A 54,590-nucleotide genomic window follows, 5' to 3' on the forward strand; every position below is an offset into this window, starting at 1 on the left:
GCGAGCTCGAGGTCCTCGCCGTTGTACTCGACCCGGTACGTCATGGCGGCCTCGTTACCCAGCCCGGCCCGCTCCTACGCCGCCGCGGACTTGAGCGACCGCGTCACGTCCGCGCGCAGTTCGTCGAAGTCGACCCCGCGTTCGGTGAGGATCTGCACGCCGAGCCCGCGGCCCTCGCGCACCAGGCCCAGCATGAGGTGCTCAGGGGCGATGAAGTTGTGCTTGAGCCGGATCGCCTCCCGCAGGGACAGCTCGAGGATCTTCTTGTTGCGGTCGGAGAACGGGCTGTGCCCGCTGCCGTAGAAGCGCCGCATGAACCCCTTGCGCTTCGACGAGGCCGGCCGGGGCAGGTTGAGGGCGCCGGGCCCGAAGTTCTCCTCGATCGCCCGGCGCACAGCGTCCAGGTCGATGCCGATGGCCTTGAGCGCCTCCCGGTCGGCGTCGTCGGGATCCGCGACGGCGGCCGCTCCGGTGGCGCTGCTGCCGGCCCGGCGGATGATCTCGGATCGTACGAAGGCGGCGTCGACGCCCTTGCCGCGCAGTGCCGGGGCGGAGGCGATGGGTCCGGCCGGGTCGGAGAGCAGGGCCAGCAGGACGTGTTCGGTGTCGACCGGCGCCTGCCCGAGGTCGCGGGCCTCGATCTTGGCGCGGACGACGACCTCGCGGGCCGCGTGGGTGAATCGCTCGAACATCTCAGTCCTCCCGGGGATCCTGCATCGGCATGCGGTTCGCGTGCTTCTTGTGTACGCCCTGGCGGGTCACCTCGAGGGCGTCCGCGATTTCCTGCCAGGACCAGCCTTTCCGGCGGGCGTTGGCGACCTGGAGGTGCTCGAGGCCCTCCAGCAGGCGGCGCAGCGCCACGACCGCCCGCAGGCCGACCCGTGGATCGGCGCTGCCCGCGGCGGCGGCGAGATCGGTTGCTTCGGTCATGGCTGTCAACCTACGTTGACAACAAGGGTGTGTCAACCCCGGTTGACACGGCCCGCGTGAAAAAGGGCCAGCCGGACGGCTGGCCCTTTTCGGAGCGATCCCTACCGGCCGCGGCCGGTCTTCTCCTGCAGTTCGTCGATGCGCTCGGACGCCTCCGCCTTGGTCAGGTCCTCGGGCACTTCCTCGTGGGCCTCGGAGGCCAGGGTGTGCAGATACGACTGCTGTGCTCCCGTGGCCGGCTCGTCCCCGGTGGTCCAGTCGGCCGGGTCCTTGATCGTGTTCGATGCCGGATCCTGCTGCTTCGCCGCCATGGCGCCGCCTCCTCGAATGACATGTCTTCGAACAGACGTACCATTACCCGCCGAACGTCAGCTCCATGCCTGAGTTCGGGGTGAACGACATGGTGAGCTCGATCGGGATCGCCGCCGGCGCCGCGATCGAGAACGGTACGCCCCAGGGGTCGAGCAGCTCCGCGTACGTGCCGAAGCCCATGGACCGGGCGCCGGAGACGACGGTGGCACCGTAGGCACGGGCGTCCTCGAGCGTCTCCGCACAGTCGGCCACCTGGAACGCGGCGCGCCACCAGCTGCCGCCGTGGCTGGGGGCGAGGCCCGCCATCGCGTCGTGCGCGGTGGTGATCCACTCGCCCCGCGTGCCGTCGCTGCCGTACTCGTCGCGCAGCAGCCAGCCGAACGCCTGGCCGTAGAAGTTGGCGGCGGCGACCGCGTCGTCGGTGAGCAGCTCGGGGAAGGTCATCGTGCCGGGCTCGCCGCCGATCTGTGCGCCGGTGAAGTCACGCGGCTCCCAGATGCCCAGAACCGCGCCGGCCGGGTCGGCGATGACCGCGGAGCGGCCGCCGTGTCCTTCGGCCGGCTCGCTGACCAAGCGGCCGCCGGCCTCGCGCACCCGCATGACGGAGGCCTCGAGATTGTGCTCGGTGAGGTAGGTGAGCCAGCCGGCGGGGCGGTCGGCGCGGACGCGGGTCAGGCCGGCGACGGCGCGCCCGTCGAGCTTGAAGCGGTCACCCGCCGGTTCCCAGCCCAGCAGGCGGGCGTAGAAGTCCGCCGCCTTGGCGGGATCCGCGCTCGCCAGCTCGACCCAGCAGGGTGTCCCCGGCGCAAAGCCCCGTATACGCATCGGCCGCACCTTTCGTCGCTCCATCGTGGATAACCGGCCTGGGGGAAGGTGCCGCTCACTTTACAGCCATGAATACGCTCTGCCACTAGGCCTGGGTTCAATGTCCTCAATAAACCACGATTTCGCGGAGGTGCGATTACGGAGCGTGGCAGCGGTTACCGAGCGTGTTTCTCTTCCGGGGTACGTGTCCGCTCGTTGTATCGGTCCAGAAGCCGCATCACGGGCGTGACCGCAACACCGTGCAACACCACGCTCACCAGAACGACGAACGCAGCTGTCGCCCATACGACATCCACGTTCGGGAACGTGGCGTGGCTCATCGCGTACGCGAGGTAGTAGAACGTGCCGATCCCCCGGATGCCGAAGGCCGCGATGACCCAATGCTCCGCGGTGTGGCCAGGTGCGCCGCGCAACGACAGGAATCCTGACACGGGCCGGACCAGGAAGATCAGGAGGAGCCCCACCAGAGCCGACTTCCACGTCAGCGCCCCGAGCAGCCCGCCCACCACCGCACCGCCGAGCAGCAGGAGCAGCAGCACGGTCAGCAGCCGCTCGATCTGCTCGGCGAACTCATGCAGCACCTGGTGGTACTCGTGCGACCGCTGCGCGGACCGGATCCCGCGCGCGGCGATGAACACCGCCAGGAAGCCGTAGCCCCCGGCGAGCTCCACCACCCCGTACGCCAGGAACGTCGCCGCCAGGGCGAGAAAGCCCTCGGAATGATGGGCCAGGCGCAGCTTCTTGTTCCGCGCGCGGAAGAACAGCCGGCCGAGCAGCTTGCCGACCAGCAGGCCGCCCCCCGCTCCGACGCCGACCTTGTAGAGCACGTCCACCAGCAGCCACTCGCCGACCCAGCTCTCGTGCGTGACCGCTGCCGTGGCCATCGCGATCGCCGCGTACACGAAGGGGAAGGACAGGCCGTCGTTGAGACCGGCCTCCGACGTCAGCGAGAACCGCACCTCGTCCTCGGAGTCCTCCTCGTCGGTCGGCTCGCCGACCTGGACGTCCGAGGCCAGCACCGGATCGGTCGGGGCGAGAGCGGCGCCCAGCAGCAGCGCGGTGGCCGGCACCAGCCCCGCCCACCACCAGCCGAGCAGGGCGACGGCCGCGATGGTGACCGGCATGGCGACGGCCAGCAAGCGCCATGTGGTGGCCCAGCGCCGCCCGCTGAGCGGACGGTCGATCTTCAGGCCCGCGCCCATTAGGGCGACGATCACGCAGATCTCGGTCAGGTGCTGCGTCAGATCCGGGTGAGCGAGGGGATCGGCCTTCGGGAGACCCAACGGTACGGCGAAGAGCAGCATCCCCAGCGCCAGGAAGACGATGGGCATGGACATCGGGCGATGCTCGAGAACGCGGGGGAGAATGCCGGCGAGCAGCGCGCCGACGCCGAAGATCGCGAAGAGGAGGTCGGGCAGTTGCACCCGCCTCCACTGCCCGGCACCGGGGCAAAACATGCCGGACGACCGGGGTTGTCTGCCGCACAGCCGGGTAACCGCCCCGACATGACTGAGTATCCTCGCGTCGCCGTCGTCACCGGCTCCGAGTCGGGCATCGGCCGGGCGATCGCCGTCGCCCTCGCCGAGGACGGGTACGACATAGGCATCACCCGGCACCGCGACACCGAGCACGCCCAGCGCACCGCCGACGAGGTTCGCAAGGCGGGCCGGCGCGCCGAGATCCGGTCCCTCGACCTCACCCGGCTGCCGGACGCGGCCGCCGTCGTGGACGACCTCGCCGAGGCGCTGGGCGGCATCGGCGTGCTGGTCAACTGCGCCGGTACGGGCATCTCGACGCCGGTGCTCGAGACGGGCTGGGAGCAGTGGCGCCAGGTGCTCGCCGTCGACCTGGACGGGCCGTTCCTCTGCGCCCAGCGCGCCGCCCGCCGCATGGTCAAGGCGCGCCGGGGCGGCCGGATCATCAACATCACGAGCGTGCACGAGACGGCGCCGCGGGTCGGCGCGGGCGCGTACTGCGCGGCGAAGGGCGGCCTCGGGCTGCTGACCAAGGTCATGGCACAGGAACTGAGCGAGCACCGCATCACGGTCAACGCGGTGGCGCCCGGCGAGATCGCCACGGCGATGACCGGGCAGGAGGACCAGGACCCGCACGGCGAACGGCGTCCCGGCGTACCGCTGGGCCGGCCCGGCGACGCCCGCGAGGTGGCCGCCGTGGTGGCCTTCCTCGCGAGCCCGCAGGCGTCCTATGTGACCGGTGCGTCCTGGCCCGTCGACGGCGGCATGCTGACCATGGGACCGCAGGCGGGCTCGCACCTGACCGGCGACGACTGGCGCCGGCCCTGAGGGTCAGCCGGTCAGCTTCTTGATCGCCGAGCGGTCCAGCGCCGCGAGCAGGGCGGCGGGATTCTCGTACGTCTCGACGGCACCCGCCGCCATCAGCTCGTCCGCACTCGTGCCGCCGCACGTCAGGCCGATGCACGGGATGCCCAGCTTCCCGGCCGCCTTGACGTCCCACACCGCGTCCCCCACGAAGACGCACTGCTTCGGGTCCACGTCGGACTGATCGAGCGCGGCCTGCAGGATGTCGGGTGCCGGCTTGCTCTCCTTCGCGTCCGCCGACGACGTGGCCGCGGTGATCGCGTCCTCCGCGTCGATGACAGCGCGCAGCTTCCCCAGCTCAGCGCCCTTGGCCGAGGAGGCGAGCACCACGGCGAGTCCCCGCTGGGCGCACTCCCGCAGCAGGTCGGCGGCGCCGGGCAGCGGGCGCAGACGTTCCCACCAGGCCCCGTACAGGATGTCGTGGGCGATGGTCATGTGCTCGTCGTCGCTCTTATCCCGGTCGGTGCCGAGCAGATGGTCGATGATCTTGTCGGAGCCCATCCCGATGGCCCGGTGGATCTCGGCCATCGGGGCATCCTTGTCGTGCTGCCGCAACGACTCCCACCACGCGACCGCGTGCAGGTAGGTGGTGTCGACCAGCGTGCCGTCGACGTCGAAGAGCACTCCTCGCTTGGCTGTCATGAGCAGCGGTTACCCCTTTTCCGCGGGGGGTATCAACATCTCGAACCAAACCGTCGACCCGCGCACCGTGGGGTCGGTGCCCCAGGTGTCGCTCAACTCCTCGATCAGCCCCAGGCCACGGCCCCGGCTGCTCAGCGTGTCGGTGCGCGCGCGGGTGACGGCACCGCGCGTACCGGTGTCGGCCACCGAGACCAGCAGGCGCTCCGCGCTGAGATCGATCCGGACCTGGGCCGGGGTGCCCGCGTGCAGCAGAGCGTTCGTCGTGAGCTCGCTCGTGCACAGGATCGCCGCGCCGATCACCGGCTCGGGCACCGCCCAGTCGCGCAGCCGGGTCGTCATCCACTGCCGTACCCGGCTCGGGCCGGTCGGCTCCGCCGGCACCTGCATCGTCGCCGACCGGCTCAGCGCCACGGCCCGCTCGACGGCCAGGACGGCCACGTCGTCGTCCGTGCTGCCGGCAACCGCCGCCGTCGCCAGCGAACAGAGGTTGCGAGGATCGCCGCTGGTCGCGCTCGCGGCGGCCCGGACCAGGTCCTGCAGACCCGCGCTGAGGGTACGGCCCCGGCGCTCCACCACGCCGTCGCTGAACATCAGGATCGTGTCGCCGGGCTCCAGGCGTACCGTGCTGGTCCGCCAGGATCCGCCCAGGCCCAGGGGCGCACCCGGCGGCAGGGCGACCAGCTCGGCCGACGCCCGGCCGCGCCCGGCCCGGCGCAGCACCGGCGGGGGATGGCCCGCGCTGCCGAGCGTGATCGTCCCGTCGGTCTGGTCCAGCACGCCGTAGACGACGGTCACGAAGATCTCTTCGTTGCGGGACTCGGCCCCGAGCGACCCGACGAGCCGGTCGAGGCCCGCCAGCACCGTCCCGGGCGCGGGATCGGTCAGCGCGAGGGCGCGCAACGCGGCGCGCACCTGGCCCATCACTGCGGCGGCGCGCACGTCGTGTCCCGCCACGTCGCCGAGCACCATCGCCAGCCGGCCGTCGGCCAGCTCGAACGCGTCGTAGAAGTCGCCACCGGCCGCGTTGCCGTCGACGCCGACGTCGTAGCGGGCGGCGATGCGGAACCTGTCCAGCTCCGGCAGGTGTTCGGGGAGCATGCTGCGCTGCAACAGCTGGGCGGTGCCGTGCTGGGCCTCGAACCGCCGGGCCCGCTCGGCCGCCTGGGCGACCAGCTCGGCCGCCGCGTACAGCAGAGCCCGCTCGGCCGGCAACCAGGCGTGTGCGGCGCGGTAACCCATGGTCAGGGCGCCGCGCAGCGACGGCGTGCGCAACGGCATCGCGGCCAGGGCGCGGATGCGGCGCTCGTGCCGGTCGGTCGCGACCTTCGCCAGCGGCGAACCGTCGGTCTGGAACGTGGGCCGCCCGCTCTGCGCCGCCACGACCAGCGGGAACGCCGAGTCGTTGCCGACCCGCTTCCACAGCGGGGGTAAGCGCTCGTCGACCTCGTCGACCATCTCGCCCCTGATCCGCCGCACGTACCGGAACTCCGCGCCGTCGTCCACCGCGAAGACGCAATGGTCGACGTCGAACGAGGCCATCGCGTACGACAGCACGACCCGCGCCACGTCGTCGATGGTCAGGGCCGACGCGAGGCGGGCGGTGAGCTCGCCGAGGCTCTGCAGCCGCCGGGTGACCTGGGTCGTCTCGGCCGCCACGGTGAGCACGCCGACAACGGAACCGTGCCGGTCGCGTACCACGGAGTGCCCCCGGGTGAACGACGCCTGCTCGACCTGCCCGCCGCGCGGGACCGCCATCTGGGTCTCGGCCTCCAGAAAGGACTGACCGCTGCGGTAGACGTCGTTGATGATGCCGCCGACCCCCGGCGTGTGCCAGAGATCGCCGAAGACGTCGGCCGCCGGGCGTCCCAGGGCGGCCGGATGCTTGCCGCCGATGACCTCGCCGTAGGCGTCGTTGTAGATCAGCACGTGGTCGTCGCCGTAGGCGAGGGCCATCGGTACCGGCGACGACAGGACGACCTCCACGGTCGCCCGGACCACCGGATCCCAGGACTCCATCGAACCCAGCGAAGTGGTTTCCCACGGGTGCGCGCCGACGAGCTCGGCGCAGTCCGGATTGCGCTGCGCCGCCCCGCCTTCCTGTGCGGGCGCCGCCCCGCCTTCCTGAGCGGGCAGCGTCGTCGCCGAAGGGCTCCCCATGCCGACCATGCGTTGAGCCTAGCCCGCCTCCGCCGTTCGGACGATGCCGCCACTGTACGGACGTCCGGTTCTGTCCGGTACGCGCGGGTGCCCGTTGCCCACCGCCCCCGTGTGATGTGACGGTGGGTAGTTCCGCCGTACCGAAAACGGGTCTCGGTCTTGGATCTTGGCTCCCCTATAGTGCCGCGCGTGAGTGAAACGTGGCGGCCCCGGCCCAGCCGCGGCGTCATGGGGTACGTCGCTGAGCTGCAACAATTCGACCCTGTCCCGCCATCGGTCTACGAACTGGACCCGCCTGCGCCGGCTCATCAAGAGCCCTACCCGGACTACCACGCTTTCCAGGAGCCCGGCTTTGAGGAGTCCGGCTTTGAGGAGCCCGGCTTTGAGGAGCCCGGCTTTGAGGAGCCCTCCCCGGATCTCGGCTACGACAGCTTCGAAGAACCCGCGCCCGAGCTGGTCTACTCGGCGGCGACCGACACCTTCTTCTCGGCGCCCGAGGTCGAGCCGCCGCCGATCGTGTCGCACGTGCGGCCGGAGCCGGCGGGCAGCCGGATGCGGGCCGTCGTGCTGTCCGCGGCGATCCTGGCGATCATCTCCGGTGTCGGCATCGGTTACGCGGCCTGGGACACCACGGGTGGCACGACGTACGCGCAGCCGCCCGCCGCTGCCACCTCCGCCCCGCCCGGGGACGGCCCGCTCAACCTCGCACCGGTGCTGCCGGGCGTCGACCCGGTGACGGGCGCCGCCTCGGACCCGACGACGACGCCCCCGGCGGCGCCCACCACGGCGGCTCAGGTCGCGCCCGCACCGGTGCAGGTGCCGAAGGGGACGACGGCTCCCGCCGTACCCGGACTGCCGGACCGGCCCCAAGCCACCGCCGAGCCCACCTCGCCGGAACCGGCCGAGACCAGCGACGCACCATCGGACACCGGGCCGGTCGCGCTCCCGCCGCGCCTGCTTCCCGCGACAGCCGTTCTGACTTTCGCCGCTGATCAGAGCGAGGAGGGCTGGACCGGGTACACGGGGACCGTACGGGTCACGAACCCGGGCGGCATCGCGAACCGGGACTGGACGGTCACACTGACCGTGCCCGGCGGAAACGCGGTGAGCGCGTCGGGTGCGCGGGTGGAGCAGGACGGGGAATCGGTGACGTTCACCGGCGAGCCGGTGGGAGCCGGCGAGACCCTGACGTTCACGTTCTCGGTCGAGGGGACGCTGACGGAGCTGCCGGGCGGCTGCCGGATCGGCGGCATCGCCTGTTCCTGAGAGGGCCGGCTGCTTTTGCTCCTCCTGAGGGCGGTCGCCCGTTCCTTGGGTCCTGCGGGCGAATCCTGGCGATCTGCTGACCATCGGCTCCGGGCCGGTGCGGAGGGACCGTCGCCGATCTAACCTCGTCTCAGGTGGGCGCCGGCCGCCCACCTCCGGTCCGACCGGCGAGGAGGCCAGATGAACGGCTCCGACCTGAGCGGCGCTCTCGGCGACATGTGGCGATCGGTACTGCTGTTCGTCCCGACCGCCCTAGCGTTCGTGGCGATCTTGATCATCGGCTACGTGCTGGCCCGGCTGGCCCGGACCGTCGTCCGCAAGACCCTGCACCGCGTCGGCTTCGACCGCGCCGTCGAACGGGGCGCGATCGGCCGCGCCCTCGGCGGCCGCGTCGAGCCCAGCGACCTCTGCGCCAAAATCGCCTTCTACGCGGTGCTGCTCTTCGCCCTCCAACTGGCGTTCGGCATCTGGGGCCCGAACGCGGTCAGCGACCTCCTCACCGCCCTCGTCGCCTGGCTGCCCCGCGCCTTCGTGGCCATCGTCATCATCGTGGTCGCCGCAGCGATCGGCGGCGCGGTCCGCGACCTGATCGACAGCGCGCTCGGCGGTCTGGCGTACGGCCGCATCCTGGCCCAGGCGGCCTACTGGCTGATCGTGGGCCTCGGCATCATCGCTGCCCTCGAACAGGTCGAGATCGCTACGGCGGTCACCCAACCGCTGCTCATAGCGATCCTCGCCACCGTCGCCGGCGTCGTGATCGTGGGAGTGGGCGGCGGCCTGGTGCGCCCGATGCAACAGCGATGGGAAATCTGGCTCGACCGCGCAAGCGCCGAGTCGGCGGTGATCCGAGCCCATGCCCGCAGCTACACCGAGGAAAAAGCCCGCCGTGCGGAGGAGGAGGCCCGCCGTGCGGAGGAGGCGCGGCTAGCGGAGGAGGCCCGCCGTGCGGAGGAGGCGCGGCTTGCGGAGGAGGAAGCTCGCCGGGCCGAGGAGGCACGGCTTGCCGAGCGCCGGGCTGAGGAAGCGCGGCTTGCCGACGAGGAGGCTCACCGAGCGGAGGAAGCCCGCCGCGCTGGCGAGGAATCTCGTCGAGCGGAGGAGGCGCGCCGTTCTGAGGAGGCGCGGGTAGCGGAAGAAGCACGGCTCGCAGAGGAGGCCCGGCTTGCGGCGACGGCCCGCGAAGCCGACGAGACCCAAGTCGTCGAGCAGGCCCGCCCTGGTGGGGAATCGCAGGAGTCGACCGAATCACCGGCGTCCTCACCGGCGGGCCCTCCACCTTCGGCCTTCCCGCCGTCGGCGGGTCCGCCGTCGGCTTCCCCGTCGTCAACGTCTCCGCCTCCTTCGTCCCCATCTCCGGAGACTCGGTCGCCCGCGCCTCCGTCGTCGGCTCCGTCGTCCTCGATGTCTCCGTCGTCGGGCTTCCCGCCGGCCGCGCCTCCGCCACCGGGTCCTTCACCGCTGGCGGAGGCGGGCCCGGGGGAGGCAGGTCCGGGGGAGGCAGGTCCGGGGGAGGCAGGTCCGGGGGAGGCAGGTCCGGCGGAGGCAGGTCCGGGGGAGGCAGGTCCGGCGGAGGCAGGTCCGGGGCAGGCAGGTCCGGCGGAGGCGGGCCCGGGGGAGGCACGCCCGGCGGGCGCGCGTCCGAGCGAGAAGACGCGTAGGTCCAGGAGATCGCGCAGGGCCGAACAGGCGCGACGGGCGACCGGCGGGCGGGACGCCGCGGAGGCGGATCCGGCCGCTGAGGGACCGGCGGCTGAGGCGCCTGCGTCTGCGGGCCGGACCGAAGCGGCGCGGCGGGAGCAGGAAGAGCGTGCCGAGGCGGCGCGGCAGCAGCTCCTGGAAGCGGTTGCCGGCGAGCAGACCCAGGTCATTCCGGTGCGGCGATCCCGGCGCAGCTCCAACCCGGTGCCGGGCTTCGATGACGATGACGACGATCCGGACACCACGGCCGACGTTCTCACGCCCTCGGATGCCGACGGCCCGGCCGCCGGTGGGGTCGAGTGGAAGGAGGTTCGCGACGAAGGCGAACGGACCCAGGTGATTCCCCGCCAGCCTGACCCGGCCGATGGTGAGCAGACCCAGATCATCAAGCCGCCGGGTGGCGATCGAGGCGGACGGTAGCGGGGCCCGGACGGAGAAAGGGCCGGCACCTCGGTGAGGTGCCGGCCCAGAACGGTCGGTGGCCTGTCGGGTTTGAAGTGCCGTCAGCGGGACTGCGGCAGCTCGCGGGCGAGCGAGCAGACCGCCAGCAGGCGGTTGAGGACCCAGTCGTTCGCGCTCCAGTCGATCGGGCCTTCGGGGGCGCGCCAGCCGTGCTTGAAGGCGGCGTCGCGGACGCCCTCGGCGTAGGCGGCGAGGATCACCGGGGTGAGCGGACGGACGTCGGTCGAGAGGCTGTCCCGGATGCCCGCCATGTGCTGGTCGACGGCGGCCAGCAGGCCCGGAGAGTGGGCCGCGGCCGCGAGGCCGGTGACGCCGACGGACGACATCAGCTCGGCGAGGCAAGCGGTGGCGGAACGCAGGGCAGCACGGGCGGCAGCGCCGCTGAACAGGCCATTCATGGGAAGAAACGTTAGGGACGCCGAGGTAGCCAACGGTTCGCCTGATCGGTGCAGCTCGGTTGAACCGCGGACCGCCGGGGAAAGATCCCGGGCATGAGCGATGGTCCCGACAACGAGCACCGGAGGCCGGAAGGGCTCGACGACACCACGGTCGAAGCCCTCGGCAAGCTGAGCGAAGCCCTGGAAATGATCGAACGCGTGCGCGGCCACCTGTACTCGATGCATCAGCTGATCGGGGAGGCCGACTTCAAGCTCGACGACGCGGTCGACCTGCTCCGCAAAGCGGGGCACGAGCAGCTCGCGCAGCGGGTCCAGAACGAGCTGATCGGCCGCAACGTCATCGAGGGTCGGTGGACCTTCCAGGTCGTCGAGGAGTTCGACGACCTGTACTACGCCGAGTTCAAGGGCATCGAGAAGGACGCCAGGGACCAGCTCGCACAGGGCAAGCGCCACCTGTACGAGGCGGAACTCAAGGAGCAGCGGCGTACCAAGGGGCGCAGGGGTCACGAGGCCCGGCCCTAGCCCGAATCTCCGCCGGTAACGCCTGATAGCCGCCCGTACGGCCGCTTCCCGCTGGTCCCGCCGGTACGCCGTTTCCCGCTCGTGGGGACCGTTCCGCTCGTGGGGACCGTTCCGCTCGTGGGGACCGGCGGTGAGGAGCCGGCTCCGGTGGGCGTTTCGCGATGGGATCTCCGGCCTGTTCGGTTCGGCGGCCGGTCCGCGGATGTTCGGTGGTGCCCGGCTCTACTCGAGCTCGGCGCGCGGGCGGCGACGCTGGGCGTCGTCGGCGATGATCACGGTGGCGACGAGGAGGGCCACAACCACGGCGAAGAACCATGAGGCGTCATCGATGAGCGACGCGGCCAGCGGTGCCTGGAACGCGGCGAGCAGGAAGCCCACCCAGGCGATGCGGCGCTGACGCTCGGAGAGGAAACCGGCAGATCGCATCCGGCTAGTGTTGCCGGATTCGGGCGGTTCGCCGTCACCCTTTCGGCCGATCTCGGGTTGTCCGATAGTGCCCACTGCGCTCCGTCGTCGCCGGTCCACGAGCGGTACGCGACTGCCGTTTGCGCAGCTCATCGCGTTGCCGGCCGGAGAGGTCGTCCGGCGGTCCCAGGATGCATCGCAGGTCAGAGGGTCTTCCGAGGTTTGCCGGCCGTTTATACCTTTCGTGACTACTCGGAGCGTTCGCCCTGGAAGCCGGGTCCGGACGCTTGATGGGGAAATGCCGCTGTTGCGCGCCGGCACACCCTGGCGCCGGTTCCTCGCCTGTCTGCGGCCCGACCGGATCGGTGGGAGGACCGGTGCGCAAGACGTCGGCCGCCTCCGCCGACGCTCCCGAGTGCCGGCTGCCGTCGTCGTGGCGACGACGGCTCTGGCCCTGGCGGCCTGCTCGCCGGCCACCACGTTGAGCGCCCGGCAGGTGCCGCCCGATGACGGACCGCAACCTCACGTGCAGGCGGGGGCGTTGCACGGGCGTACCGATGGCTTTCTCATGGTCCGTGATGCCGCCTCGCGCGTCGAGGTTCGGGTGGCGGACCTGCCGGGGCTGCTCTACCGGGTGAGCACCCCCGCCGACTCCGGGCTGTATCCGCAGGTCACGGGGGTGCCGGGCCGGGTTCGGGTGGGGCTCGTGCCGACCGGTGCCGATGGGCCTGACACCGTCGAGATCGAGTTGAACCGGCGCGTGCGCTGGGACATCCGCTTACCGGCCGGGGCGGGGGAGCAGCATCTCGATCTTGCTGCTGGGCGGGTGCGGCGGCTCGAGCTGGGTTCCGGTGCGGGGCTCGTCAGCATGCGGCTTCCGGCGCCTGCCGGGCCGGTGCCGATCGCCCTGTCCGGGTCGGTCGGCGAGCTGGCCGTCACCGTACCGCCCGACGCTGCCGTCAAGCTGCGGCTTCGCGGGGGCGCGGGGCTGGTCGCGGTGCCGTGGGCGGCCCGGGTCCGTGCCGCGCCGGGCGCGGTCGTGGCTCCGGAGGGCTGGGGTACGGCGAGAGATCGCTACCTGCTCGACGCCGATGCCGAGGTGGGCACCGTGACGGTCCTGGGATGACGCGAGGGGGGCGGACGGCGGCCTGAGGCGAGCGGCCGCCGGCCGGGGAAACGAATCAGTGCGGGCCGCCGCGTCCGGTCGTGCTCGGGCGGTACTCCCGGTCGGGGTCGGTCTCGCCGGTCTCGGACGTGACCTGTGCGCCGTGCCCGAAGGCTTGTTCCAGGCCGGCGTCGTTGTCGGTCGGGTCGCCCTGGCCGTCGGTGTCCCAGGTGGCCATGGCCTCGCTGAGGTCCTTCACCGAGAGCTTGTCCTCGTCGCGCCACACGCCGGCGTCTTCGCGATCAGTCATGGTTTCCGCGTACCCACGAAAAGGCCGCCGGAATCCCGGCGGCCTCGTCGATGGTGGGGTTCTTACGGCTGCGGGCGGTCGACCTCGCCGCGCCAGGCGCCGGTCTCGACGCCGCCGCGCGATTCGATGAACTCCTTGAAGCGCTTCATGTCGCCCTTGACCTGGCGGTCGAGGAAGCCGAGCTTGTCGCCGGCCTGTTCCAGGGCGCCGTCCGGCTCGAAGTCCATCTGGCAGGTGACCCGGGTGTGGGTCTCGTCGAGGCGGTGGAAAGTGACGACGCCGGCCTGCTTGCTGCCCTCGGTGGTGGTCCAGGCCACGCGTTCGTCCGGCAGCTGCTCGGTGATCTTGGCGTCGAACTCACGCTTCACGCCGTCGATGTTGGTCTTCCAGTGGGTGGTCGTCGCGTCGAGCTGGCGGATCTCCTCGACGCCGCCCATGAACCGGGGGAACTCTTCGAACTGGGTCCACTGGTTGTACGCGGTGCGTACCGGCACGCTGACGTCAACGGACTCGGTGACTGTACTCACGGTGTTTCCCTCCTTGTGGGTTTCCCCGCCTTACGGTGATGCGCCTGATCACGCGTTGACCGCGCGCCAGACCTCGCTGACGGTGCGGTAGCCGAAGCGGCTCAGCGCGCCGGGGCCGTCGGCCCCGCCGGCACCAAGCTGGCCTGAGGCTGGTCCTCGCCCGAGGGCTCGGCCATCTTCCATTCCTCGGCCCGCGCGCCCGCCGTGCCCTGGACGGTCCCGCGGATCTCCTGGGCCATCTCGTCGTCGACGCGTGGGCTGTGCTTGCTGCTACCGCGTTCCATAACGAAAAGGTGCCCGGCGGTCCGGCGGCTAAACCGTTCGATCGTCGTCGGCCGGTTCCTTGGGCGGCAGCGGCGGGTCCGGGTCCTTCTCGCCCGCCTGCAGCTGGCGGCCGCGCTGCACCTCGGCGTTGATCTCGACGCCCAGCATGAGGGCGGAGTTGGCCAGATAGAGCCAGACCAGGAAGGCGATGATCGCGCCGAGGCTGCCGTACGTCTTGTCGTACGAGCCGAAGTTGGCGACGTACAGGCCGAAGCCGAACGAGGCCAGCGCCCACGCGAAGAGGGCGACCGCGCCGCCGAGGGTGAGCCATCGGAAGCGCGGCTGGCGTACGTTCGGGGCGATCCAGAACAGCATGGACAGCAGCAGCATCAGGATCATCACCAGCACCGGCCAGCGCCCGATCGACCAGGCCGTCCGCGCGGTGCTGCCGGCGTGCAGGGCGTTGCCGACCGCGTCGACGAGCGGGCCGCTGACCACCAGCCCGGTGCCCACCATCGCCATGAGCACCAGGGCGACGGCGCTCAGCCCGATCTGCAGCGGCCGCAGTTTCCAGAACGGCCGGCCCTCCTTGACCCCGTAGATGCGGTTGGACGCCCGGGTGAAGACGCCGACGAAGTTGGAGGCCGACCACAGCGCGCCGAGGAGACCGAAGCTGAGCAGGGCCTTCGCGGAACTCTGCTGCACGATGACCGCGTCCAGGACGGCGGTGAAGTTCTCGTTGCCGACCACCGAGCCGGCGCCGAGGTCCTTGAGGATGCCGAGGATCGTCTCCACCGCGGTGCGCCCGTCGGTGACGAGATTGACCAGCGCCACCACCACGATGGCGACCGGGAAGACCGCCAGCACGGCGTTGTACGTCAGCGCCGCCGCCAGGTCGCCGCATTCGTCGTCGATGAAGCCGTTGATGCTGCGCCAGAGCACGCCGCGCCACGTGGACCAGCGCAGCTGCCGGAAACGGCTGGGCAGGGCCGGGGAAGGGGCGTCCGGACGGGTCGTGGCGGCTGTCATCTCGTCTCCGGCTCCCATCCGTCACGGCATGCGCACTTGTCACTACCCGGGGTGGGTTTGCCGCAAACGGCAAGGGGTACGGTCGGCGCGTGGAGCAAGCGGACGCGATCGTCATCGGTGCGGGACACAACGGCCTGGTAGCGGCGAACCTGCTCGCCGACGCGGGGTGGAGCGTCCAAGTGTTGGAGGCGACACCGCAACCCGGCGGCGCGGTGCGGTCCGGCTATGTGACCGCGCCCGGCTATCTCAGCGACCTCTTCAGCTCCTTCTACCCGTTGGGCTTCGCCTCGCCGGTGCTGAAGGACCTCGGCCTGCAAGCGTACGGGCTGGAGTGGACCCACGCACCCGACGTCCTCACCCATCTGCTGCCCGACGGCCGCGCCGCCACGGTGAACCGCGACCTCGAGAAGTCCATGGCGTCGATGGAGCAGTTCGCGGCGGGCGACGGCGAGCGGTGGAAGCAGGCGTACGACGATTGGTGCGACGTTTCCGCCGAGATGCTGGGCGTGCTCTTCACGCCGTTCCCGCCGGTGCGTGCGGGGTTGCAGCTGGCGCGCCGGCTCCGCGTCGGCGGCTCGCTGCGGCTGGCCCGGCGCCTGGTGCTGTCCGTACGGGAACTGGGCGGCGAGTTGTTCAAGGGCGAGGGCGCGAAACTGGCCCTTGCCGGCTGCACCCTGCACACCGACCTGTCGCCGGAAGAGGCCGGGGGAGGCGTCTACGGCTGGTTGCTCGCCATGCTGGGTCAGCAGTACGGCTGGCCGGTACCGGTCGGCGGCGCCCAGAAGATCACCCAAGCGCTGGTCGACCGGCTGCTGGACCGCGGCGGCCGGATCGACTACGAGACCCCGGTGTCGCGCGTGCTGGTCGCCGGGGGCAAGGCGATGGGCGTACGCAGCGCCGACGGCCGCAACTGGCGCGCGTGCCGGGCGGTTCTCGCCGACGTCCCGGCCCCGGTGCTGTTCCTGGATCTGGTCGGCGCCCGCTGGCTGCCGTCCCGGTTCGCCGAGGACCTCGAGCACTTCCGCTGGGATGGCGCGACGGTGAAGGTGGACTGGGCGGTCAACGGCAAGATGCCCTGGAAGAACCCGGCGGTGGCCGGATCGGGGACCGTGCACCTGGGTGCGGACCTCGACGGGCTGACCCGGTACTCCGCGCACCTGGCCACGAACTCGATGCCCCCGAACCCGTTCCTGCTGCTGGGTCAGATGACGACGGCCGACGCGTCGCACTCGCCGGAGGGGACGGAGTCGGTGTGGGCGTACACGCATCTGCCGCACCGCGCCCACTGGGAGGCGCAGGAGATCGACGCGCACGTCGCCCGGATGGAGGCGGTGCTGGAGGAGCACGCCCCCGGCTTCGGGCGAATGGTGGAAGGCCGCAATGTGTTCTCCCCGGCCGACATGGAGCGGGAGAACCCGTCCCTGGTCGGTGGCGCCCTCGGTGGCGGGACGGCCGCGGCGTTCCAGCAGCTGTTCCTGCGGCCGGTCCCGGGGCTCGGCCGCCCGGACACGCCCGTGGACCGGCTGTACCTGGCGAGCGCCTCGGCGCACCCGGGCGGCGGTGTGCACGGGGCGCCGGGGGCGAACGCGGCCCGGGCGGCGCTCGCGCGCAACCGCTTCCTCACCGGCCGGGCCTACCAAGCGGTGATCAGCGCCGCCAACGGGGCGATCTACCAGTAGTGCGGGTCAGGGGCGGCGGCGCAGGAAGCCCGCCGCCGCGAGGCTGAGACCGGCGCCGAGCACCCCGGCCACCAGCGGCTTGTGCATGGTCGCCCACAACGCGAACGAGCTGGTCCGGCTCTGGTCGTCGAAAACGCCGTGCGCGCCGAAGTCCCGGTTCTCGTCCACCGGCTTGTCGACGTTGTCGTGCCACTGCGACAGGTCGATCTTCTCGCCGGTCTGCTGTCCCTGGTAGCCGCGCTTGTCGTTCGCCAGCAGCCGGTCCAGGAAGGCCGGCGCCACGATGTTGCCGAGGCGGGTCTTGAGGGTGGGGCCGCCCACGTTGATCTCGCGCTTGCCCTTGTCCGCCACGAAGAGCACGGCCCGCGCCACGACCTCCGGCTGGTAGATCGGGGGAACCGGCTGCGGGTGGTTGGGCAGGCGGGTACGAACCCAGGAGAACTGCGGGGTGTTCACGGCCGGGAGCTGGACCATCGACAGCTTGATCCGGTTGCCGTCGTGCAGCAGCTCCGCGCGCAGGGAGTCGTTGAAGCCCTGGATCGCGTGCTTCGACGCGCAGTACGCCGACTGCAGCGGGATCCCCCGGTACGCCAGCGCCGAGCCGACCTGCACGATGGCGCCGTGCCCGGCCGGGCGCATGTGGCGCAGGGCGGCGAGCGTTCCGTGCACCGTACCCAGGTAGTTGACCTCGGTGACCCGGCGGAACTCGGCCGGACTGATCTCCCAGGTCGGCGCGAAGACCGACGTCATGGCGTCGTTGACCCAGACGTCGATGCCGCCCCAGGCCGCGGCGATGTCGTCGGCGGCCTCCTGGACGGCGTCCGCGTCGGACACGTCCACCTGGTAGGTACGCACGTCCGCCGCGCCGGCCGCGCGGGCCTCCAGCGAGGCACCCTCGAGTCCGGCGCGGCCGCGGGCGAGCAGCGCCACTCGGGCGCCGCGGCGGGCATAGGCGACGGCCACCGCGCGGCCCACGCCCGCGCTGGCTCCGGTGATCACGACATTCTGACTCATGGCCGGCTCTTTTCCCGCGTCGCGATGTCCGACAAACGTCGCAGCGACTCGATGTTGCGGCGGTGCAGCACCAGATCGTTGAGCTTGGTGTGGACCCAGCGCAGCGGTCCGGCGCGGAACGTCTCCTCCATCGTCACCCGGGTACGCCCGCCGTCGACGGGGTCGAGCTGGATCCGTACCGTCGCCTCACCGAGGGGCCACAGCCCGGCGATGAGGGTCAGCTCGCGGCCCGGCGTGCAGCTCTGCACGGTGGAACTCTCGTGCAGCGACAACGGCCAGGGGCCGGCCTTGTGATGCAGTTTCGCGCCGGGACTGGGCCAGGCGGCGTCCACGTCGCGGATGTGGACGGTGCCGACGACCCAGTCGCTGTAGGTCCACCCGTCCGCGAGGACCGCGAATACCTGATCCGGGGGAGCGGGAACGATACGCTGCACGATAGCCACGGGGCGGGACATACCCCCCGGGGCGATGTTTACGCTTTCCGGACAGGGGCAAGACGCTCCGCGTATCGCCAGCCTCGACTCCGGTCTTCTCCCGGAACCAAGCTGTCGGAGGAGGACCTAGTGCGCATCGCGATGATCTCCGAGCAGGCGAGCCCGCTGCCCGCCGGCGACGCCTGCGCGGGCGCCCAGCAGCGGCACGTCGCGGAGCTCTCCACGGCGCTGGCGGAGCTCGGCCACGAGGTACGCGTCTACACCCGCCGGGACAGCCCCGACCTCCCGGCCATCGTGCCGCTGGCGGAAGGCGTCAGCGTGGTGCACGTGCCCGCCGGCCCGGCCCGGGTGCTGCCCGACGACGTCCTGCTGCGCCACATGGGCGACTTCGCGCAGTGGCTGCGTACGGACTGGCACGACACCGACTGGCTGCCCGACGTCGCGCACGCCCACTTCTGGACCAGCGGCCTGGCCGCCGTCACGGCGGCCCGGCAGGTCGGCATCCCGGTCGTGCAGTCGTTCCACGAGATCGCCGCGGGTGAACCGGCCGGCACGGGCACTTCCCGGACCGGCTACGAACGGGCGCTCGGCCGCGCGGTCGACAAGGTCGTCGCGCAGACCCATGACGAGCTGCAGGGCCTGATCCGCATCGGGGTGCCGCGGTCCCGGCTGACCGTCGTACCGGCCGGTGTGGACAGCGAACGGTTCACGCCGGACGGTCCGTCCGCCGAGCGTGACCCCGAGCGCCCGCGCATCCTGAGCGTGGGCCGGCTCGTGGAGCGCAAGGGTTTCGGCGACGTCATCCAGGCCATGCGATACGTGCCCGGCGCGGAGTGCGTCGTGGTCGGCGGTCCTCCCGCCGGGGAGCTCGCCGCCGATCCCCAGGCGAAGAAGCTGCGGGCGATCGCCGAGCAGTGCAAGGTCGCCGACCGGGTGCGGCTCGTCGGCGGGGTTCCGGCCGGCGACATGCCGCGCTGGTACCGCTCCGCCGACCTCCTGGTCGCCGCGCCCTGGCAGGAACAGTTCGAGCTGGCGCCGCTCGAGGCCATGGCCTGCGGCGTTCCGGTGATCGGCACCGCAATCGGAGGCCTCAACGAGACCGTCGTCGACGGCCTCACCGGCGATCTGGTCCCGGCCCGCGATCCGCGCGCGCTCGGCGGTGCGTTGCGGCGGCTGGTCAATGACAAGGTACGGCGGTTCGCGTACGCGACGGCAGCGCTGGACCGGGCCCGTCAGGCGTACTCGTGGAAGCGCGTCGCCTCCCAGATCGGCTCGGTCTACGCGACGGTCTCGGGCCGGCGCAGCAACGAGGCGGAGGTCGTGGCCTAGGCCCCGACGGGCGCCCCGCATCCACCGGCCGGTTGATCCGCGTCGTCACCCGCTGGTCGATTCGCCGGCGGGCGCCGGCTGTGACGCTCGAGGCATGACAGTCATCGACGTCCACCGCCTCCACAAACGCTACGGGGACACCCTCGCCGCGGACGACGTCTCCTTCGCCGTCGAGGCGGGGGAGATCTTCGGCATCCTCGGCCCCAACGGCGCCGGCAAGACGACCACGGTGGAGTGCCTCGCCGGCCTGCGCTCCCCGGACGGCGGCAAGGTCGAGGTGCTGGGCCGCGACCCCCGTGATCCGGCCCTGCGGCAGCTCGTCGGCGTGCAGCTGCAGGAGAGCCGCCTGCCCGACAAGATGACCGTACGCGAGGCGCTCGAGCTCTTCTCCGCCTTCTACCCGGACCCGCTCGGCTGGCCCGGCCTCGCCGCGGAACTCGGCCTCACCGGCCGGCTCCGGACCCGTTTCGGCCGGCTGTCCGGCGGCCAGAAGCAACGGCTCTCGATCGCGCTGGCGCTGCTGGGAAACCCCCGGATCGCGATCCTCGACGAGCTCACCACCGGGCTGGACCCACAGGCCCGCCGCGACACCTGGGACCTGATCGGCGCCGTCCGCGACCGCGGGGTCACCGTCGTGCTGGTCACCCACTTCATGGAGGAGGCGGAGCGGCTCTGCGACCGGGTGGCGGTCATCGACGCCGGACGGGTCGTCGCCCTGGACACGCCGGCCGGGCTGGTCGCGCGGGTCGCCGTCGAGCAGCGCATCGAGCGGCCGAGCCTGGACGAGGCCTTCGTCCGGCTGGTTGGCCGCGGCTCCCGGGAGGTGTGACCGTGTCCGTCCTCGCCCGCCTGGCCCGCTCCGAGTTCCGGCTGTTCCTGCGCGAACCGGCGCTCGTCTTCTTCACGGTGGCGTTCCCGTCGCTGCTGGTCGTCATCCTCGGCAGCGTGCCGGCCTTCCGGAAGCCGGACGCGGACCTGGGCGGCCTGCGGGTCGTCGACCTGTACGCGGCCATCGCGATCATCCTCACCCTGGCCATGCTCGCCCTCCAGGTCGCGCCGATGGTGCTGGCCGGGTACCGGGAGCGCGGCGTCCTCCGGCGGCTCGCCACGACCCCGGCGCCGCCGGTGGCGCTGCTCGGCGCCCAGCTGGTGACGAGCCTGCTGACCGCGGTCGCGTCCATAGTGCTCGTTCTCGTCGTCGCCCGGACCGGCTTCGGCGTGCCGCTGCCCCGGCACGTCCCGGGCTTCGTGATCGCAGTCCTGTGCACCGCCGGTGCCGCGTTCGCCATCGGTTTGTTCGTCGCGGCGCTCGCACCGTCCGGAAAGGCCGCGAACACCATCGGTACGCTGCTGTTCTTCCCGTCGATGTTTTTCGCCGGGCTGTGGACGCCGCGTGAGGCGTTCCCCGAGGTGCTGCGGCGGATCGGCGACCTGACACCGCTGGGTGCGGGGGAGCGCGCCGTGCACGATGCGATGACCGGGTCGTGGCCAGCGTGGGGGTCGCTGACGGTGCTGGCGGCGTACATGCTGGTGTTCGGTCTGGCGGCCGCCAGGCTGTTCCGCTGGGAGTAGACGACGATGTTGGTGGACGCGACGGTGCTCGCTACGGCGCCCGACCGGTGGCGGACGAGGCTCGACCAGCGGCTTCGGCTGCTGCCGTACGTGGCCCTGGCCGCCTCGACGGTCATGGCCGTGCTGGCGCGGGACACCGCGGAGGTGCCGCGCGAGCCGCTGCAGGTGTCGTTCGCGGCGGTCACCGTCACCGTTGCGTGGCTGCTGGCCTGGCGGGAGCGGCGCCGGTTCCTCGCCGTGTTCTTCGTCGGCCTGCTCGCCCTGAACGCGCTCCTGATCTGGACCAACGCGCTGTACGGCTTCTTCGCCTGGACCGGCTTCCTCTTCGTGCAGTACGCGCTGCGCGGACGCTGGCGGCTGCTGGGCGCGGCGAGCGTCGGCGTCTGTACGGGGGTGTCCCAGGTCAGGGGCGCGTGGGTGCCGGCGCAGTGGGGCACGATCACGGTGGTGATCGCGCTCAACGTGGTGATCGGCACCGCGATGACGTACCTCGCCATCGTCACGCAGGGCCACCATGTCCGCCGCGCGGACCTGGTCCAGGAGCTCGAGGCGGCGAACGGCAAGCTCGCCGCCGCGCTCGAGGAGAACGCGGCGCTGCACGCCCGGCTGGTGACCCAGGCGCGGGAGGCCGGTGTCCTCGACGAGCGGCAGCGGCTGGCCGGCGAGATCCACGACGTCCTCGCGCAGGGGCTGACCGGGATCGTCACCCAGCTCGAGGCCGCCGGTCAGGCCGCCGGTCGCCCCGCCGACCGGGACCGGCACCTGGAGACCGCCAAGCAGCTCGCCCGCGACGGTCTCGCCGAGGCGCGGCGGTCGGTCCGGGCGCTGCGGCCGCGCCCACTGGACGCGGCCTCGCTGCCGCAGGCGCTGGCCGAGGTGGTGGACGGCTGGTCGGCGCGGCACGGGGTCGCGGCCGAGATGATCTCCACGGGTACGGTGCAGCCGCTGCTGCCCGAGATCGAGGCGACGCTGCTGCGGACGGCGCAGGAAGCCCTCGCGAACGTGGCCCGCCACGCCGGTGCCCGCCGCGTCGCCCTGACACTGTCCTACCTGGAGGATCTGGTGACCCTCGACGTCCGCGACGACGGTTCCGGCTTCGACCCGTCCGCTCCGCGCGCCGAGCGGGAGGAGGGCGGCTTCGGCCTCACCGCCATGCAAGAGCGGGTCCGGCGGATCGCGGGCACGTGCGAGATCGAGTCCGAGCCGGGCGCCGGTACGGCCGTCTCCGTGTGCGTGCCGGCCATCCCGCTGGGCGCCGCCGCATGATCCGGCTGCTGATCGTCGACGACCATCCCGTGGTACGCGACGGGCTGCGCGGCATGTTCGCCGGCGACGACCGGTTCGAGGTGCGCGGCGAGGCCGCCGACGGGCGTGAGGCCCTCGCGGTGGCCCGCGCCGTCGACCCGGACGTGGTGCTGATGGACCTGCGGATGCCCGGCATGGACGGGGTCACCGCGATCCGGGAGCTGCGCGAGCAGGGCTGCGCCGCACGCGTGCTGGTGCTCACGACGTACGACACGGACGGCGACGTCCTGCCGGCGATCAAGGCCGGGGCGACCGGTTACCTGCTCAAGGACACCCCGCGCCAGGAGTTGTTCCGGGCGGTCGCCGCGGCCCACCGGGGCGAGTCGGTGCTGTCGCCGGCGGTGGCGGGACGGCTCATCGGCAGCCTGCGGTCGCCCGCCCGGGAGCCGTTGAGCCCGCGCGAGCTGGAGGTGCTCGGGCTGATCGCGCGGGGGTCCAGCAACCGCGAGGCGGCGTCACGGCTCTTCATCAGCGAGGCGACGGTGAAGACGCATCTGCTGCACGCGTACGCGAAGCTGGGTGTCCGCGACCGCGCCGCCGCCGTGGCCGCCGCCTTCGAACGCGGCCTGCTCGGCAACGCTCAGGGCCTGTCCTGACGCGGTTCTCCGCGGTAGGTGCCGAACTGCCAGCGGTTGCCCTCCGGGTCGCGGACGGTGAGGTCGTGCGAGCCGTAGTCGGTGTCGTACGGCTTGCGCACGATCTCCGCGCCCGCGGCGAGCGCCCGTTCGTGGACGGCGTCGACGTCGGCGGTCACCACGTACGCGCCGAAGGTGCCGGGCTGCAGCGGCCACTGGTCGTCCGGGTCGTCGCGCTGGGAGCCGAGCATGACGCCGCCACCCTCGGGCCAGCTGAGCTGGGCGTGGTCGACGCGGTCGCCGGTGCCGTACACGGCGGTCTCCTCGAAGCCGAACGCCTCGACGAGGAAGCGGATCAGGGCGCGGGCGTCGCGGGCCCGCAGCGTGGGCCACACCTGGGGCGGCGGGGTCGAGTCAGTCATGCACCCCATCGTGGTCGGCGACGGCCTGCGCGGCTTGGACGAAACCGATCTCCTCGGCCAGCCAGCGCGAGGGCGGGCAGCCGGCGAGGGCCCGGAACTCGCGAGCGAGGTGTGCCTGGTCGAAGTAGCCGGCGTCGGCGGCCAGCTCGGCGAGGCGCATCCCGGGGCGCAACCGGCGCCGGGCCCGGTCGAAGCGGATCACCCGGGCGGCCTCCTTGACCCCCAGGCCGGTCTCGAGGCGGAAGCGGTTCGTCAGGTGCCGGGCGCTCCACCCGGTCTCGCGGGCCAGCGCGGCCACGCCGGCGGCGCCGCCGGTCTCGACGAGCCGGCGGAACGCCCAGGCCACTCCGGAATGCGTCTCGGCGCCGGGCCGCAGCCGCCGGCCGAGCTCGGCCTCCACCGCGGCGAACCGCTGCGGCCAGGTCGCCGCGCTGCGCAGCCGCTCGCGGATCCGTTCCACGACCGCGTCACCGAGCACGTCGCCGGCGTCGAGGTCGAGGGCCGCGAGCTCACCGGCGGGCAATCCGAGCAGCGCCCTGCACCCCAGCGGGTGCAGGGCGACCTGGACGCCCGATTGGAAGCCGTCGTGAGTGATCATCGCCGGCGTCAGGTGAAGCCCGCCGAGGAGCGCGGCGTAGCGGCCCGGGTCCTGCCGCGGGTCCGGGTGGGCCGCCACGACGAGCGGATCCTCCAGCGTGAAGATCAGCGTCAGGTAGGGCGAGGGCAGTCCCCGATGCGTGCCCGGCGCGATCCCGGCCTGCCGGTACCCGGAGTACCGGGCCACGTACGGCCGCAGCGCCGGCGCGGGCCGAGCCTGCACGTACTCGTCGACGGCCATGCGCCCAGCTTGGCACCGCCGCGGGTCAGGCCGCGAGGGCCTGGGCCAGCTCGTCGCGGAACGCCCGCTCGCTCTCGGTGATCTGATCGCCGCCGATGCCGAGGACGCCGCCGGTCGACGCCGCGCCGACCACGCTCTCCGCGATCTCCACCAGCCAGTGCTTGTAGGTCTCGGCGTCCTCGGGCGTGGCCTTGGCCGCCAGCAGCGCCGACGCCTCCGCCGCCCGGGTCACCACGTCCTGCGCGTAGCCGATCGGGTCGGCAGGCTCGATGGCCGGCAGCTCCTCGCCGCGGTCCGGGTCCCCGGTCACGTCCAGGACCGCCTTGGCGACCGCGGTCACCAGCGGGCTCGCCGAGGCCCGGGCGTCCGAGATCTGGTCGAGCCCCGCGGCGGTCTCCTGGCGGGTCTTGCGCGCGCTGTCGTGCGTCGCCGCGCTCGCGGCGGTCAGGACCGACTGCGGGAGGCCGACAAGCAGCCCCCATTCGGCGTCGGTGAACCCGAACTGGGCGTACAACGGTTCGTCCGTCACGGATGTCCTCACTTCTTCTTGTCGGCGACCAGGAGAGCATGTTCCTCGACGACGGGTACCGAGAGGGTCTTGTAACCGACCTCCTCGAACAGCACCGTCACCCGATCCTCCTCGTAGCCCATCACCATGCCGGAACCCCACTCGGGGTGTCGCACGGTGCTGTGGACCGGGAACGGCTCGTCGCCGGCGGCCTCCTCGACCTCTTCGGCCAGGCCTTCGACGCAGTTGTCGCAGTGGCCGCAGGGTTTCTTGACGTCCTCACCGAAGTACGCGAGCAGCGTCTGGGTGCGGCAGGCCCTGGTCTCGGCGAAGCCGCGCATCATGTCGGTGCGGGAGCGCTGGACGATCTGCTGGCGCTCGTACGCGGCAACCGCGGCCTCCGCCGCCGCGGCCGGCAGCGGGGCGAAGACCGGGACCGTCCACTTGTTGCCCTGGCCCGCGGTCGCGGCGCCGACCTGCTCCAGCAGGCTCAGGAACTGACCGAGCTTGCGCGGGCCGAGGCCGGTCTTCTCCTTGAGCGCGGTCTTGGTGCTCGGGCCGGCGCGCAGGGCGGCGGCCAGCTCGCGCAGCTCGGCGACGTCGGGTGAGCCGCCGCTGAAGAACCGCTGGATCGCCTCGTCCTCGGCGCGCCACAGCAGCAGCGCCCGGCCGGGCTCGCCGTCGCGGCCCATCCGGCCGATCTCCTGGAAGTAGCTGTCCGGCGAGTCCGGCAGTGCGACGTGCGCCACCCAGCGGATGTTGGGCTTGTCGATGCCCATGCCGAACGCCGAGGTGGCGACCATGATCTCGATCTTGTCGGCGGTGAAGTCCTCGTGCCGCCGCTCGCGGGCGCCGGCCGCCATGCCGCCGTGGTAGAACTCGGCGGCGTACCCGGCCTGGGTGAGCCGCTCGGCGAGCTCCTCGGCCGAGCGGCGGGTGGCGACGTAGATGATGCCCGGCCGCGGTGCCTCGTCGAGCAGCGCGGTCAGCCGCCGCCACCGGTAGTCCTCGTCCGGGCAGTACGCGACCTCGAGGAACAGGTTGCGCCGGTCCAGCCCGGACACATGGATCTCGGGGTTGTGCAGGTGCAGCCGTTCGATGATGTCCTCGCGCACGGGCGGCGAGGCGGTCGCGGTCAGGGCGAGCACCGGCGGGCGGCCGATGCCCTTGATCAGGTGGCCCAGCGACAGGTAGTCGGGGCGGAAGTCGTGCCCCCAGGCCGAGATGCAGTGCGCCTCGTCGATGGCGACCAGGCCCGGGCGCAGCGCCCGCACCTCCGCCAGCCGCTCGGGGTCGCTGAGCTGCTCCGGGGTGATGAAGAGGAACTCGGCGCGACCTTCCTGGATCTCCCGGATGGCCTCGCGCTGCTGCGCCGGTGTCTCCGCGGAGCTCACCCGCACGGCTCGCGTCTTCGGGTCGCCGGAGGCGTTGAGCGCGGCGATCTGGTCCTGCTGCAGGGCCAGCAGCGGTGAGATCACCACCGTCGGCCCCGGCAGCAGGACGGCCGGGATCTGGTAGATCGCCGACTTGCCGGCCCCGGTGGGGAGGACGACCAGGGCGTCCTTGCGCCGCAGCACGGCTCGCATGGGCTTGAACTGGCCGGGGCGCAGGGCGGGCCAGCCGAAGTGCTTGCGGGCGACCCTGCGCAGGCGCGGCCCGTAGACGGGGATCTTCATCGAGCGGCCATTGTGCCCTGGCCGGGCCACCACGAAACCCTACTGATGCTTGGGGAGGACGTGCTCGGCGTACAGGTCGAACAGGCCCTGGTAGTTCGGCCCGGTGTTGGCGACGTAGACCTCGTCGAAGCCGGCCTCGGCGTACTTCCCGATCATCTCGAGGTGTGCCTGCGGGTCGTTGCCGCAGACGAACGCCTCCTTCAGCATGTCCTGGGTGACCAGCTGGGACGCCTGCTCGAAGTGCTTGGGCGACGGCAGCACCTGGGACAGCTCGCCGGGCACGCCGGCGTTCGGCCACTTCTCGTACGCGATCCGCGCGCCCTCGTCCTCGCTGGGGGCGAACGCCGCCTTGAAACCGGCCTGGCAGACACGGTCGCCGCCGCCGGCGGAGCGGAACTGGCGGACCGCGTCACCGTCCGGGCTCACGCTGATGAAGCCCTCGCCGATCCGGGCAGCCACCTCGATAGCCTTGGGCCCGAAGCCGGAGACGAGGATCTCGACGGGCTTCTCGGGCAGCGTGTAGATCCGTGCGTTCTCGACCGTGTAGTGCTTGCCCCGGTACGAGACCACGCCGCCCTTCCACAGCTCGCGCATGATCTCGACGGCCTCCTCGAGCATCTCGAGCCGTACGTCCGCCTCGGGCCAGGCGTCGCCGAAGATGTGCTCGTTGAGCGCCTCGCCGGTGCCGACGCCGAGCCGGAACCGGCCGCCGGTGAGCACGGCGCTGGTCGCGGCGGCCTGCGCTATGACGGCCGGGTGAATGCGGACGGTCGGGCAGGTCACCGCCGTCGTGACGGGCAGGCTGCAGGCCTGGCTGAGGGCCCCGATGGTGGACCACACGAAGGCGCTCTGGCCCTGGGCGTCGACCCACGGGTGGTAGTGGTCGGAGATCCAGAGTGCCGAGAACCCGGCCCGCTCCGCGCCCTTGGCCTGCTCGATGAGCTCGGCCGGGGTGTACTCCTCGCTGGACAGGAAATATCCGATTCGCATGCCCGGCGGATACCCCGTTCACTTGCCGCCGAACATCCTCCTGATGGCCCACAGCAGGAGCAGGGCGGCGAGCGCCACGCCCAGCAGGCGTACGGCGTGCACCTGGGACCAGTCGACGCCGGAGGCGGCCAGATTCTGCGGCACCGGCGAAGCTTAGCGCCGCCCACTTCATCCATGCTTAATAGAAAGGTTTGTTGACTGAAGTCGCGATCTGGGCGACCATAGGGCGTCGCCGCGCCCATGACGGTTGTCGGTCGATCACTGAGGGGTACGCGCTCACCGGGCGCGTAATGATCGTCACCGGAGGTACGCGGACTCATGCCGAATTCTGGCGAACTGCACCGACTCGCCGCGACGGTACTGCAGCCCGGATTCGTCGGTACCACCGTGCCGGACTGGGTGCGCCGCCGGCTCGCGGAGGGCCTCGGCGGCGTGGCGCTGTTCGCCCGCAACGTCCAGTCGCCCGGGCAGGTCGCGGCCCTCACGGCCCAGCTGCGCGCCGAGCGGCCGGAGGTCATCGTGGCGATCGACGAGGAAGCCGGCGACGTCACCCGCTTCGAGTCGCGGCACGGCAGCTCCCGCCCCGGCAACCTGGGCCTGGGCGCCGTCGACGACCCGGACCTGACCGAGGCCGTCGCCCGCGACCTGGGTCTGGAGCTGGCCCACGCCGGCATCACCCTGGACTACGCCCCCGACACCGACGTCAACTGCAACCCCGACAACCCGATCATCGGGGTACGCGCGTTCGGCGCCGAGGCACCGCTCGTGGCCCGCCACGGCTCGGCCTGGATCCGGGGCCTGCAGGAGGCCGGCGTGGCCGCCTGCGCCAAGCACTTCCCGGGCCACGGGGACACCGCCGTCGACTCGCACCACGACGTACCCGTCATCGACCACGACCTGGCCCGCCTCGCGGAGTGCGAGCTGGTGCCCTTCCGGGCCGCCATCGCGGCCGGCGTTCAGTCGATCATGACCGGCCACCTGCTCGTGCCGGCGTACGACCCCGAGCTGCCCGCCACGCTCAGCCGGCGCATCCTCACCGGTCTGCTGCGCGAGGAGCTCGGCTTCGACGGGCTCATCGTCACCGACGGCATCGAGATGCAGGGCGTACGCCGCAAGTACGGGCTCGAGGGCGCCACCGTCAAGGCACTCGCGGCGGGGGCTGACGCGATCTGCGTGGGCGGGGACCACGCCGACGAACGGACCGCCGAACGGCTGCTCGACGCCGTCGTCGCGGCCGTCCGCAGCGGTGAACTCGCCGAGGAGCGCCTGCACGACGCGGCGGCGCGGGTCCGCCGGCTGGCCACCTGGACCCTGGAGACCCAGACGGCGATCGGCGCGCGCGCCGCCGCCGATGCGGCGGGATCCGCGAACCACGAGGTCGCGGTGATCGGCGGCTCGGCCGTGGGCCAGGCCGCCGCCCGTCGCGCGGTGAAGGTGACCACCACCGCCGACGCCCCCGATCTGCCGCTGCGGACCGCGCCGCACGTGGTCGAGTTCGCGCCGCCGCGCAACATCGCGATCGGCGCCGAGACGCCCTGGGGGGTGGGCGCGCCGCTCAGCGAGCTGCTCCCCGGCACGACGTCGATCCGGCTCTCCGCCGACGACCTCGCCGGAGTGACCGACCCGGTCGCGCCGATCCTCGACGGCAGCGGCGCCCGCCCGCTCGTCCTCGTGGTCCGCGACGCCCACCGCCATCCCTGGGTGGGCGACGCGCTGGCCCGCACGCTCGCCGTCCGCCCCGACACGATCGTGGTGGAGATGGGCGTGCCGGTCTCGGTGAGCGGCGGCCTGCACGTCGCCACGTACGGCGCTACGCGTGCCTGCGGCCGGGCCGCCGCCGAGCTCATCGCGGGCGAGCTCGCCCCGGGGCGTACCGAGCAGGCGCTCGCGGCCTGACCGGCCCCGGGGCGTCGCATCGGCCCCGTATCCTCGATCACGTGACGACCACCGCCGCACGCCCGCTCGCCGCCCTGATCGCCGCTGCGACCTTGGGCCTCACCCTGCTCGCCGGGTGCAGCAGCGACAACGTCGACTGCGGGCTCGACCAGTGCACGGTGACCATCGACCGCAGCGTGAACGCGAGCGCCGAGGTCCTCGGCGTGGAGGCCAAGTTCGTCAGCGCCGACCAGAACACCGTGACCCTCGAGGTCGCCGGCGAGCAGGTGCAGCTGTCGAAGGGCCAGCAGGCCGTCAACGTGGGCGGCCTGCAGGTCTCCCTGGACAGCATCGACGCCGACAGCGTCAGTTTCCAGGTGTCGCGCTAGCACGTCCTCCGCACGTCGGGGCAGGTTTGGAGAAATCCGCCGCCGGTCATATCAGCGCCATGACTGCCTCCTCACACGTCCGCAGCACGGCGTCACGCGCGGCCGACAGCAAACCCCTCGAATACCTGGCTCGCGGTGGCTTCATCGCGTACGGCGTCATCCACCTGATCTTCGCCTGGATCGCGCTGCAGCTGGCCTTCGGCAACTCGTCCGCGGAGGGCGACCAGTCCGGGGCCTTCCAGAACCTGGCGAGCCAGCCGATGGGCAAGACCCTCGTGGTCATCACCGTCGTCGGCATGGTCGGCCTCGCCCTGTGGCAGGCGTTCGAGGCCGCCATCGGCGAGAGCGGTGAGCAGGACAAGGAGGCGATCGCCACCCGGGTGATGTCCGGTATCCGGGCGATCATCTACCTGTCGTTCGCCTGGACCGGCATCAAGGTCCTGAAGGGCGCCAACGCGTCCACGGGCGACAGCCAGCAGAAGGGCGCGTCCAGCCTCATGGACAGCACCGGTGGGCGTTTCCTGATCGGCCTCGTCGGTGTGGTCGTGGTGGGCGTCGGCATCGGACTCGTGATCTACGGAATCAAGAAGAAGTTCGAGAAGCGGCTCCACACCGAGCAGATGAACCCGGCGGTGCACAAGACCACCCGCCGGCTCGGTGTGGCCGGGTACACCAGCAAGGGTGTCGCGTTCGGCATCGCCGGCGTGCTGGTCGTTGCCGCGGCGGTCACGTACGACCCCAAGAAGGCGCGCGGACTCGACGCCGCCCTCAAGACGCTGGCCGGTCAGCCGTACGGCCCGTGGCTGCTGGGTCTGATCGCGCTCGGCATCGCCGCGTTCGGCATCTACTGCTTCTTCCAGGCCCGCTACCGCAAGGTGTGAGGAAGGTCTGACCTTCCCCGAGCGGGGTGGAATCCCGGCGCGGGCAGGGCAAGCTGGGTCGCTGGCAACGAACCTCGGTGAGGAGAGGGAACCGTGACCAGCCTTCTGACCGCCCTGCTCGCCGTCGTGGTCGCGGCCGGAGCCGCGATCGTGATCGTCGAGACCGTGCACTGGATCACCAACCGCCTCGGCCGCCGCTCCCAGCTGCTCTGCGATCTGGCGGCCACCGCGCACCACCCGTTCCTGGCCACTGCCACGGTCTTCGCCGTGCAGGTGGCCGTCCGCGGCTTCGGCGGGGACTTCCCGGGCCGCGCCGGTGTCCTGCACGCACTGGTGATCCTCGTGATCGCTACGGTGGCGTGGCTGGTGGGCGCGCTGCTGCTGGTGCTCGAGGACCTCGCGCTCGCCAAGTGGCGGGTGGACGTCCCGGACAACATGAAGGCCCGCCGCCTCAAGACCCAGGTGCAGATGCTGCGCCGGGTCACCGTGGCGGCGATCGTCGTGCTCACCCTCGGCGTGGTGCTGATGACCTTCCCGGGCGTACGGGCGCTGGGCGCGAGCGTGCTGGCCTCCGCGGGCATCGTCTCGGTGATCGCCGCGCTGGCCGCCCAGAGCACGCTCGGCAACGTCTTCGCCGGGCTCCAGCTCGCGTTCAGCGACGCGGTCCGCATCGACGACGTCGTGGTCGTCGAGGGGGAGTGGGGCCGCATCGAGGACATCACCCTGACGTACGTCGCGGTGCAGATCTGGGACGACCGGCGGCTGATCCTGCCCACGTCGTACTTCACCACCAAGCCCTTCCAGAACTGGACCCGCACCGGATCGGCAGTGCTGGGCACCGCCGAGATCGACGTCGACTGGTCCGCGCCGGTGGAGCCGTTGCGTGCCGAGCTGCGCAAGGTCTGCGAGGGTACCGAGTTGTGGGACGGCCGGGTGTGCGTGCTGCAGGTGACCGACGCGGTCGGCGGCATGATCCGGCTCCGGGCCCTGGTGAGCGCCCACGACGCGGGAGCCCTGTGGGATCTGCGCTGCCTGGTGCGCGAGCGACTCGTCGCGTGGGTCTTCGAGCACCGCCGCGACTCCCTGCCCCGGGTACGCGCCGACGTGGCCCGTCTCGACCGTCAGGGGCCGGGCCGCTCCACGAGCAACGGCTTCGCCGCCGAAGCGTCTGACGATGCCCGGGTCTTCAGCGGTCCCGGGGACGGCGACGAGCGGGCCGCCGCTTTCGGCGGCCCGGACGACACCCCAGCTCAGCGCGGCTACGACGAGCCCGGCGATATCGGCGCACCCGCCCGTCCGATCCCGGCCACAACTTCCGGTGACCGCCCGTGAGGGCGGTGTTTCCGGTGCAGGATTGATTTGGTTCCCCGCAGGGCATACAGCGAGGAGTGAAAGGAGGACACCATGGCCGATGTCCTGAACGGTAGCCCGGCCCGTCCGGGGACCGACCAGTCCACCTCGGAATTGGTCCAGAAGGCGAGCGAGCAGATCACCCGCCTCGTCCGGGACGAGATCGCACTCGCCAAGGCGGAGCTCGCGGAGAAAGGCAAGCACGCCGGCATCGGTGTGGGTCTGTTCGGCGGAGGCGGCGTGCTCGCCCTGTACGGCGTCGGCGCGCTCCTCGCCACGCTGATCATCGTGCTGGACCTCTTCCTGCCGCTGTGGCTGGCCGCGCTGATCGTCTCCGTGGTGCTGTTCGCCGCGGCCGGAGTGCTGGCGCTGCTCGGCAAGAAGCAGGTCACCCAGGCGGTCCCGCCGGAGCCGAAGTCCGCGATCGAGAGCGCGAAGGCGGACGTCGACGAGGTCAAGCACGCGATCAAGAGCGGCAGGAGCCGGGCATGAGCGACAAGAACGGTGGGTCGGGTGCCAAGCCCGACGTGGACGCACTTCGTGCGGAGATCAAGCAGACCCGGGCGGAGCTGGGCGAGACCGTCCAGGCCCTCGCGGCCAAGGCGGATGTGAAGGCCCGGGCCAAGGAGCAGGTGGAGCTGACCAAGGCCAAGGCGAAGGCCCAGGTCCACGAGGCGACCGAGAAGGTGCGCGGGGTGGCGGCCAACGCGGCCGCGGTCGCGTCCGACAAGGTGCGTTCCGCGACCTCCCAGGCCGGCGACAAGGTCTCCCCGGCGCTGGACAAGGTCCGGGAGACGGGCGCCCTCGACAAGGCGCAGGAGGCCCGCGAGCAGGTACGCCGTAACCCCGTGCCGTTCGCGGCGGTGCTCGCGGCCGGCGTGGCGCTGGTCGGCATCATCCTGATCGTCCGGGGGAGGCGTAAGTGAGCGGGAAGCTCCAGAAGGTGGCGTACAAGCCGGTGGGCCTGCTGCTGGGCATCGGCGCGGGCGCCCTCGCGGGCTTCATCTTCAAGGAGGTCTGGAAGCTGGCCTCCGGCGACGACGACGCACCGAACGCCACCGACGAGGATCGCGGCTGGGGAGAGATCATCGCTGCCGCCGCGCTGCAAGGCGCGATCTTCGCCACGGTCAAGGCGCTCGTCGACCGGGGCGGGGCGGCAGGTGTCCGCAAGATTACGGGTACGTGGCCGGACTGATATCTGGGATAGCTGTATCGACCACCGTCAAGGCCCTCAGCGCTGCTGGGGGCCTTTTTCGCTGGTGCCGGAGTCCACGGGATTCGTCCAAGGGGAAGCTTTTCGGGTGGTTCTTCGGGTACAGTGTGGCCAGTTTTTGCGTAAGTGGTCAGGCGGTAAGCCTTCTGCAGGAGGCGGTTCCTTCTGAATGGCCGTTCGCGGCTCCGCTGCACGAAAACGACCATCGGCCCCGCATCACCGGGCCGGCATTTCCAGAAGGAGAGTTCAGCATGGCGCAAGGAACCGTGAAGTGGTTCAACGCAGACAAGGGCTTCGGCTTCATCACCGTCGACGGCGGGGGTGCTGACGTGTTCGTCCACTTCTCGGCCATCCAGACGAGCGGCTACCGCACTCTGGAAGAGAACCAGCGGGTCGAGTTCGAGATCGCCCAGGGCCAGAAGGGCCCGCAGGCGGAGCAGGTTCGCCCCCTCTGAGACCTACCGGCCGGCCGTGATGCCGGCAGCCGACCGCCTGGCGGAGGTCGGCTCCAGCAGTAAGGCCCCGGGTCCTGCTCCGGCAGGGTGCGGGGCCGTCTGCTTTCTACGGCTTCTTCTCCTGCGGCGTGGCCGGCTGTCGCTTGTGGCGCGCCCGCACGCGGACCCCGGTCACGATCAGGCCCAGCCCCGCCACCGCGAGCACGGGCCCGACCACGGCGAACGCGGTCACGCCGCTCATGATGCTGTCGTGGACCAGGTCCAGACCCTGGGCCGTCCACAGCACCCCGATCACCAGGGCGAGCATGCCGCCCGTCAGCCAGAGCCAGCCCTTCAGCGGCACGCCTTCGTCCGGGGCCGCGGGCCCCTGCTCACCAGCGCTCATGGACCTGCGGCCGGATCAGCTCGTCGTAGACCGTCCGCACGGCCTCGTGGGCCTCGCGGGGCAGGGGCGCCAGATCGGCCGCCGCCACGTTGCCGCGGGCCTGATCGGCGTTGCGGGCGCCGGGGATCACCACCGTCACCGCCGGGTGGTCCAGGATCCAGCGGAGCGCGAACTGGGCCATCGTCGCGCCCTCCGGCACGTACGGCCGCAGCCGCCGCACCGCCTCCAGACCCGTACGGAAGTCGACGCCCGAGAAGGTCTCGCCGACGTCGAAGGCCTCGCCGTGGCGGTTGTAGTTCCGATGGTCGTCCGCGGGGAAGCTGGTGTTCTCGTCGTAGCGGCCGGACAGCAGCCCGGAGGCGAGCGGGACGCGGGCGATGATGCCGACGCCCGCCTCGGCCGCCGCGGGCAGCACACGCTCGAGCGGCTTCAGCCGCAGCGCGTTGACGATGATCTGCACGCTGGCGGTGCCCGGTCGGGCGATCGCCGCGAGGGCCTCGTCGACCTTCTCGACGCTGACCCCGTACGCCGCGATGCGCTTCTCCTGCACCAGGGTGTCGAGCGCGTCGTAGACGGCGTCGGTGCTGAACACCGGCGTGGGCGGGCAGTGCAGCTGCACCAGGTCGAGGGTGTCGACGCCGAGGTTGCTGCGGGAGCGGTCGGTCCACGCCCGGAAGTTGTCCAGTGTGTAGTTCTCCGGCTCCTGCGGCACCCGTCGGCCCATCTTGGTGGCGACGGTCAGGCCCGGCCGGGTCTTGCGGAAGCTGCCGATGACCTGTTCGCTGCGGCCGTCGCCGTACACGTCGGCGGTGTCGATGAAGGTCACGCCGGAGTCGACGGCGGCGCCGAGCGTGGCGTGGGCGTCCTCCTCGCTCACCTCGCCCCAGTCGGCGCCGAGCTGCCAGGCACCGAGTCCGATCGCTCCGACATCCCGGCCGAGGCGGCCGAAGCTGCGCTTTTCCACCGGGCGAGCCTAACGTACGCTATAGCAAGACGTACGTACGGTTTGGAGGTTGGCAATGTGGGATCCCGCCGTCTATCACCGCTTCGGCCAGGAGCGGTCACGTCCCTTCTTCGACCTGGTGGCCAGGGTCGGCGCCGAGCGGCCCCGCACGGTGGTCGACCTCGGCTGCGGGCCCGGCGAGCTCACCGCCACGCTCGCCGAGCGCTGGCCCGGTGCCCGGGTCGTGGGCCTCGACTCCTCGCCCGAGATGATCGCCAAGGCCGCCGCGCTGGGGTCGCCCGCCGAGTTCCGGCTGGGAGACCTCGCGCACTGGCGTCCCGGACCCGGCACGGACGTCGTCATCACCAACGCGGCCCTGCAATGGGTGCCCGGGCACGGCGACCTGCTGACGGCATGGGTCCGGTCGCTGCCGTCCGGAGCCTGGTTCGCGATGCAGGTGCCGGGCAACTTCGACGCGCCGTCGCACCGGGCGCTGCGCGAGGTGGCGCGCAGCGAGCCCTTCGCCGATGCCCTCGGCGACCTGGTCCGCGAGGCTCCGGTCGACGACGCCGCCGGGTACGCCGCGCGGCTGCTGGCCGAGGGCGCCGCCGTGGACGCGTGGGAGACGACGTACGTCCATCTCCTGCCCGCCACGGGCGACGAACACCCGGTGCTGCGCTGGATGGAGGGCACGGCGCTGCGGCCGGTCAAGGCGGCCCTGGACGACACGCGATGGCGCGCCTTCCGGGCCACGCTCGGCGCGAAGCTCACGGCGGTCTACCCTGCCCGGAGCGGACACGTGGCGTTCCCGTTCCGCCGGATCTTCGTCGTGGCCCATGTCCAGGAGGAAAAGTGACCGAGCTCGCCTCGTTCATCGCCGGTCTGCCGAAGGCCGAGCTGCACGTGCATCACGTGGGTTCGGCCTCGCCCCGGATCGTCGCCGAGCTCGCCGCCCGGCACGAGGGCGACTCCCCGGTGCCCGCCGATCCCGCCCACCTGGCCGACTACTTCGCGTTCCGCGACTTCGCCCATTTCATCGAGGTCTACCTGAGCGTGGTCGACCTGATCCGCGACGACGAGGACGTCCGGACGCTGACCTACGAGGTCGCCCGGGAGCTCGCCCGCCAGCAGGTCCGATACGCCGAGCTGACCGTCACGCCGTACTCGCACGTGCGCCGTGGCATCCCGGCGCCGGCGTTCTGCGCGGCGATCGAGGACGCCCGGACCGGGGCCGCCCGGGACTTCGGCGTCGAGCTGCGCTGGTGCTTCGACATCCCGGGCGAGGCGGGGCTGCCGGCCGCGGAGGAGACGCTGCGCATCGCGCTGGAGGAGCGGCCGGACGGGCTGATCAGCTTCGGCCTCGGCGGACCCGAGATCGGCGTGCCCCGGCCGCAGTTCAAGCCGTACTTCGACAAGGCGCGCGCGGCCGGGCTGCACAGCGTCCCGCACGCCGGGGAGACGACCGGCCCGGAGACGATCTGGGACGCCCTGCGCGACCTGGGCGCCGAGCGGATCGGCCACGGCATCTCGGCGGCGCAGGACCCGCAGCTGATGGCGTACCTGGCCGAGGAGGAGATCCCGCTCGAGGTGTGCCCCACGTCGAACGTGCGGACCCGGGCCGTGGCCTCGATCGAGGAGCACCCGCTGGCCACGCTGGTGGCGGCCGGCGTGCCCGTCACGATCAACTCGGACGACCCGCCCATGTTCGGCACCACGCTCGAGGAGGAGTACGCGGAGGCCGCGCACCTGCTCGGCCTGGACCGCACGGGCGTGGCCGACCTGGCCCGGGCGGCCGTCAGCGCGTCGTTCCTGCCCGCGGCGGGCAAGGAGCGCCTCATCGCCGAGATCGACGACTACGCCGCGGGCCGGATCTCGGGCTGACGGGCAGGCCGGCGGCTAGAAGCGGTCCGCGTAGAGCGGGTCCTGCCAGATCGCCAGCACGGCGAGGATGCCGATCGTCAGGATCGCCACCACCCGGACGATCCGGCGCCGGTTGAACGGCTTCCGGTCGTCCTCGTCGACCTCCGGTACGGGGCGTACGTCGGTGTCCAGCATCGTCACTCTCCCTCGCCCGGACGTCAGCCGGGCACCGCCGTCCAACTCTGGTGCCGCGCCTGCTCCGGGTTCTGCAGCACGAGCAGGCGGGCCGGTCCGAAGCGCTGGTTGCCCACCCCGGCAGCCAGGTTGCCCACGTTGGTCCGCAGGCTGAACCCGTGATCGGTGGCGAACAGCTTCCACCGGCCACTGTCGCAGTCGCCCTGCACCAGCGGCGCACCGGCCACCGGGTTGCCACCCAGCGGGACCACGCACTTGCCGCTGGCCCGCGACTGCAGGGAGAAGGTGTCGCCCCCGGCCGGGACGAGCTTCCACTGCTGCTGGGAGCCGCCGTCCGCGCCGCCCAGGGTGAGCGGTGTGCCGTTGGCCGTGCGGGCCGCGTACAGGTCGGCCGCGCCGCCGGTGAGCGAGTTGGTCAGGACGAACCAGGAGTTCGCCGCCGGCCGGGCCGCGGGCGCCGACTGCGCGACGCCCTTCGCCGTGTAGCCGGACTTCGCATTGCGGATGGTCACCTGGTACTTGGTGTCCGGCCGCAGGCCGATCAGCCGGGCCCGGGTCGCCTTCGTGGTGGCGATGATCGCCCCGTCGACGTCGACCTCGTACTCCGCCTCCGGAGCGGCCGCGCTCCACGTGAGCCGGACCGACGTGCTGGTCGGGTCGCGGACCTCGAGCACTGCCTGCACGGCTGCCACCGGCTCGGTTCCCGGCTTGCCGCCCGTGTGCACGATCGGATCGGCGGCCACCGGGGCGCCGCTGGTCGGGACCGGCTCCGCCGACGCCCCCGGGTCGGCCGGACCCGCCGGCGCATCGCCGCCACCGTCGGAGGCGTCGCCGCCGTTGCCCGTACCGTTGCCACCGGCGTTGCTGCCGCCGTTGCCGTTGCCATTACCGCCGGCGTTGCTGCCCGTGCCGTTGTTGCCGCCGGTGTCGCCGTTCCCCGGGGCCGGCGGAGCCGGGGCCTCCGAGACGGGGACCTGCGTCTGCTTCGCGGAGGGGGTGGCGCCGGGCGTCGCGTCGGGCTCGGCCGGGCGCGCGTTCGGTGCGTCCGGCGCCTCGTCGCCGCCGTCGCTGCGCAGCAGGAACTCGCTCTGCGCGACGTTCCAGTTCTCCGCCAGGTAGCTGCCCGGCTTCGGGTCGGTGCTGAAGTAGTCGTCGTTGCCGCAGTCGAGTCGGGTCTCGTGCTTCTTCGCGCACACCTGCCGCAGGGCGGAGCCGGACCGGTCCGGGCGGCACAGCAGGTCGCTGTCGTCGGTGCAGCTGCCGGCGCCCGTCGAGTTGGGGGAGTCCTGCAGCAGCGCGCCCAGCATCTCGGTGGTCTCCATGGCCGCGACCGCCGAGCTCCAGCAGCCGGCGTCGACCCGCCCGTACGACGGCCCGCCGTTGTTGCGGTTGCCGAGCCCCGCGCGGTGGTCGGCGATGTACGTGCCGATGCCGCAGTAGACGTTGGCGTCGGCGAAGATCAGGTATTTGCGGTCGTTGCGGTTGTAGCCGAGCGTCTGCAGGGCGGCGATGTTGCGCGTGAACGACGCGAGGGCGCCCTCGGGCATCTGGACCTCGGCGACGTCGACCCGGCACTGCGGGGTGGTGACGAACCGGACGTGCCGGGAGCCGCCGGTCTCGGCCGCGCTGGCGTCGAAGATCTGGTCGACGCCGGCCGCCCAGTTGCGGATCGAGCCCAGGTAGCCGGTGTATCGGCTCGGCGTGCCGAACTCGTGCAGGTAGAGCACCTGGATGCGGTTGCCCGTACGCCCGTCGCCCTCGCACGCCACGTCGTGGCCGCCCATGATGAAGTCGGCCTGGCCGGGGGCGGCGTCGGGGATGAGCGCGGGAGCGCCCGGCGTGAGCGAGCTGCCGCCCTCGTCGCGGACGATCTCCGCGTCCGGGGGGACGGCGGCCGACTCGCGCCGCGGCTCGACCGGCTCGGGCACCTTGCCGGTCACCGGGCTGACGTCGCGGCTCACCCGCAGTCCCGCCGGTGCCGGGTCGGGACCGTGCGTGCAGGTCTCGTCGTCGAGCTCGTACGTACCGGCGCAGAGCGAGTCCTTGCCCGCCGGGACCAGGCCGTCGTAGACGAGGCCCTGGCCGGGGTCATCGTCGGGCAGGGACGCGTACGTGATGCGCTCGCGGCCCTGGCTGCCGCCGCCCGCGTTCCAGCCGCCGCTGACGACGCTGGGGCCGACCACGCCTCCGATCCCGAGCACGAAGACGCCGAGCAGGATCGGCAGCAGCCGGTGCGCACGGGGGCTGGCGTGCCGCCGGCCGCGGTCGGGGGCCGGGCGCCGCCGTTGCGGTGCCTCCCCACGAAGCGCAGGCCGTCGGTGCGCGGGCAAACCATCTCCTCCTGCTGCGGGGGCGCGGTGGGAGGGGGTTATGGGGTGACCACCTCCCACCGCGCGAGGGCTTCGCCGGTCCGGGGTGTGGGGACGTGTTGCGGGCTTCGGACCGGGAAGCCGGATGGGATCGGGGTAGAGCGTGCCAGCCCGGCCGCGCCAGGGGAACGCCCTTAATACAGATCTAAGCAATCCTTCTACCGTCCGGGGTAATTGCGCCTCTTGCCGCCGCCTTGCCGTGCTCACGACTCGTCCGTGCGCTGATGCGGCCGTTTGCGCTTCGCGGAATCGCGTTCCCGGGCCAGGCGGCCGACGAGCCCGAACCGGCTCGCCTGCTTCGGGGGCGCCTCCGCGTCGGCGAGCAGCATCACCACGCTGGCACCGCCCATGGCGGCCCGTGCCAGGCTGACCGAGCCGCCCGCGGCCTGGGCTGCCCGCCGCGCGATGTCCAGCCCCAGGCCGGTCGAGCCCTGCTCGCTCTGCCCGCGCTGCAGCGCCTTCTCCGGGTCGTCGATGCCCGGCCCGGCGTCGTCGACGCGCAGCGCCACCCAGCCGTCCCGGCGGGAGATGCCGACCTCGAACGCCGTGCCCTGGGGGGTGTAGCGGAAAACGTTGCCCAGCACCGCGTCGAGGGCCGCCGCGAGCTCCGTGCGCGCCACCGGCACCGGGATGCGCAGCTGGGCACCGACCACCCGGTACTGCCGGTTCTGGTCGCCGGCCAGGGCGGACCAGAAGACCATGCGGTCCCGGACGACCTCGGCGGCGTCGCACAGCCCCTCCTCGGGGGCGTCGGCGACCTGGGCGGCGACCGCGGCGCGCGTGGTGTTGATGAGCTGGTCGACCTCGCCCTCGAGGGTGACGATCGCCTGCCGGATGCGCCGGATGCCGCGGCGGCGGTCGAGCTCGGCCGCGGAGAACTCGCCGATGTGGGTGTCGTCCGGGTCGAGCGCCTCGGCGTCGAGGCGCAGCACGGTCAGCGGCGTACGCAGCCGGTGCGAGAGATCGGCGACCAGTTCCCGTTCGCTGGTGCGGGACGTGACGAGGCGGTCGGCCATGCGGTTGAACGCGTACCCGGCCTCGGCCAGCTCGCGGGGACCGGAGGGCTGGATGCGGACGCCGAGGTCGCCCCCGCCGACCGCCATCGCGGCGTGGACCAGGTTGCGGACCGAGGCGACCGCGCCGCGCGCCAGCCGGTCGACCACGATCACCGAGCCGATGACCAGGCCGGCCATGATCCCGAGCAGGATCCACCAGTCCCGGGCGGTGCCCGCGCCGAGCTCGGCGTCGGGGACGAAGACCTCGACCACGGACGTCTTCTCGTTCGCGGCGACGGGCTGCAGCCGGACCACCCCGCCGTCGACGTCGACCTCGACGGGCTCGTTGCCGCGCGCGGCGGCGACCAGCTTCTCGACGGGCACGCGGCTGTCCTTGGTCGTGCCGGGGGCGTGCACGACCACGTCACCGCCGGCCGCCTTGACCGCGGCGTCGACGCCCTTCTTGTTGGCGTTCGCGGCGACCGCCCCGGCGACCGTGGCGCTGCGCTGCTGGGCCGCGGCCATGGCGCTGTCGCGGTGGTCCGCCCGCAGCTCCCAGCCCAGCGGGATGAGGAAGGCGAGGGCGGCGATGGTGGTGGTGGCGGCGCTGACGTAGGCCAGCCGGGCCCTCAGTCCGGGGCCACCAACCGGAATCCGACCCCCCGCACGGTGCGCAGGTAGCGAGGCTTCGCTGCGGATTCGCCCAGTTTCCGACGGAGCCAGTACAGATGCACGTCGATCGTCTGGTCCTCGCCGACTGACGGCTGTCGCCATACCTCCTCCAACAGCTCACGACGCGAGACGACCCGGCCCGGGCGTGCGGCCAGATAGGCCAGCAGATCGAATTCCTTGCGGGTCAGGGCCAGCGGCTGGTCGCCGAGGCTGGCGCTGCGCTCGCCGATGTCGACGCGCAGCTCACCCACCTCGTGCACGGCCGGCTGGGCGGTGCGGCTGGCGCGGCCGACCCGGCGCAGCACCGTGGTGATCCGCGCGTCGAGGTGGGCGCCGGTGAACGGCTTGACCATGTAGTCGTCGGCCCCGGCGCGCAGCAGCCGCACGACCGTCTGTTCGTCGTCGCGCGCGGTGGCGATGATGATCGGCACGTCGGTGATCCCGCGCAGCATCCGCAGCGCGTCCGAGCCGTCGAGGTCGGGCAGCCCCAGATCGAGCACCACGAGGTCGGGTGTCTCCGCGGCGACCCGGCGCAGGGCGTCGAGAGCCGTGCCGACGGCGTGCACGGCGTGCCCCCGGTCGGCCAGCGACCGGAGCATCGCACCGCGCACGACGTGGTCGTCCTCGACGAGCAACACCGTGGCCATGCGAAGAAGGTACTGCCCTTGGCAAGATAGACCGAATCCGTCATTCAGCGGCATCTCTCCGATACGGAGAGTCACCAAATCGGCGGTAGGATTCGAGCACCGATGTCCTTCACACTCTTTCCAGACACCCGGGCGGCGCTCGCCGCCGACGCCCTCACCGGGCTCTCGGTGGGCGACGCTCTCGGTGCCCAGTACTTCGTTCCCGGCATCCGCCCCGGTGTGCTGCCGGACCCGCCGTGGCCGTGGACCGACGACACCGAGGAGGCCTGCTGCCTCCTCGGCGCCCTGACGGCCAGTGACGACGCCGAGCTCGACCGGGACCGCTTCGCCGACCTCCTGGGGCGGCACTTCGACCCCTATCGCGGATACGGCCCCGGAGCTGTCGTCATGCTGCGTCAGATCCGCGAAGGCACCCCGTGGCCGCTCGCGGCGGCGGCCGCCTTCGACGGGCAGGGCTCGGCGGGCAACGGCGCCGCCATGCGGGCCGCGCCGCTCGGGGCCTGGCACGCCGACTCACTCGCTCACGCCGCCGTCCAGGGCGCCCGGGCCGCGGAGGTCACCCACGCCCACCCCGAGGGCATCGCCGGCGGGGTGGCGGTGACGGTCGCCGCCGCGGTGGCCGCCGCGGCCAGGCTGGACGGCCGGCCGGTCGACCTGCTCGGCGCGGTGGTGGCCCACACCCCGCACAGCCGGGTGCGCGACGGCCTCGTGCTCGCCACCCGCATTCACGACGCGGGCGAGGCCGCGTACGAGCTGGGCACCGGCACCCGTGCGATGGCGCAGGACTCGGTGCCGTTCGCGCTGTGGGTCGCCGCGCACCACCTCACCGACTATCCGCGCGCGATCACGGCGTGCATCGCGGCCGGCGGTGACGTGGACACCACGGCGGCGATGGCCGGGGGAGTCGTGGCCGCCCACACCGGGGTGGACGGCATTCCGGCGGAGTGGATCAGCGCTCGTGAACCACTACCGGAGTGGGTGGCCGCGTCGCTCGAAAGGTGAGCCGGGGGACCTACTAGCATCGTCTGCGAATCCGCTCGTCGACCGAAGGAGAACCACCGTGTCCGCAGCTCTGGTCGTGCCGGCGGGGACGACGGCGGCCGACGCGGTGGCCGCCGCCGGCCTCCCGCAGTCCGGTCCTAAGGCGATCGTCGTCGTCCGGGACACGGACGGGCGCCTGCGTGACCTCGACTGGGCACCCGCCCAGGACGCCGAGGTGACCCCGGTCGCGATGGACGAGCCGGACGGGCTGAACGTGCTGCGCCACTCCGCCGCGCACGTGCTCGCGCAGGCCGTGCAGGACGTCTTCCCCGAGGCCAAGCTGGGCATCGGCCCGCCCATCCGGGACGGCTTCTACTACGACTTCGACGTGGAGAAGCCGTTCCAGCCGGAGGACCTCACGAAGCTCGAGAAGCGGATGCAGGAGATCGTCAAGGCGGGCCAGTCCTTCCGCCGCCGCGAGTACGCGTCGCTCGACGAGGCCAAGGCGGAGCTGGCGCACGAGCCGTACAAGCTGGAGCTCGTCGACATCAAGGGCGACGTGGACGAGGAAGCCGCGGCCGTCGGCGCCGGCGAGCTGACCCACTACGACAACCTCGACCGCGAGGGCACGCGCGTCTGGGGCGACCTCTGCCGCGGCCCCCACCTGCCGACCACCCGCATGATCCCGGCGTTCAAGCTGATGCGCTCGGCCGCCGCGTACTGGCGTGGCAGCGAGAAGAATCCGCAGCTGCAGCGCATCTACGGCACCGCGTGGCCCAGCCGCGACGAGCTCAAGGCGTACCTGAACCGCCTCGCGGAGGCCGAGCGCCGTGACCACCGCAAGCTCGGCACCGAGCTGGACCTGTTCTCCTTCCCCGACGAGATCGGCAGCGGCCTGGTGGTCTTCCACCCCAAGGGCGGCGTGATCAAGCGCGAGATGGAGGACTACGTGCGGGCCCGCCACATCGAGGAGGGCTTCCAGTACGTCGGCACGCCGCACATCAGCAAGGAAGGCCTGTTCCACACCTCGGGCCACCTGCCCTACTACGCGGACACGATGTTCCCTCCGATGCACATGGAGGGCGCCGACTACTACCTCAAGGCGATGAACTGCCCGATGCACAACCTGATCTTCAGGTCGCGCGGGCGGTCCTACCGTGAGCTGCCGATGCGGCTGTTCGAGTTCGGCTCGGTCTACCGCTACGAGAAGTCCGGCGTGGTGCACGGCCTGACCCGGGTGCGCGGCCTGACCCAGGACGACTCGCACTCGTACGTCACCGCCGAGGACGCCCCGGCCGAGATCAAGCACCTGCTGGACTTCGTGCTGTCGCTGCTGCGCGACTTCGGGCTGGACGACTACTACCTGGAACTGTCCACCCGCGACCCGAAGAGCGACAAGTTCATCGGTACGGACGAGCAGTGGGACAGGGCCACCAAGGTCCTGGAGGACGTCGCCGTGGAGTCCGGCCTCGAGCTGGTGCTCGACCCGGGCGGCGCGGCGTTCTACGGCCCGAAGATCAGCGTCCAGGCGAAGGACGCGATCGGCCGCACCTGGCAGATGTCGACCATCCAGTACGACTTCAACCAGCCGGCCCGCTTCGGGCTGGAGTACCAGGCGGCCGACGGCTCCCGCCAGGAGCCGGTGATGATCCACTCGGCGAAGTTCGGCTCGATCGAGCGGTTCTTCGGCGTCCTGGTCGAGCACTACGCCGGCGCCTTCCCGGCCTGGCTCGCGCCGGTGCAGGTGGTCGGCATCCCGATTCGCGACGACCACGCGGCCTACCTGGAGGAGTTCGCCGCGCGGCTGCGCAAGGAGGGCATCCGCGCCGAGGTCGACCACTCGACGGACCGCATGCAGAAGAAGATCCGTACGGCGCAGCAGCAGAAGATCCCGTTCATGGCGATCGCGGGCGACGACGACGTCAACGGCGGCACGGTGTCGTTCCGCTACCGCGACGGCTCCCAGCGCAACGGCGTGGCGCTCGACGAGGCGGTGGCGCACGTCGTCGAGGTGGTGCGCTCCCGGATCAACACCGGACCCTCCGCCGGCTGACACCCGGCATTAGGGTGGGCGAGTGAGCGACGTGGGGGAACCGGACGGTCTCGAGCGGCTCTGGACTCCGCACCGGATGGCGTACATCTCCGGTGCGGACCGGCCCGAGGGTGGTTACGAGAAGCCGTCCGGCTGCCCGTTCTGTGTCGCGCCCGGGCTGCCCGAGGGTGACAGCCTGGTGGTGGCGCGCGGGGAATCGGTCTTCGTCGTGCTCAACCTGTACCCGTACAACCCGGGGCATCTGCTGGTGTGCCCGTACCGGCACGTGGCCGACTACACCGACCTGACCGGCCCGGAGACGGCGGAGCTGGCCGCCTTCACCCAGCGGGCGATGCGTGTGATCCGCCGCGCCAGCAGCCCGCACGGCTTCAACCTCGGCATGAACCAGGGCGCGGTCGCCGGAGCCGGCATCGCCGCCCACCTGCACCAGCACGTGGTGCCGAGGTGGGGCGGCGACGGCAACTTCATGCCGGTCATCGGGCGCACCAAGGTGCTGCCGCAGATGCTCGGCGACACCCGGGAGCTACTCGCCAAGGCCTGGGTGGCGGCCGACGGCTAAGGCGCGCAGCCCGGCCGCGAGCTGCTCGGCGGAAGGCGCGCGCGACGGGTCGGTCAGCCACTGCGTCATCACACCGGACATGAGCGCCAGGGAGGCGGCGCCGACCGTGCGGACGGTCTCCTCGTCCAGGCTGTCCTCCGGGCGGCCGGTGAGCAGGGCCGCCAGGCCGCGCCGGCCCTGTTCCATGCCGTCGGCGAGCTGGGCGCGCAGGTCGGGGGAGCGCTCGGCCTGAATCATCGCCTCGACGCTCGCCAGCCACAGCTCGCGGTGGGTGTCCAGGGTGCCGATCACCCGCCGCCAGTAGCGCACCAGCGGATCGCCGGGCTCACCGCCCGGCTCCGCGGCGAGGGCGGCGCCGACGGCCTCACCCCAGTCCTCGATGGCGCTGAGCATCGCGGCGTTCATCAGCGCGCGGGTGGAGCCGTAGTGATAGCCGATCGAGCCCAGGTTGGTGCCGGAGGCGGCCACCACGTCGCGGGCGGTCGTGCTCGCGTACCCCTTCTCGTAGAGGCAGCGCTTAGCGCCCTCGAGCAGGTCCTCCCGGTGTCCCATGGACGTCATCCTAGGTTCTATACAAACGTATAAGACGTTTGTATAGTAGCGGCATGACACGACGTGAGGTTCTGATCTCGGGCGCCGGCCTGGCCGGCCCCGCCCTCGCCCTGGCCCTGCACCGGCACGGCATGCGGGCCACGGTCGTCGAGCGGGCCCCGGCCCTGCGCGACGGCGGCTACAAGGTGGACATCCGGGGGGCGGCGATCGAGGTGCTCAAGCGGCTCGGTCTGTTCGAGGCCGTGCGGGCGGCCGACACCGCCATGCGGACCGTCACCTACGTGCGGGCCGACGGCTCCCCGATCGCCGCGCTCGACGCGAGCCTGCTGATGGGCCGCCGGGGGGACGACCGCGAGATCATGCGGACGGACCTCACCCGGATCCTGTACGACGCGACGGCCGGCGACGTCGACTACGTCTTCGGCGACTCGATCGCCACCCTCGACGAGCGGGCCGACGGCGTGGCGGTGACCTTCGCGAGCGGCGTCACCCGGCGCTTCGACCTCGTCGTCGGCGCCGACGGGCTGCATTCCGCGACCCGGCGCCTGGTCCTGGGCGACGTGCCGCTGCGGCACCTGGGGGCGTACATCTCGATCTTCGACGTCCCGGAGGACCTCGGCCTGGACCACGAGGAGGTCTTCTTCTGCGCGCCCGGGCGCATGGTCTTCGCCTACAGCACCGGGGCCGCGGCCGGCACCAGGGCCGGGCTGGTGTTCGCCTCGCCGCAGCTGCCGCGGCCGCAGGACCCGCGGCCGATCCTGCGGGAGCGCTTCGCGGGCATGGGCTGGCGGGTGCCGGCATTCCTCGACGCCCTCGACGGGGTCCCCGACCTGTACTTCGACTCCCTGAGCCAGGTCGAGCTGCCGCGCTGGTCGGCCGGGCGGGTGGTGCTGCTCGGCGACGCGGCGCACTGCCCGGCACCGTCGTCCGGGCAGGGGACCAGCCTCGCCCTGGTCGGCGCGTACGTGCTGGCCGGTGAGCTGGCCGCCGCGGACGGGCACGAGGCCGCGTTCCGCCGCTACGAGACGCTGATGCGGCCGTACGCCGAGCGCAATCTGCGGCTGGGCCGCAAGATGGCCGGCGACATGGTGCCCGGCGGCGGCTGGCAGCTCGCGTTCCGCAACTACGGGATGCGGACGCTGAAGTACAACCCGTGGAAGCGGCAGATCATCGAGCAGGTCACCAAGCCGCTGTACGAGGCGGCCACCGCCATCGACCTTCCGGCGTATCCGATGGCGGCGGCCGTCTGACGCCTACTTGGCGGCCGTGTGCTCCTTGCGGACCGCGTCGGCCAGGTGGGCCGGCATGGGCTCGTGCCTCGCGTACGCCCGGGTGAACGTGCCCGCCCCGGAGGTGAGCGCGCGCAGCTCGACGGCGTACCGCACCAGCTCGGTCGCGGGCACCTCGGCGCGGACCAGGCTGTGGTCGCCGTCGGTGTCGGCCTCGGAGCCCATCGGGCGTCCGCGGCGGCCGGAGAGGTCGCTCATCACCGCGCCGACGTACGCGTCGGGCACGCGTACGACGACCTCGTCCACCGGCTCGAGCAACGTCATCTGGCCGTGCTCGGCGGCCTCGCGCAGGGCCAGCGCACCGGCGGTCTGGAACGCGGCGTCGGAGGAGTCGACGCTGTGCGCCTTGCCGTCCACGAGGGTCACGCGCAGGTCGACCACCGGGTAGCCGGCGACGATGCCGCGTTCGAGCTGGGCACGGACGCCCTTCTCCACCGACGGGATGTAGTTGTGCGGCACCGCCCCGCCGACGACCTTGTCCACGAACTCGAAGCCGGCGCCGCGGGGCAGCGGCTCCACCTCGATGTCGCAGACGGCGTACTGGCCGTGGCCGCCGGACTGCTTCACGTGGCGTCCGTGGCCCTTCGACGCGGCACCGAAGGTCTCCCGCAGCGAGACCTTCACCGGCTCGGTGTCCAGGTCCACGCCGCCGGCCCGGAGCCGGTCCAGGACCACGTCGGCGTGCGCCTCGCCCATGCACCACAGCACGAGCTGGTGGGTGCTGGCGTTGCGTTCCAGGCGCAGCGTCGGGTCGCCGGCCACGAGCCGGGCCAGGTTCTTGGCTAGGGCGTCCTCGTCGGATCGGGACTTGGCCACCACGGCGATCGGCAGCAGCGGCTCGGGCATGCTCCAGGGCTCCATGAGCAGCGGCTGGTCCTTGGCGGAGAGGGTGTCGCCGGTCTCGGCGCTGCCCGACTTGGTGATCGCGCAGATGTCGCCGGCGATGCAGGAGGGCACCTCCCGCAGCTGCGCGCCCAGCGGCGAATAGACGTGGGCGATCCGCTCGTCGGCGTCGTGGTCGGGGTGCCCGCGCTCGGTCAGGCCATGGCCGGAGACGTGCACGGTGAGCTCGGGGCGCAGGGTGCCGGAGAAGACGCGCACCAGCGACACCCGGCCGACGTGCCGGTCGATCGTCGTCTTGACCACCTCGGCCACCAGCGGGCCGGCGGGATCGCAGGTCAGCGGCGGCCGGGGGCTGCCGTCGACGCCGGTCACGACGGGCAGGTCGTGCTCCAAGGGTGAGGGGCCGCCGTCGACCAGGCCGTCGAGGAGCGCGTCGAGGCCGACGCCGGTGCCCGCGCAGACCGGAATGACCGGGTAGAAGTTGCCGCGGGCCACGGCCTTCTCCAGGTCGGGCACGAGCGTGTCGGTGCTGATCAGCTCGCCGGCGAGGTACCGGTCCATGAGGGTCTCGTCCTCGCTCTCGGCGATGATCCCCTCGATGAGCAGGTTGCGGTCGTCCTGGATCGGGTTGAGGTGCTCGGGCTCCGCCTCGGACGCCCGCGGCGGGTAGCCGCCGGAGTAGTCCAGGACCCGGAGGGTGACCAGGCCGATCAGGCCCGCGACCGAGGTGCCGTCGTCGCCCAGCATCGGCTGGTAGATCGGCATGACGTTCTCGCCGAACGCGTCCTGGCAGTCCTGCAGCGTCTGGTCGTAGTCGGCGCGGGGGTGATCCAGCCGGGTGATGGCGACCGCGCGGGGCATGCCCACCGCGGCGCACTCCTCCCAGAGGGCGGTGGTGGCGTCGTCCACCCCGTCGACCGCGGACACGACGAAGAGCGCGGCGTCCGCGGCCCGCAGGCCGGCGCGCAGCTCCCCGACGAAGTCCGCGTACCCGGGGGTGTCGAGCAGGTTGATCTTCACGCCTTGGTGCACGACGGACGCGCAGGAGAGCGAGACCGAGCGCTGCTGGCGTACGGCGGCGGGGTCGTGATCGCAGACCGTGGTGCCCTCGGTCACCGACCCGGCGCGGGGGATGGTGCCGGTCGCCGCCAGCAGCGCCTCGACCAGCGTGGTCTTTCCCGCTCCGGAGTGGCCCACCAGCACCACGTTGCGTACTCTGCCGGGCTCGGTCACCGCCGGTCCGGCCGCGTTGTCCTGGGTCTTCTGCGCCATTCCTGACGCACCTCCTCATCAGCCGGTCGGCGGCCATTCTTCCCGACCCGGTCGCTGCGGAGGCGGCCGCCTGCGATGGCGCGCCGTACCACCCGGCGGATGCCGATCTCTGTTTCCCGGCCGTTACGACGCTGTCCTTGGATCTGACACCCACCGCTACGGACCGCGCAACCCCCTGTAGTCACGCGATGGCGGGAGCCGGGTCCCTGTGACGATTCGGCGACGCGTGACCGGCGCCGTACCGCCCGTCGCCGGGCGCCGTTATGGTGGGACGGCCATGGCAAAGATCGTCAGCGTGCCCGCCCGTGCCGTCGTCGCGTACGGGGTCAATCCGACCGCCCGCCTCCTGCTGCGCCTCGGCGTGTCGCCGAACGCCGTGACCGTCGCCGGCACCGTCGGCGTGCTCGTCGGCTCGTGGTTCGGTGCCCAGGGAATGCTGTTCTGGGGCACGGTGATCGTGACGGCCTGCGCGCTGACCGACGCGCTCGACGGCACGATGGCGCGCATGCGCGGCCCGTCCGGCCAGTTCGGGGCGCTGCTCGACTCCTCCATGGACCGCATCGCCGACGGCGCCGTCTTCGCGGCCGTCGTCTACTACCTCGCCACCGAGGGCAACCCGTACGGCGGCGTCTGGGCGGCTCTGCTCTGCCTGGTGGGCGGGCAGGTCGTCTCCTACGTCAAGGCGCGGGCGCAGAGCCTCGGGCTGAACGCCGACGTCGGCATCGCCGAACGCCTCGAGCGCCTGGTCATCCTCGGCATCGGCGGCCTTCTCGGCGCCGCCGGCCTGACGTGGGGGCTGCCGGCCGCGCTCTGGATCCTCTCGGTGCTCTCCGTGATCACCGTCCTCCAACGGCTGATCCACGCCGCCCGGTCCGACCGGCCCGGCGCCGCGCCGCCGGCTCCCGTCGCGCCGGCCGGGGAGGCACCGTGAAGGACCGGCTCACCGAGCTCGGCTACGCCGCCGGCTGGCGGATCGTCCGGATGATGCCGCTGCGCGCCGCCCGGGCGATCTTCGACACCGCCGCCGACCGGGCCGCCCGCGGCAACGGCCCCGGCACCCAGCGGCTGCGCCGCAACCTGCGGCAGGTGGTCGGTCCCGGCATGAGTGAGCAGGAGCTCGACGAGCTGGTACGGGCGGGGTTGCGCTCGTACGCCCGCTACTGGCTGGAGGCCTTCCGGCTGCCCTCGCAGTCCCGGGAGCAGTTCCTCGCCGGCTTCCACCTCGAGCAGGCGGACGAGCTGCACGCCGTCCTGGCGGAGGGCCGGGGCATGATCCTGGCCCTGCCCCACGTCGGCAACTGGGACGCCGCCGCGGCGTGGCTGGTCTCCAGCGGCCACAAGATGATCACCGTTGCGGAGCGGCTCAAGCCCGAGGGGCTGTTCGAGCGCTTCGTGGCGTACCGGGAGAAGCTCGGCATGGAGGTCGTTCCCCTCACCGGGGGGCAGCGGGCGCCGCTCGACGTGCTCGCCGAGAAGGCGACCCAGGGCTATGCCGTCGCCCTGCTCGCCGACCGTGACCTGTCGGCACGCGGCGTGGAGGTGGAGTTCTTCGGGGGGCGCACCCGGATGCCGCCGGGGCCGGCGCTGCTGGCGCTGCGTACGGGAGCCCCCCTCTACGCCGCCGACCTGTGGTACTCCGAGACCCGGACCGAGGCGCGGATCCGCCGGATCGAGCCCGCCACCGAGGGCGCCCTGGACGTACGGGTCAGAGACACCACCCAGAGGATCGCCGACGCGTTCGAGGTCGGCATCGCCGAGCACCCGCAGGACTGGCACATGCTCCAGAAGTTGTGGCTCAACCAGAGCGCACGGGTCTGAGAGGCGGGGCAGCGTGCGGATCGGGATCGTCTCGCCGTACTCCTTCGACGTACCCGGCGGCGTGCAGAACCACATCGTGGACCTGGCGGAGGCGCTGATCGGCCTCGGTCACGAGGTGAGCGTGCTGGCCCCCGCCGACGAGGACGCCGAGCTCCCGCCGTACGTGGTGCCCGCCGGGCGGGCGCTGCCGCTGCCGTACAACGGCTCGGTCGCGCGGATCGCCTTCGGGCCGGTCTCCACCGCCCGGGTGCGGCGCTGGCTGGCCCGCGGCAAGTTCGACGTGCTGCACGTCCACGAGCCGATGACGCTGAGCCTCTCGTTGCTGGCGGTGCTCTCCGCGCGCGGGCCGGTCGTCGCCACCTTCCACACCGCCATGACGCGCTCGCGCGCGCTCTCCGCCGCCCAAGGTCTGCTGCAGCTCGTCGTCGAGAAGATCACCGCGCGCATCGCGGTGAGCGAGCTGGCCCGCAAGGTGCAGGTCGAGCACCTGGGCGGCGGCGCGGTCGAGATCCCGAACGGCGTCGCCGTGGCGAAGTTCGCCGCCGCCGAGCCGCTGCCGGGGTGGCCCGGCGAGGGCGGCACGCTCGGCTTCCTGGGCCGCTTCACCGAGCCGCGCAAGGGTTTCGAGCTGCTGCGGTCGGCGTTCGTGACGCTGGCCCGCGAGCGCCAGGGCCTGCGCCTGCTGGTGGCCGGTCCCGGTGATCGCGATGATCTGTACGACGACATCCCCGCCGATCTGCGTCCCCGCGTGGAGTTCTTGGGCCTGGTCAGCGAGGCGGACAAGGCCCGGATGCTGCGCAGCGTGGACGTCTACGTGGCGCCGAACACGGGCGGTGAGTCGTTCGGCATGATCCTCACCGAGGCGATGGCGGCCGGCGCCGCGATCGCCGCCAGCGACCTCGACGCCTTCCGCCGGGTCCTCGACGGCGGCCGGGCCGGGGCGTTGTTCCCGACCGGTGACGCGGCGGCGCTGACGAGCCTGCTCGGTGAGCTCCTGGACGATCCCCGTCGTCGCTCAGAGCTGGCCGAGTGTGCACACACAGTAGTCAAGGCGTTCGACTGGCCCAGCGTGGCCCAACGGGTGCTCGAGGTGTACGCCACGGCGATCGAGGCGACGGACGGGCGGGTTTTCGACGAAGAGTGGGCCGAACCACGGTCCGGGACGTGACTCTCCGACACGATCAGGCACTACGATGCCCGGCATGTGGTGGGTCTCCGGTGTGTTCGCGGTCGTCGCTCTGCTGGCGGCGTACCTCGCCTGGACGGCGCACCGCGTCGAGCGGGTGCACGTCCGCGCCCAGTCGGCCGCCCGCGCCCTCGACGCGCACCTCGTGCGCCGGGCCGCCGCCGCGGCCGTGGTCGCCGAGCAGACCGACTTCGTGGAGCTGTACGCAGCGGCCCGGCTCGCGCTCGACGCCGCGCCGGACGAGCGCGAGGCGGCCGAGAACGACCTGACCCGTCAGCTGCAAGCCGCGTCGCTCAGCGGCGCCAATCCGGCCACCGTCACGCTCGTGGCCACCAGCCGCCGGGTCGTCCTGGCCCGCCAGGTGCACACCGACCTGGTCCGCGACGCGCTCACCGCCCGGCGCCGCCCGCTGGTGCGCCTGCTGCGCATGGCCCGGCGCTACGAGCGGCCGCGATACTTCGAGATCGTCGACCCGACCCTGCCGCTGCTGGTGGCGCCGCGTCCGGCCGAGGCCGCCGGCCTGCGCATCCCGGCGGCCTGAACAGCGGCGAGCAGGCCACCGAGGGGGCGATTGGCCATCGGCCGGCCCCCTTGCCGGGCGTAAAATCCCTCACGTAACCCGACCTCGTGAGGAGTCCAGGAACCGTGTCCGAGACCGCGCCCGACAGCCAGCCCACCACCGGTACCGCCCGCGTGAAGCGCGGTATGGCCGAGATGCTCAAGGGCGGTGTGATCATGGACGTGGTCACGCCGGAGCAGGCCAAGATCGCCGAGGACGCCGGCGCGGTCGCCGTCATGGCCCTCGAGCGGGTACCCGCCGACATCCGCGCCCAGGGCGGCGTGTCCCGGATGAGCGACCCCGACATGATCGACGGCATCATCAACGCCGTCTCGATCCCGGTCATGGCCAAGGCCCGCATCGGTCACTTCGTCGAGGCCCAGGTGCTCCAGTCGCTCGGCGTCGACTACATCGACGAGTCCGAGGTGCTGACCCCGGCCGACTACGCCAACCACATCGACAAGTGGGCGTTCACCGTCCCCTTCGTCTGCGGCGCCACCAACCTCGGCGAGGCCCTGCGCCGCATCACCGAGGGCGCGGCGATGATCCGCTCCAAGGGCGAGGCCGGCACCGGTGACGTCTCCAACGCCACCACCCACATGCGCACCATCCGGGGCGAGATCCGCCGGCTCACCTCCCTGGCGGAGGACGAGCTGTTCGTCGCCGCGAAGGAGCTCCAGGCGCCGTACGACCTGGTCAAGGAGGTGGCCGCCACGGGCAAGCTGCCCGTCGTCATGTTCACCGCGGGCGGCATCGCCACCCCGGCCGACGCGGCGATGATGATGCAGCTCGGCGCCGAGGGCGTGTTCGTCGGCTCCGGCATCTTCAAGTCGGGCAACCCGGCGCAGCGCGCGGCCGCCATCGTCAAGGCCACGACCTTCCACGACGACCCCGACGTGATCGCCAAGGTCTCCCGCGGCCTGGGCGAGGCCATGGTCGGCATCAACGTCGAGGAGATCCCGCAGCCGCACCGCCTCGCCGAGCGCGGTTGGTGAACCCTTCTTGTGCCGCGCCGGTCCCCGTGACCGGCGCGGCGTCGTGTGCGGAGGAAGAATGAACATCGGAGTGCTCGCCCTGCAGGGCGACGTCCGGGAGCACCTGAGCGCCCTCGCCGAGAGCGACGCCCTCGCGCGCCCGATCCGCCGGACCGAGGAGCTCGACGACGTCGACGCCCTCGTCATCCCCGGCGGCGAGTCCACGACCATGAGCAAGCTGGCCGTCACGTTCGGCCTGCTCGACCCGATCCGCAAGCGGATCGCCGACGGCATGCCCGTCTACGGCTCCTGCGCCGGCATGATCATGCTGGCCACGACCGTCCTCGACGGGCGGCCCGACCAGGAGTCCTTCGCCGGCATCGACATGACCGTGCGGCGCAACGCCTTCGGCCGGCAGGTCGACTCGTTCGAGGCCGCGGTCCGCATCGACGACGTGGAGGGCGGCGATTTCCACGCCGTCTTCATCCGCGCGCCGTGGGTCGAGGAGGTCGGCACCGACGTGCGGGTGCTGGGTCGCGTGGAGGACGGGGCCGCCGCCGGTAGGATTGTCGCCGTTCGGCAGGGGAACCTGCTCGCCACGGCTTTCCACCCGGAGCTCACCGGCGACCTCCGCGTCCACCGGTACTTCGTCGAGATGGTCCGCCACGCCGTAGACGCACGGTAGTACGACACGGAGGTTACTCATGTCCGGCCACTCAAAGTGGGCGACGACCAAGCACAA

General features: G+C 72.1%; 61 protein-coding genes and 1 pseudogene (2 of these 62 cut by a window edge). 32 read left to right on the forward strand and 30 right to left on the reverse strand.

Annotated elements, in window-relative coordinates:
* From ACIBO8_RS17190 to ACIBO8_RS17215, 6 genes are all read right to left on the reverse strand, one after another.
* Positions 1-44, reverse strand: partial view of a hypothetical protein gene (locus ACIBO8_RS17190; RefSeq protein WP_396116188.1) — the 5' end (the start) only. The gene continues 379 nt to the left of window position 1, outside the view; only the first 44 of its 423 coding nucleotides appear in the window; it begins with the start codon at positions 42-44; its stop codon lies off the left edge, out of view.
* A 30-nt stretch (positions 45-74) separates the two neighbouring features.
* The gene (locus ACIBO8_RS17195; protein WP_396116189.1) at positions 75-692 is read right to left on the reverse strand and encodes a Clp protease N-terminal domain-containing protein; all 618 of its coding nucleotides are present in this window, start codon (positions 690-692) and stop codon (positions 75-77) included.
* A gap of 1 nt (position 693) precedes the next feature.
* Positions 694-930: a helix-turn-helix domain-containing protein gene (locus ACIBO8_RS17200; RefSeq protein ID WP_364705286.1), complete on the reverse strand. Its 237-nt coding sequence runs from the start codon at positions 928-930 to the stop codon at positions 694-696.
* Between the two features lie 101 nt (positions 931-1,031).
* Positions 1,032-1,241: a DUF3072 domain-containing protein gene (locus ACIBO8_RS17205; protein ID WP_396116190.1), complete on the reverse strand. Its 210-nt coding sequence runs from the start codon at positions 1,239-1,241 to the stop codon at positions 1,032-1,034.
* A 43-nt stretch (positions 1,242-1,284) separates the two neighbouring features.
* The gene (locus ACIBO8_RS17210; protein ID WP_396116191.1) at positions 1,285-2,067 is read right to left on the reverse strand and encodes a VOC family protein; all 783 of its coding nucleotides are present in this window, start codon (positions 2,065-2,067) and stop codon (positions 1,285-1,287) included.
* Positions 2,068-2,222: 155 nt separating this feature from the next.
* Positions 2,223-3,491, reverse strand: coding sequence for a cation:proton antiporter (locus ACIBO8_RS17215; protein ID WP_396116192.1), 1,269 nt, complete (start codon positions 3,489-3,491; stop codon positions 2,223-2,225).
* A gap of 81 nt (positions 3,492-3,572) precedes the next feature.
* Here ACIBO8_RS17215 and ACIBO8_RS17220 point away from each other — a divergent pair, with 81 nt between their 5' ends.
* Positions 3,573-4,370, forward strand: coding sequence for an SDR family oxidoreductase (locus ACIBO8_RS17220; RefSeq protein WP_396116193.1), 798 nt, complete (start codon positions 3,573-3,575; stop codon positions 4,368-4,370).
* Between the two features lie 3 nt (positions 4,371-4,373).
* On the opposite strand, the gene ACIBO8_RS17225 is transcribed toward ACIBO8_RS17220, so the two are convergent.
* A complete protein-coding gene (locus ACIBO8_RS17225) occupies positions 4,374-5,048 on the reverse strand; it encodes an HAD family hydrolase (RefSeq protein WP_396116194.1) in 675 nt (224 codons plus the stop codon).
* Between the two features lie 9 nt (positions 5,049-5,057).
* Entirely contained in the window at positions 5,058-7,214 is a 2,157-nt protein-coding gene (locus ACIBO8_RS17230) for a SpoIIE family protein phosphatase (RefSeq protein ID WP_396116195.1), read from the reverse strand.
* Positions 7,215-7,394: 180 nt separating this feature from the next.
* Between ACIBO8_RS17230 and ACIBO8_RS17235 the strand changes: the two genes are divergently transcribed.
* Positions 7,395-8,471 (forward strand): hypothetical protein, encoded by a 1,077-nt coding sequence (locus ACIBO8_RS17235; protein WP_396116196.1) that lies wholly within the window; start codon positions 7,395-7,397, stop codon positions 8,469-8,471.
* Positions 8,472-8,651: 180 nt separating this feature from the next.
* A complete protein-coding gene (locus ACIBO8_RS17240) occupies positions 8,652-10,589 on the forward strand; it encodes a hypothetical protein (RefSeq protein WP_396116197.1) in 1,938 nt (645 codons plus the stop codon).
* Between the two features lie 83 nt (positions 10,590-10,672).
* On the opposite strand, the gene ACIBO8_RS17245 is transcribed toward ACIBO8_RS17240, so the two are convergent.
* On the reverse strand, positions 10,673-11,029 hold the full coding sequence (locus ACIBO8_RS17245) for a DUF6401 family natural product biosynthesis protein (protein ID WP_396116198.1): 357 nt from the start codon (positions 11,027-11,029) through the stop codon (positions 10,673-10,675).
* Between the two features lie 93 nt (positions 11,030-11,122).
* Between ACIBO8_RS17245 and ACIBO8_RS17250 the strand changes: the two genes are divergently transcribed.
* Complete coding sequence (locus tag ACIBO8_RS17250; RefSeq protein ID WP_396116199.1) at positions 11,123-11,551, forward strand: hypothetical protein; 429 nt, start codon at positions 11,123-11,125, stop codon at positions 11,549-11,551.
* Positions 11,552-11,773: 222 nt separating this feature from the next.
* Here the strand turns inward: ACIBO8_RS17250 and ACIBO8_RS17255 are convergent, their stop codons facing one another.
* Positions 11,774-11,977, reverse strand: a complete 204-nt coding sequence (locus ACIBO8_RS17255) for a hypothetical protein (protein WP_396116200.1) — start codon at positions 11,975-11,977, stop codon at positions 11,774-11,776.
* Between the two features lie 394 nt (positions 11,978-12,371).
* On the opposite strand from ACIBO8_RS17255, the gene ACIBO8_RS17260 reads away from it, so the two are divergent.
* Entirely contained in the window at positions 12,372-13,082 is a 711-nt protein-coding gene (locus tag ACIBO8_RS17260) for a hypothetical protein (RefSeq protein WP_396116201.1), read from the forward strand.
* Positions 13,083-13,137: 55 nt separating this feature from the next.
* Here the strand turns inward: ACIBO8_RS17260 and ACIBO8_RS17265 are convergent, their stop codons facing one another.
* From ACIBO8_RS17265 to ACIBO8_RS17280, 4 genes are all read right to left on the reverse strand, one after another.
* Complete coding sequence (locus ACIBO8_RS17265) at positions 13,138-13,371, reverse strand: hypothetical protein (RefSeq protein ID WP_396116202.1); 234 nt, start codon at positions 13,369-13,371, stop codon at positions 13,138-13,140.
* Positions 13,372-13,433: 62 nt separating this feature from the next.
* Positions 13,434-13,898, reverse strand: coding sequence for an SRPBCC family protein (locus ACIBO8_RS17270; protein ID WP_396116203.1), 465 nt, complete (start codon positions 13,896-13,898; stop codon positions 13,434-13,436).
* Between the two features lie 101 nt (positions 13,899-13,999).
* Positions 14,000-14,182, reverse strand: a complete 183-nt coding sequence (locus ACIBO8_RS17275) for a hypothetical protein (protein ID WP_396116204.1) — start codon at positions 14,180-14,182, stop codon at positions 14,000-14,002.
* Positions 14,183-14,210: 28 nt separating this feature from the next.
* Positions 14,211-15,191: a YihY/virulence factor BrkB family protein gene (locus ACIBO8_RS17280; RefSeq protein ID WP_396116205.1), complete on the reverse strand. Its 981-nt coding sequence runs from the start codon at positions 15,189-15,191 to the stop codon at positions 14,211-14,213.
* Between the two features lie 89 nt (positions 15,192-15,280).
* On the opposite strand from ACIBO8_RS17280, the gene ACIBO8_RS17285 reads away from it, so the two are divergent.
* Positions 15,281-16,870, forward strand: a complete 1,590-nt coding sequence (locus ACIBO8_RS17285; RefSeq protein WP_396116206.1) for a phytoene desaturase family protein — start codon at positions 15,281-15,283, stop codon at positions 16,868-16,870.
* 6 nt (positions 16,871-16,876) lie between these two features.
* Here the strand turns inward: ACIBO8_RS17285 and ACIBO8_RS17290 are convergent, their stop codons facing one another.
* Both ACIBO8_RS17290 and ACIBO8_RS17295 read right to left on the reverse strand, forming a co-directional pair.
* The gene (locus ACIBO8_RS17290; RefSeq protein ID WP_396116207.1) at positions 16,877-17,884 is read right to left on the reverse strand and encodes an SDR family oxidoreductase; all 1,008 of its coding nucleotides are present in this window, start codon (positions 17,882-17,884) and stop codon (positions 16,877-16,879) included.
* Positions 17,881-18,327: an SRPBCC family protein gene (locus ACIBO8_RS17295; protein ID WP_396116208.1), complete on the reverse strand. Its 447-nt coding sequence runs from the start codon at positions 18,325-18,327 to the stop codon at positions 17,881-17,883. The genes ACIBO8_RS17290 and ACIBO8_RS17295 overlap by 4 nt, the downstream gene beginning before the upstream one ends.
* Positions 18,328-18,447: 120 nt before the next feature.
* Between ACIBO8_RS17295 and ACIBO8_RS17300 the strand changes: the two genes are divergently transcribed.
* The 5 genes and pseudogenes from ACIBO8_RS17300 to ACIBO8_RS17320 all read left to right on the forward strand — a co-directional run bounded on the left by ACIBO8_RS17300 (position 18,448) and on the right by ACIBO8_RS17320 (position 23,120).
* Positions 18,448-19,647, forward strand: a complete 1,200-nt coding sequence (locus ACIBO8_RS17300) for a glycosyltransferase (protein ID WP_396116209.1) — start codon at positions 18,448-18,450, stop codon at positions 19,645-19,647.
* A 94-nt stretch (positions 19,648-19,741) separates the two neighbouring features.
* Positions 19,742-20,425: pseudogene (locus tag ACIBO8_RS17305) on the forward strand (ABC transporter ATP-binding protein); the annotation flags it as partial.
* A gap of 53 nt (positions 20,426-20,478) precedes the next feature.
* Positions 20,479-21,219: an ABC transporter permease gene (locus ACIBO8_RS17310; protein WP_396116210.1), complete on the forward strand. Its 741-nt coding sequence runs from the start codon at positions 20,479-20,481 to the stop codon at positions 21,217-21,219.
* Between the two features lie 6 nt (positions 21,220-21,225).
* A complete protein-coding gene (locus tag ACIBO8_RS17315; RefSeq protein ID WP_396116211.1) occupies positions 21,226-22,485 on the forward strand; it encodes a sensor histidine kinase in 1,260 nt (419 codons plus the stop codon).
* Positions 22,482-23,120: a response regulator gene (locus tag ACIBO8_RS17320; protein WP_396116212.1), complete on the forward strand. Its 639-nt coding sequence runs from the start codon at positions 22,482-22,484 to the stop codon at positions 23,118-23,120. Before ACIBO8_RS17315 ends, ACIBO8_RS17320 begins: the two co-directional genes overlap by 4 nt.
* Here ACIBO8_RS17320 and ACIBO8_RS17325 read toward each other — a convergent pair.
* From ACIBO8_RS17325 to ACIBO8_RS17350, 6 genes are read right to left on the reverse strand one after another with little or no spacing between them, the layout of a single operon-like run.
* Entirely contained in the window at positions 23,105-23,521 is a 417-nt protein-coding gene (locus ACIBO8_RS17325) for a VOC family protein (RefSeq protein ID WP_396116213.1), read from the reverse strand. The genes ACIBO8_RS17320 and ACIBO8_RS17325 overlap by 16 nt on opposite strands.
* Positions 23,514-24,359 (reverse strand): helix-turn-helix domain-containing protein, encoded by an 846-nt coding sequence (locus tag ACIBO8_RS17330; protein WP_396116214.1) that lies wholly within the window; start codon positions 24,357-24,359, stop codon positions 23,514-23,516. Before ACIBO8_RS17330 ends, ACIBO8_RS17325 begins: the two co-directional genes overlap by 8 nt.
* 25 nt (positions 24,360-24,384) lie before the next feature.
* Positions 24,385-24,888 (reverse strand): hypothetical protein, encoded by a 504-nt coding sequence (locus tag ACIBO8_RS17335; protein WP_396116215.1) that lies wholly within the window; start codon positions 24,886-24,888, stop codon positions 24,385-24,387.
* Positions 24,889-24,896: 8 nt separating this feature from the next.
* A complete protein-coding gene (locus ACIBO8_RS17340; RefSeq protein WP_396116216.1) occupies positions 24,897-26,543 on the reverse strand; it encodes a RecQ family ATP-dependent DNA helicase in 1,647 nt (548 codons plus the stop codon).
* Positions 26,544-26,582: 39 nt separating this feature from the next.
* On the reverse strand, positions 26,583-27,533 hold the full coding sequence (locus ACIBO8_RS17345) for a TIGR03557 family F420-dependent LLM class oxidoreductase (RefSeq protein ID WP_396116217.1): 951 nt from the start codon (positions 27,531-27,533) through the stop codon (positions 26,583-26,585).
* 18 nt (positions 27,534-27,551) lie between these two features.
* Positions 27,552-27,677 carry a hypothetical protein gene (locus tag ACIBO8_RS17350; RefSeq protein WP_396116218.1) on the reverse strand — a complete coding sequence of 42 codons (126 nt, stop codon included), beginning with the start codon at positions 27,675-27,677 and terminating at the stop codon, positions 27,552-27,554.
* Between the two features lie 174 nt (positions 27,678-27,851).
* Between ACIBO8_RS17350 and ACIBO8_RS17355 the strand changes: the two genes are divergently transcribed.
* The 8 genes from ACIBO8_RS17355 (at position 27,852) to ACIBO8_RS17390 (ending at position 33,696) form a co-directional block, all read left to right on the forward strand.
* On the forward strand, positions 27,852-29,429 hold the full coding sequence (locus tag ACIBO8_RS17355; RefSeq protein ID WP_396116219.1) for a glycoside hydrolase family 3 protein: 1,578 nt from the start codon (positions 27,852-27,854) through the stop codon (positions 29,427-29,429).
* 41 nt (positions 29,430-29,470) lie between these two features.
* Positions 29,471-29,797, forward strand: a complete 327-nt coding sequence (locus ACIBO8_RS17360; protein WP_396116220.1) for a hypothetical protein — start codon at positions 29,471-29,473, stop codon at positions 29,795-29,797.
* Between the two features lie 59 nt (positions 29,798-29,856).
* On the forward strand, positions 29,857-30,678 hold the full coding sequence (locus tag ACIBO8_RS17365) for a DUF1206 domain-containing protein (RefSeq protein ID WP_396116221.1): 822 nt from the start codon (positions 29,857-29,859) through the stop codon (positions 30,676-30,678).
* A gap of 93 nt (positions 30,679-30,771) precedes the next feature.
* Positions 30,772-32,010 (forward strand): mechanosensitive ion channel family protein, encoded by a 1,239-nt coding sequence (locus ACIBO8_RS17370; RefSeq protein WP_396116222.1) that lies wholly within the window; start codon positions 30,772-30,774, stop codon positions 32,008-32,010.
* A gap of 72 nt (positions 32,011-32,082) precedes the next feature.
* Positions 32,083-32,520, forward strand: coding sequence for a phage holin family protein (locus ACIBO8_RS17375; protein ID WP_396116223.1), 438 nt, complete (start codon positions 32,083-32,085; stop codon positions 32,518-32,520).
* Positions 32,517-32,954 carry a DUF3618 domain-containing protein gene (locus tag ACIBO8_RS17380; RefSeq protein WP_396116224.1) on the forward strand — a complete coding sequence of 146 codons (438 nt, stop codon included), beginning with the start codon at positions 32,517-32,519 and terminating at the stop codon, positions 32,952-32,954. Before ACIBO8_RS17375 ends, ACIBO8_RS17380 begins: the two co-directional genes overlap by 4 nt.
* Positions 32,951-33,223: a DUF4235 domain-containing protein gene (locus ACIBO8_RS17385; RefSeq protein ID WP_396116225.1), complete on the forward strand. Its 273-nt coding sequence runs from the start codon at positions 32,951-32,953 to the stop codon at positions 33,221-33,223. Before ACIBO8_RS17380 ends, ACIBO8_RS17385 begins: the two co-directional genes overlap by 4 nt.
* A gap of 269 nt (positions 33,224-33,492) precedes the next feature.
* Positions 33,493-33,696, forward strand: a complete 204-nt coding sequence (locus ACIBO8_RS17390; RefSeq protein ID WP_011905669.1) for a cold-shock protein — start codon at positions 33,493-33,495, stop codon at positions 33,694-33,696.
* 106 nt (positions 33,697-33,802) lie between these two features.
* On the opposite strand, the gene ACIBO8_RS17395 is transcribed toward ACIBO8_RS17390, so the two are convergent.
* Positions 33,803-34,081, reverse strand: coding sequence for a hypothetical protein (locus ACIBO8_RS17395; protein ID WP_396116226.1), 279 nt, complete (start codon positions 34,079-34,081; stop codon positions 33,803-33,805).
* Entirely contained in the window at positions 34,068-35,045 is a 978-nt protein-coding gene (locus tag ACIBO8_RS17400; protein ID WP_396116227.1) for an aldo/keto reductase, read from the reverse strand. The genes ACIBO8_RS17395 and ACIBO8_RS17400 overlap by 14 nt, the downstream gene beginning before the upstream one ends.
* A 55-nt stretch (positions 35,046-35,100) precedes the next feature.
* Between ACIBO8_RS17400 and ACIBO8_RS17405 the strand changes: the two genes are divergently transcribed.
* Both ACIBO8_RS17405 and ACIBO8_RS17410 read left to right on the forward strand, forming a co-directional pair.
* Entirely contained in the window at positions 35,101-35,880 is a 780-nt protein-coding gene (locus ACIBO8_RS17405) for a trans-aconitate 2-methyltransferase (protein WP_396116228.1), read from the forward strand.
* Positions 35,877-36,905 carry an adenosine deaminase gene (locus tag ACIBO8_RS17410; protein ID WP_396116229.1) on the forward strand — a complete coding sequence of 343 codons (1,029 nt, stop codon included), beginning with the start codon at positions 35,877-35,879 and terminating at the stop codon, positions 36,903-36,905. The genes ACIBO8_RS17405 and ACIBO8_RS17410 overlap by 4 nt, the downstream gene beginning before the upstream one ends.
* Before the next feature lie 15 nt (positions 36,906-36,920).
* Here ACIBO8_RS17410 and ACIBO8_RS17415 read toward each other — a convergent pair whose 3' ends face one another.
* From ACIBO8_RS17415 to ACIBO8_RS17430, 4 genes are all read right to left on the reverse strand, one after another.
* Positions 36,921-37,079: a hypothetical protein gene (locus ACIBO8_RS17415; protein WP_396116230.1), complete on the reverse strand. Its 159-nt coding sequence runs from the start codon at positions 37,077-37,079 to the stop codon at positions 36,921-36,923.
* A gap of 23 nt (positions 37,080-37,102) precedes the next feature.
* Entirely contained in the window at positions 37,103-39,409 is a 2,307-nt protein-coding gene (locus ACIBO8_RS17420) for an RICIN domain-containing protein (RefSeq protein ID WP_396116231.1), read from the reverse strand.
* A 242-nt stretch (positions 39,410-39,651) separates the two neighbouring features.
* The gene (locus ACIBO8_RS17425; RefSeq protein WP_396116232.1) at positions 39,652-40,968 is read right to left on the reverse strand and encodes an ATP-binding protein; all 1,317 of its coding nucleotides are present in this window, start codon (positions 40,966-40,968) and stop codon (positions 39,652-39,654) included.
* A gap of 104 nt (positions 40,969-41,072) precedes the next feature.
* Positions 41,073-41,762 carry a response regulator transcription factor gene (locus tag ACIBO8_RS17430; protein ID WP_199513587.1) on the reverse strand — a complete coding sequence of 230 codons (690 nt, stop codon included), beginning with the start codon at positions 41,760-41,762 and terminating at the stop codon, positions 41,073-41,075.
* A gap of 102 nt (positions 41,763-41,864) precedes the next feature.
* On the opposite strand from ACIBO8_RS17430, the gene ACIBO8_RS17435 reads away from it, so the two are divergent.
* The 3 genes from ACIBO8_RS17435 to ACIBO8_RS17445 all read left to right on the forward strand — a co-directional run bounded on the left by ACIBO8_RS17435 (position 41,865) and on the right by ACIBO8_RS17445 (position 45,355).
* Positions 41,865-42,764, forward strand: a complete 900-nt coding sequence (locus ACIBO8_RS17435; RefSeq protein WP_396116233.1) for an ADP-ribosylglycohydrolase family protein — start codon at positions 41,865-41,867, stop codon at positions 42,762-42,764.
* A gap of 58 nt (positions 42,765-42,822) precedes the next feature.
* Complete coding sequence (gene thrS, locus ACIBO8_RS17440; RefSeq protein WP_396116234.1) at positions 42,823-44,796, forward strand: threonine--tRNA ligase; 1,974 nt, start codon at positions 42,823-42,825, stop codon at positions 44,794-44,796.
* A gap of 76 nt (positions 44,797-44,872) precedes the next feature.
* On the forward strand, positions 44,873-45,355 hold the full coding sequence (locus tag ACIBO8_RS17445; protein ID WP_396116398.1) for an HIT family protein: 483 nt from the start codon (positions 44,873-44,875) through the stop codon (positions 45,353-45,355).
* Here ACIBO8_RS17445 and ACIBO8_RS17450 read toward each other — a convergent pair.
* Complete coding sequence (locus tag ACIBO8_RS17450) at positions 45,320-45,907, reverse strand: TetR/AcrR family transcriptional regulator (protein WP_396116235.1); 588 nt, start codon at positions 45,905-45,907, stop codon at positions 45,320-45,322. The genes ACIBO8_RS17445 and ACIBO8_RS17450 overlap by 36 nt on opposite strands.
* 53 nt (positions 45,908-45,960) lie before the next feature.
* Here ACIBO8_RS17450 and ACIBO8_RS17455 point away from each other — a divergent pair, with 53 nt between their 5' ends.
* Positions 45,961-47,157, forward strand: coding sequence for an FAD-dependent monooxygenase (locus ACIBO8_RS17455; protein ID WP_396116236.1), 1,197 nt, complete (start codon positions 45,961-45,963; stop codon positions 47,155-47,157).
* Between the two features lie 3 nt (positions 47,158-47,160).
* On the opposite strand, the gene ACIBO8_RS17460 is transcribed toward ACIBO8_RS17455, so the two are convergent.
* Entirely contained in the window at positions 47,161-49,311 is a 2,151-nt protein-coding gene (locus tag ACIBO8_RS17460) for an elongation factor G-like protein EF-G2 (RefSeq protein ID WP_396116237.1), read from the reverse strand.
* A 277-nt stretch (positions 49,312-49,588) separates the two neighbouring features.
* Here ACIBO8_RS17460 and pgsA point away from each other — a divergent pair, with 277 nt between their 5' ends.
* The 7 genes from pgsA to ACIBO8_RS17495 all read left to right on the forward strand — a co-directional run.
* Positions 49,589-50,242 carry a phosphatidylinositol phosphate synthase gene (gene pgsA / locus ACIBO8_RS17465; RefSeq protein ID WP_396116238.1) on the forward strand — a complete coding sequence of 218 codons (654 nt, stop codon included), beginning with the start codon at positions 49,589-49,591 and terminating at the stop codon, positions 50,240-50,242.
* Complete coding sequence (locus tag ACIBO8_RS17470) at positions 50,239-51,129, forward strand: phosphatidylinositol mannoside acyltransferase (RefSeq protein ID WP_396116241.1); 891 nt, start codon at positions 50,239-50,241, stop codon at positions 51,127-51,129. The genes pgsA and ACIBO8_RS17470 overlap by 4 nt, the downstream gene beginning before the upstream one ends.
* A 13-nt stretch (positions 51,130-51,142) precedes the next feature.
* Positions 51,143-52,297 (forward strand): glycosyltransferase family 4 protein, encoded by a 1,155-nt coding sequence (locus ACIBO8_RS17475; protein ID WP_396116242.1) that lies wholly within the window; start codon positions 51,143-51,145, stop codon positions 52,295-52,297.
* Between the two features lie 25 nt (positions 52,298-52,322).
* Positions 52,323-52,856 (forward strand): hypothetical protein, encoded by a 534-nt coding sequence (locus ACIBO8_RS17480; RefSeq protein ID WP_396116243.1) that lies wholly within the window; start codon positions 52,323-52,325, stop codon positions 52,854-52,856.
* A 104-nt stretch (positions 52,857-52,960) separates the two neighbouring features.
* Positions 52,961-53,869 carry a pyridoxal 5'-phosphate synthase lyase subunit PdxS gene (pdxS, locus tag ACIBO8_RS17485; protein ID WP_396116244.1) on the forward strand — a complete coding sequence of 303 codons (909 nt, stop codon included), beginning with the start codon at positions 52,961-52,963 and terminating at the stop codon, positions 53,867-53,869.
* Between the two features lie 58 nt (positions 53,870-53,927).
* Positions 53,928-54,533, forward strand: a complete 606-nt coding sequence (pdxT, locus tag ACIBO8_RS17490) for a pyridoxal 5'-phosphate synthase glutaminase subunit PdxT (protein ID WP_396116245.1) — start codon at positions 53,928-53,930, stop codon at positions 54,531-54,533.
* 19 nt (positions 54,534-54,552) lie between these two features.
* Positions 54,553-54,590 carry the 5' end (the start) of a YebC/PmpR family DNA-binding transcriptional regulator gene (locus tag ACIBO8_RS17495; protein ID WP_396116246.1) on the forward strand. Its footprint extends 715 nt past the window's final position, so 38 of the gene's 753 nt are visible here — the first part of the coding sequence; the start codon lies at positions 54,553-54,555; its stop codon lies beyond the right edge, outside the window.

This window comes from Actinoplanes sp. NPDC049681 (assembly GCF_044465265.1).
GTDB lineage: Bacteria > Actinomycetota > Actinomycetes > Mycobacteriales > Micromonosporaceae > Actinoplanes.

Coding starts and splice junctions, on each gene's coding strand:
- ACIBO8_RS17205 (WP_396116190.1), bottom strand. CDS start 1,241: ATGGCGGCGAAGCAGCAGGATCCGGCATCGAACACGATCAAGGACCCG.
- ACIBO8_RS17195 (WP_396116189.1), bottom strand. CDS start 692: ATGTTCGAGCGATTCACCCACGCGGCCCGCGAGGTCGTCGTCCGCGCC.
- ACIBO8_RS17460 (WP_396116237.1), bottom strand. CDS start 49,311: ATGGCGCAGAAGACCCAGGACAACGCGGCCGGACCGGCGGTGACCGAG.
- ACIBO8_RS17225 (WP_396116194.1), bottom strand. CDS start 5,048: ATGACAGCCAAGCGAGGAGTGCTCTTCGACGTCGACGGCACGCTGGTC.
- ACIBO8_RS17325 (WP_396116213.1), bottom strand. CDS start 23,521: ATGACTGACTCGACCCCGCCGCCCCAGGTGTGGCCCACGCTGCGGGCC.
- ACIBO8_RS17345 (WP_396116217.1), bottom strand. CDS start 27,533: ATGCGAATCGGATATTTCCTGTCCAGCGAGGAGTACACCCCGGCCGAG.
- ACIBO8_RS17330 (WP_396116214.1), bottom strand. CDS start 24,359: ATGGCCGTCGACGAGTACGTGCAGGCTCGGCCCGCGCCGGCGCTGCGG.
- ACIBO8_RS17240 (WP_396116197.1), top strand. CDS start 8,652: ATGAACGGCTCCGACCTGAGCGGCGCTCTCGGCGACATGTGGCGATCG.
- ACIBO8_RS17320 (WP_396116212.1), top strand. CDS start 22,482: ATGATCCGGCTGCTGATCGTCGACGACCATCCCGTGGTACGCGACGGG.
- ACIBO8_RS17280 (WP_396116205.1), bottom strand. CDS start 15,191: ATGACAGCCGCCACGACCCGTCCGGACGCCCCTTCCCCGGCCCTGCCC.
- ACIBO8_RS17255 (WP_396116200.1), bottom strand. CDS start 11,977: ATGCGATCTGCCGGTTTCCTCTCCGAGCGTCAGCGCCGCATCGCCTGG.
- ACIBO8_RS17395 (WP_396116226.1), bottom strand. CDS start 34,081: ATGAGCGCTGGTGAGCAGGGGCCCGCGGCCCCGGACGAAGGCGTGCCG.
- ACIBO8_RS17315 (WP_396116211.1), top strand. CDS start 21,226: ATGTTGGTGGACGCGACGGTGCTCGCTACGGCGCCCGACCGGTGGCGG.
- ACIBO8_RS17355 (WP_396116219.1), top strand. CDS start 27,852: ATGCCGAATTCTGGCGAACTGCACCGACTCGCCGCGACGGTACTGCAG.
- pdxT (WP_396116245.1), top strand. CDS start 53,928: ATGAACATCGGAGTGCTCGCCCTGCAGGGCGACGTCCGGGAGCACCTG.
- ACIBO8_RS17480 (WP_396116243.1), top strand. CDS start 52,323: ATGCCCGGCATGTGGTGGGTCTCCGGTGTGTTCGCGGTCGTCGCTCTG.
- ACIBO8_RS17265 (WP_396116202.1), bottom strand. CDS start 13,371: ATGACTGATCGCGAAGACGCCGGCGTGTGGCGCGACGAGGACAAGCTC.
- ACIBO8_RS17200 (WP_364705286.1), bottom strand. CDS start 930: ATGACCGAAGCAACCGATCTCGCCGCCGCCGCGGGCAGCGCCGATCCA.
- ACIBO8_RS17340 (WP_396116216.1), bottom strand. CDS start 26,543: ATGAAGATCCCCGTCTACGGGCCGCGCCTGCGCAGGGTCGCCCGCAAG.
- ACIBO8_RS17455 (WP_396116236.1), top strand. CDS start 45,961: ATGACACGACGTGAGGTTCTGATCTCGGGCGCCGGCCTGGCCGGCCCC.
- ACIBO8_RS17390 (WP_011905669.1), top strand. CDS start 33,493: ATGGCGCAAGGAACCGTGAAGTGGTTCAACGCAGACAAGGGCTTCGGC.
- ACIBO8_RS17445 (WP_396116398.1), top strand. CDS start 44,873: ATGGCGTACATCTCCGGTGCGGACCGGCCCGAGGGTGGTTACGAGAAG.
- ACIBO8_RS17250 (WP_396116199.1), top strand. CDS start 11,123: ATGAGCGATGGTCCCGACAACGAGCACCGGAGGCCGGAAGGGCTCGAC.
- ACIBO8_RS17415 (WP_396116230.1), bottom strand. CDS start 37,079: ATGCTGGACACCGACGTACGCCCCGTACCGGAGGTCGACGAGGACGAC.
- ACIBO8_RS17405 (WP_396116228.1), top strand. CDS start 35,101: ATGTGGGATCCCGCCGTCTATCACCGCTTCGGCCAGGAGCGGTCACGT.
- ACIBO8_RS17430 (WP_199513587.1), bottom strand. CDS start 41,762: ATGGCCACGGTGTTGCTCGTCGAGGACGACCACGTCGTGCGCGGTGCG.
- ACIBO8_RS17450 (WP_396116235.1), bottom strand. CDS start 45,907: ATGGGACACCGGGAGGACCTGCTCGAGGGCGCTAAGCGCTGCCTCTAC.
- ACIBO8_RS17220 (WP_396116193.1), top strand. CDS start 3,573: ATGACTGAGTATCCTCGCGTCGCCGTCGTCACCGGCTCCGAGTCGGGC.
- ACIBO8_RS17290 (WP_396116207.1), bottom strand. CDS start 17,884: ATGAGTCAGAATGTCGTGATCACCGGAGCCAGCGCGGGCGTGGGCCGC.
- ACIBO8_RS17245 (WP_396116198.1), bottom strand. CDS start 11,029: ATGAATGGCCTGTTCAGCGGCGCTGCCGCCCGTGCTGCCCTGCGTTCC.
- ACIBO8_RS17425 (WP_396116232.1), bottom strand. CDS start 40,968: ATGGCCGCGGCCCAGCAGCGCAGCGCCACGGTCGCCGGGGCGGTCGCC.
- pgsA (WP_396116238.1), top strand. CDS start 49,589: ATGGCAAAGATCGTCAGCGTGCCCGCCCGTGCCGTCGTCGCGTACGGG.
- ACIBO8_RS17210 (WP_396116191.1), bottom strand. CDS start 2,067: ATGCGTATACGGGGCTTTGCGCCGGGGACACCCTGCTGGGTCGAGCTG.
- ACIBO8_RS17380 (WP_396116224.1), top strand. CDS start 32,517: ATGAGCGACAAGAACGGTGGGTCGGGTGCCAAGCCCGACGTGGACGCA.
- ACIBO8_RS17275 (WP_396116204.1), bottom strand. CDS start 14,182: ATGGAACGCGGTAGCAGCAAGCACAGCCCACGCGTCGACGACGAGATG.
- ACIBO8_RS17375 (WP_396116223.1), top strand. CDS start 32,083: ATGGCCGATGTCCTGAACGGTAGCCCGGCCCGTCCGGGGACCGACCAG.
- ACIBO8_RS17435 (WP_396116233.1), top strand. CDS start 41,865: ATGTCCTTCACACTCTTTCCAGACACCCGGGCGGCGCTCGCCGCCGAC.
- ACIBO8_RS17365 (WP_396116221.1), top strand. CDS start 29,857: ATGACTGCCTCCTCACACGTCCGCAGCACGGCGTCACGCGCGGCCGAC.
- ACIBO8_RS17230 (WP_396116195.1), bottom strand. CDS start 7,214: ATGGTCGGCATGGGGAGCCCTTCGGCGACGACGCTGCCCGCTCAGGAA.